Here is a 57,671-nt window from a genome sequence, read left to right on the forward strand (position 1 = left end):
ACCGCAAACTTTTACAGCCATCTTGAATACAACTCCAAGATCGCCTCTGCCGATGCAATTTCAAAAGCATTAGGATAAATTTATCGCTCCCATACACCAAATATGGGAGCGGTATTTGTTATAATGAGATTTTTTTGTAAATTCTCATCAGATTTCGTTATATCGAAAACTATTTTTAAAAACCACTTGATTATCACTTATAATTTGTGTTATAATATATGTAAGGAGATGAAGACCATGATAAAGCGAGAAATGTATATGGAACGCATTCGTCCGTTCATCGGGCAGAACATAGTAAAGGTCCTGACAGGTATTCGCCGCTGCGGAAAATCCGTTATGCTGACGCTTATACAGGACGAACTAAAAGAAAATGGCATATCGGAAGACCGTTTTCTTTCAATCAACTTTGAGTCAAAAGCTGTAAGTTACGTCAGCAGCGTTGACAGCACCTACGAGCATATCAAAACAGTATGTGAAAGAGCGGGAAAAAAGATCTATCTTTTTCTTGATGAGATACAGGAACTTTGCGGCTGGGAAAAGCTTGTAAACTCCTGTATGATAGATTTTGACTGTGATATTTATGTTACGGGGTCAAATGCCAAGCTTCTTTCGGGCGAGCTTGCAACCTATCTTGCCGGGCGTTATGTAAAAATAAACGTGTATCCCTTTTCTTTCAAGGAAGTAATGCTGATGCTGCCCGAAAGATCCGAAGCGGAAGTGTTCCACACTTATATGCAGTGGGGCGGTATGCCGTTTCTTTATCAGTTTCCGCTGGAGGATAACGATAAAAAGCAGTATCTGAGCGATATTTATGATTCCATAATGATAAAGGATATCGTATCCAGGAACAAGATACGGGATGTTGAGCAGTTCAAAAGAATGCTGATGTATTTTATCGGTAATATCGGCAATGTGTTTTCTGCCTCAAGCATTACAAAGTATCTGAAAAGTGAGAACAGAAGCATTTCCAACGAAACGCTTTACAACTATATTGATTACTGTCAGAGTGCCTGCCTCTTTCATCTGGTTTCAAGGCAGGAGCTTATCGGAAAGAACATTCTGCAGTTCCAGGAAAAGATATATCTTACCGATCACGGTATCCGTGAAGCTGTGTACGGAAACAATATGAGGGATATCGGGCAGGTGCTTGAAAACATCGTTTATATTGAGCTGCTTCGACGTGGTTACACTGTGACTGTGGGAAAGAACAAGACCCTTGAGGTTGATTTTGTTGCCGAGAAAGCAGGACAGAAGTCATATTACCAAAGGATTGTACCACAAAATAAGTATTTGTCAACTGCGACTTAATATGAATTATGAAGTATATATCGAAGTATAAAATTCGTCACAATGTCCGGTATAATGTGCAAAGCAAAGTGCATTTTCCATATCGGACAAATGGCTGCCGGTAAAGGAGTTTTATTATATGATGGAATATCATTCATTAAAAGAATTGCAGGAATTATCGGTTAAGCTTAACAAAGAGCTGTGGGAAATAATACAGCAGGAGGATATGGAAGCAAGCGAACGGACAGCTGAGGAGTCTTATAACAAAATGCTTGAAATGTACCTGGCAATGAAGGCGGCTGACGAAAGCTATGACGGCAGTCTACGTTCTGCCAGCAAAAGAGCAGGCGGAGACGGCGAAAAGCTCCATAAGTATAATGCTCAGAATAAAAATATCTGCGGTCCCTTTGTGGGCAAGGTTATGGAAAAGGCAATAAAAATGGGAGAGTCCAATGCCTGTATGAGAAGAATTGTGGCAGCTCCCACCGCAGGCGCCTGCGGTGTCCTCCCTGCGGTGCTGTTAAGCTATGCGGAGGAGCATAATACCTGCGAAGAGCAGATGGTGCGAGCTTTGTATGTGGCAGCAGGCATTGGAAAAGTGATCGCCGAAAATGCATTTATTGCAGGCGCCGCAGGAGGCTGTCAGGCAGAGATCGGTTCAGCCGCCGCAATGGCATCGGGAGCACTTGCGTATTTGCAGGGCGGAGATGCCGAAGCTGTTATGCACGCAGCCGCACTTTCACTTAAAAATATGCTGGGTCTTGTATGCGACCCTGTGGCGGGACTTGTGGAAGTTCTGTGCATAAAAAGAAATTCGTATGGTGCCGTTAATGCCATCACTTCCGCCCAGCTGGCATTGGCAGGTATACGAAGCGCAGTAGTACCCGACGATGTGATCGACAGTATGAAACGAATTGGGATCCTGATGCACGGCTCTCTTAAAGAAACAAGCTGTGGAGGGCTTGCCGTGACCGAATCCGCAGGAAAATATTTAACTTGAATATGAAATTAACGGAGCAGCATAAAACAGCGTAAAATACTGTTTTATGCTGCTGTTTGTATTGTCAGCATTTCTGTTTTATTAGTAAGTGATATACGAAAAAACTGTATTTATATATCCGTTTTAACCTTGCCGCATAAAAAATCGGAATATTTTTCAAAAACATTGAAAAAAATAATAATATATGATATAATTGTTTTTAACAATTGGTATTATTCCCGGGAGCGGAAAAAGCCGTCTGCGGACATAGCCGCAGCCGACAATGACAATAATGTATGGAGGGATAGATTTGAACAAAACAACGCATAAGCGCCTTGCTGCACTTCTCACGGCAGTAATAATGGCGTCAGGGGTATTTTCGGGCTGTATGAACAATGCCCCTTCAGACGAGGAAATATCCGCAGCAACATCTTCTCAGGAAATCGAAGCATCGGTCTCGGAGAGCACAGAGACTGTAAGCGAAGCACCGGTCACCTCGGCAGAGACATCATCGTCAGAGCCTTTGACCGAGGCATTTAAGGGCAAAATACTTTCCGTTGAGCCAACCGAGGATAAGGGCGAAGGACTTATCGGCTGTGAAAGCTCCTTTATGCTGACTCTTGACAGAGCCGTTTCCGAAGAAACACTATCGGATGCAATAACCCTTTCTCCCGACGTTCCCTTTGACGTAACAGCCGGTGAGAAGGATAATTCTTTTCTCATCAAGCCCTCTGAGGAACTGCCCTCGGGTAAACTTGTAAGGCTCGGGCTCAAAAACGGCAGCGGAGACAGTCTTTATAAATGGGCGTTCCAGACAGAGGATATATTCAAAGTGAGGCAGACATATCCCGCTGACGGCAGCGACTATGTACATATCGACACAGGTATCGAGATCACTTTCAGCTCAGAGGTCGACCCCGACGCCGCAAAGGATTATTTTGAGATAACGCCGGATGTTGCGGGACGGCTTGAAAGCCACCTTTCCACGCTGTATTTCATTCCCGACAAGTCCCTTGAAGAGGATAAGAATTACACCATTACCCTGAAAAAGGGTCTGCCATCAAAGGACAATACTGTTCTCGGGGAGGATCACAGCTTCTGCTTCAAGACCTCGAAGGACTACAGCAAAAGCTACTGTTATACCGCCGACAGCACCGAGACCTTTGTACCTGGCGATCTCACCGTCGTGGAGATATTCTGCTCCGATGACTATCTGGATACGGATTTTAATGTGGATATCTACCGTATTGACAGTCCGGACAAATATATAAGCTCCCTTGCGCAGTCAAAAAGCGGCAATGAGGTATCCACCGGAGGACTTGCAAAGGTCTATTCGGAAAAGAGCCGTCTTCGTGAGGGCGGAGATCACTATAATTCTCCCAACTTCCTTATGCTTCCCGATGATCTGGAGGAGGGCTGGTACCTTGCGGAAATAAACGCACAGTCGGGCAATAATGTAACCAAGATACAAAGACATATCCAGATAAGCACAGTTTCCGTATATAGTGCAGGACTTCCCGGACAGGCGCAGTTTTTCATAAACGATACAAATTCGGGAAATGCCGCTTCGGGCGCAAAGATCGAGCTTACCACAGACAATGGCAGCTATACCGCCGCAGCAGACGGAGACGGTCTTGCGTTTATGGATATCCCCGAGGAAACTTACGGCAGAGGTATCTTAAAGATCACCTATAACGGAAAGACCTATGCGGATATCTACAGCTACTCTCCCGACGGTGCCAAGGACCCGAGAGACAGCTATTTTATGTATCTCTTTACCGACAGAGAGACCTATCTCACTTCCGATACCGTGCAGGTATGGGGCGTTATCAGGTCAAGAACGGCAGATCAGACTCTCCCGGGTGATCTGAAGCTTGTTTTCGGCGAGGGACGTTATTGGGACGATAACGAAACCGTTCTTGACAGCAAAGATGTGACTCTTGGCAAGGACGGTACCTTCACCGCAGAGTTTACATATAAAAACCATACCAATTCCTGGGGAAGTATGGTCGCCCTCTATTCGGGAGACACAAAGCTCTGCACCAAATTCGTATCCATTCAGGATTACGACAAGCCGATATATACCGTATATGTGGACGCTCCGGATTATGTGATACTGTATGACGGCGAAACTGTTCCGGTGGAAATAAACGCAGCTTTCTATGACACAACGCCTGCCGAGGGACTTGGATTTGAGATAAATAACTATGGGGTCACGGTGGTCTCTCCCGAAAAAATAGTGACCGATGAAAACGGATATGCAAAGGCAGAGGTAAAACTGGAAGACAACGAGTATTTCAGGCTCTCAGGAAATTATATCAATGCCACAATATCGGGAGTGCAGGACGTATACAGCGGAGGTCATAAGACTGTTTACTCATTCAGCCGTGATATTATGGCAGAGTGTGAATGGGACAAGGAAACAGGCGAACTTGCCTTTACTGCAAATTACGTTACCCTTGACAATATTCCCGAGGGATATGTATATGAATATGACAACTACGATGTTTTCAGAGGTGCTCCCGCAGATACGGAAATAACCGCCGAGGTTACTCATACCTACTATGTAAAGACGGAAAGCGGCAGCCATTATGATTTTCTGCAGAAGAAAAACATTACCGAATATAAGTATGAAACTGTGACGGAAGACCTGGGCGAATATAAGGTAAAGACCGAAAACGGAAAAGCCGTTATCAAAGATGTTCCTATCAAGAAAGACGATGGCAGCTATAAAATTTCCCTCTCGTGGAAGGACAGCAAGGGCAGGAATACTGTTTCCGAATATTATCCCTGCGGATACGGCTCTTATTATTCAAACGAAAGCTCCTACAGATATTACACCTTTGAAGCCGACGAATACAATGACGTATATGATCTTAAATTTACGGAAAACAAGTCTGTTCCCTTTACTCTGAAAAGGAACTATTCCACCGAAGATGAAAAATGCGAGGGAAGGATACTTTTTACAGTCCACGGAAATGACTTCACCGACAGCAGGATCTATACAGACTCCCGATTTGAATATACGATGACCCGTGAATGTATCCCCACAGTAAATGTCTGCGGCGCATATTTTGACGGCAGACACGTATATCCCGTCCACGAATACTGGATGAACTTCAACTTCGACCCGTCGGAGAGAAAGATAACCCTTGATGTTTCGGCAGACAAGGAGACATATCTTCCCGGAGATACCGCCGAGGTGACCGTCAAGGCTTGCTATGAGGACGGAAAGCCTGCGGAAGGAGCGTCAGTGCTTCTGAGCGTGGTGGACGAAGCAGCATTTGCTATGGGCGAGCAGAACGCAGATGTTCTGGGAAAACTTTACCAGAGCATTTACATACCCTCTGTAACGGAATATTTCAGCTATGTCCAGCACACTCTCGACCGTGACGGCGGCGGAGAAAAGGGTGGAGGAGACGACGACTGGTCAGTCCGCAAGGACTTCAAGGATACGGCAATGTTCTCCGAAAGTACAGCCGACAGCTCGGGAACGGCGCATTTTACCGTTAAGCTTCCCGACAACCTCACCACCTGGAGAGCGACTGCCCTTGCAGTATCATATACCAAAGGAGAGGAAAGCGGCAAGAGCAGCGCAGTCTATGCAGGAAATACCAAATATCCCGTTGTTGTAAAGCAGCCTGTTTTCCTTACGCCAATAATGCCCGACAGCTTCCATACAGGCGATGACGTGGTGCTTGCCGCAAATCTTCACGGTTCAGAGGACGTCAGCATAACAGTAAGCGGAAACGGCGTAAATAAGACCCTTTCGGGAAAATCCGGGGACTCCGTTTCCTTTGGCAAGCTGCCCGAGGGAGAGTATAAGGCACTTTTCAAGACCGAGGGAGAAAACGGAAAGGACGCTGCGGAATACACATTTGACGTTCGGGAAACACTTCTTGAGGTGCCCGTGATGATGGTATCGGATATTTCGGAGCTGAACTCCGCCGATTCCCTTAGATGGCCCGTGCGTATCACATTTTTCAACAAGGACTATATGCTTTATACCGATGTCCTCTATAAGCTTTCGGAATATTACGGCAGCAGGACCGATACGACTATCGCCTCAAAGTATGCAATGAAGGAGTTCGGATTTATCACCGAGGAAGAATATCTCGAATGTAAAGTAAACCTTGACAGCAAGGGCTTTGTCAAGCTCCTTGACGCTTCCGAGGGGGATGCCGGGCTCACAGCAAGGCTTCTTGCGGCAGTACCCGAGTTAATGGGCAGAAGTCTGGCTGTGGATAGCTATTATACGATCATCAACGACAGAGACTCCGCCGCTGCGGACGTTGCCGACGCATATCTGGGACTTGCCGCAATGGGTGAGCCTGTGATGATACAGCTTCGCCGTATCCTTGCCGATGAAAACAGCGGATTTGAGGGACTTGACAGGATAAAGCTCATAGCCGCCCTTGCAGTTATAGGAGACTGCGAGACTGCTTCGGGATATCTCTCCGGGTATCTTGCCGATGCCGAAAGAACTGAGACCGACGACGGCACACAGCTTTGCATAAAAGGCTCAGATACCCTCGAATATACCAAATATGCCCTTGTTGCCGCAGCAGCTTCGGGACTTCCCGAGGCAGACGAAATGGCACGGTATATAGTGAATACCGAATATGTATATGACACCGCAGCACCCGAGCTTATCTATTATCTGAAGCACTACAGCGCCGACTCGGATACCGATGCTGTTTTCAGCTATAACAGCGGAAATGAGGAGAAGCTTGTGACCCTTGACCGCCATTTCGGCACCTGCATAGGCTTTGGCGAGGAGCAGTTCAAGTCTGCGGACTTCAAAGCCGTTTCGGGAAATATCCGCACATTTATGAACTACAGCGGCAGAGTGACCGATATAAACAAAAAGAAAGACCTGGGCGTTACCAAGACCCTTTCAGTCGGTTCGGGCGGATACAGACCCGGCGCTCTTGTAACGGTAAATATCACCACTTCCGAGCCTTACTGCTATGTTACCGACATTATCCCCTCCTGCGGAAGATATGTGGACAATAACAGCTGGAGATGCTCAAAGCAGACGGTAACTCTTTATACCAATAAGGACGGCAAAGCAGGGTATAAGTTCCGCATAGCCGTTTCCGGCGAATTTGTGGCAGAGGGTGCCTATGCCTGCGGCAGGGACAATGTGTGCGGCATTTCCGAGACTCAGACCATAACCGTAAAGTAATATGAAAAACAAAAAAATGACCGCTGTAATTCTCTGCACCGTCCTCCTTATGTGGGGCTGTGCGGAGAATGAGGGTGAGCAAAGCGATACCTGTATAGCAGACGAAAGCAGCGTTTTGTCCGAAACCGTCCTGACGGAAAGCAAGCAAAGCTTCGGACAGCTTGAATGTCTCTATTACAATGAAAAGGAATTCGGCGCATTAGACGGTATGAACCGCACATATGAAACAGGCGGACAGCTTATGTGCGCCACCGTTCCTCATCATCTTCTTGCAGGTGAAATGATATCCTCCGCATTCCGGACAGCCGCAGAGACACGGGAAAGTACAGATACGGTGGTGATAGTTGCCCCCATACACGAGCCGAAAGGAAATGATATCATAACCTCTCTTGCCGACTGGAACACGCCCTTCGGCGTTCTGGAAAACGACAGAGAGCTGTCGGAGCTTTTCTCCTCAAGGCTGGGAGCGGCATATGACGACAGTATGCTTGAGACTGACCATTCCGCTTCGGGGCTCATACCCTTTGCCGCCGGATTTTTTCCGAATGCGCAGATAGCCTGCGTGCTTATTTCGGGGCAGGCAGATGATGATATCCCCCGACAGCTTTCGGAGCTTTTAAATGAGATATCCGCAGAAAAGAACTGCTTTTTTGTGTTCTCAACGGATTTTTCTCATTACCTTGAACCACACGATGCGGACAGAATGGACGAATGTACACGCAGAGCCGTATTTGACTGTGATACCGCTGCGATCGCCGCAATGACAAATGACAACACCGATTCACCGCCGACCGTGGAGACCTTCGTGAGACTTTCCGCTCTCCTTGACTGTAACGTTTCCGAGCTTGACCACGGAAATTCAATGACCGTTTCCGGGCTGCCCTACAGCAAAGCGGCATATCCAGAGGGAGTGACAAGCTATTTCGTTTTCGGAGCGGTAAAGCAATGAAGTTTATCCAAGCCCGGGATCCGTCCCCCTTTTCGCTTTGGCGGAAAGGGGTGATCTATTATCTTTAAATCACTAAATTACCCCTTGCAAAAAAAACAAACCTGTGATATAATAGACTCATACATAAAAAATCAAATACGGGGGGAACGGCGCAAAGCGTTCCCCTCTTTTATATCTTTATACACAGAGGTGCAAAATGGAAGATAAGGAAAAAAACACCGAAAACGAGAGCAGCGAAAGCAATGAAAACAAGGATAAAAAAAGCGAAAGGCCCAAGTCATTCTTACAGACAGTCCGTGAGATAGACGCCGCCGACAGAAAAGCGGAGCTTGCCGAGGAAGCAAGAAGAGCCGAAGAAAGAGCAAAGCGTGAGGAAAAGCAGCGCAAAGCCTACGAGGACAAGCTGAGACAGGAACGTATAGAGCTAATGAAGCTAAAGCAGGGCGTAATTTCCGAGGAGGATATCGAGACTGTACCCGAAGAAGTCCGCACCTATACCGTTTGGGAAAAGATAGGCAACTTCTTTTATCATAACAAAGCCTTTATCATTGTGGGAATAATGCTTGTCGCCCTTGCAGCATTTCTCATATATGACTTTATCCGCAAGGAACGCCCCGACGTGCAGTCGATGTACATTGCCGCCGATTATGATATGAGCTACTATTCGGGAGAGCTTACCGCCCTCTGGAGCAAATACTGTCCCGACTACAACGGTGACGGCGAGCCGCTTGCCCGTCTCTATTATGTCCCCACAGGCTATGCCGATGAAACAATGGCGTCTCTTTATTATGCCCAGAGCGACCGCACAAAGCTTATCGGCGAGTTCCAGTCGGGCAATGTGGTAATGATAATAGGCGACAAGGACGCATATCAGTCCATAGGCGCACTTGAGGACGTTTTTATGGACTGCCGTGAGATATTCCCGGATGACCCCTACGCCGAGGAAATAGGCTACCGCCTTGCAGGGACCGACTTTATGGATATGCTGGGAGCGGACACCGTAGACGATACCGACCTTTACGTGTCGTTCAGAAAGCCTGTGGACACAATGGGAATGAAAAAGGAAAAAATGCAGGTAAATTACGACCACGCCGTAGAATTCTGGAAAAATTTCCTTGAAGAGCACCGCATAGACGGTCTTGACCTGCCTCCCACTCCCGATGTACAGCCCCTGCCCATAGACGAGGATAATTACGACTTTATGGAAACCGCAGCCGGCACTTCTGCCGAAACAACCACCTCCTCCGGACCCGCCGAATAAAATAAAAGAAATAAAGAAAAGAGATACATAAAATGAAAAAGCTTAAAATTTCTGCCGCCGTTATGGCAGCCCTTGCGCTTGCTGCCTGCACTTCCGTTGAGGAATTTCCCGATGAAACAGACGCTCTTCCCGCAGGCGGAGATAATGTAGTATCTTCCGAGCCGCTTGCTGATGAGACCGCCGCACCCGAGACCGAATCCGTTTCTGCAGATCCGGAGACTGCTGAGACAGTCACCGAGACCGCAAAGCCTGCCGAGACCTGGACAGACTCCGAGGAACCTCCCATAGAGCTTCCCGTACAGACCGAAGAGGAAGAAAATGACCCCGACAGCATAGAAATAACCGCCATAGACCTTACATATTACGAGATAACCCTTGAAGCGGGCGAAAGCTCAATGCCCATAGTGACAATGTACCCCGAGGACGCCTCCGATAAATCGGAGATATGGAGCAGTTCGGACGAAAGCGTAGCCCGGGTGGACGATATAGGCAATATCACCGCCATATCCGAGGGCGAATGTATAATAAAGGTGCAGTCCGCCGTATCTCCCGATGTATATGCGGAAGTAAGTGTCACCGTCACCGCCGCACCCGAGCCGGAGGAAACCAAACCTGCCGAAAGCAGCGAAAGCGACACACAGCTTACCTACATAAACGGCATACTTATCGCCAATAAGACCTATGCCCTTCCTCCCGACTATAACCCGGGCGTAGACCCCGACGCACAGGCAGCTTTTGACAAAATGCAGTCCGCCGCAGCCGCAGAGGGACTTAATATCTACATATCCTCAGGCTTCCGCTCCTATGATTATCAGGCAGGGCTGTACGAAAGATATGTGGAAAAAAGCGGCAAATCGGAAGCCGACAGATATTCCGCCCGTCCGGGACATTCCGAGCATCAGACAGGACTTGCCTTTGATCTCAACACCATTGACATCACCTTTGCCGACACCGCCGAATACGATTGGTTAAAAGTACACTGCGCCGAATATGGCTTTATAATCCGTTATCCCGAAAACGGCGAAAGCGTTACGGGATATATGTATGAGCCGTGGCATATAAGATACCTTGGCACAGATACCGCCCAAAAGGTGTACGACAGCGGACTTACTTTAGAGGAATATCTGGGAATAGACTCGAAATACTCTGAGTAATAAATCAAATAACAATACAAATTGTAAATATGTTGTCACCCGACCCGAAAGTAAAATTGCTTTCGGGTCAATTTTTTTACCCCTCCGAGCCGTATTTTTGACACATCATTTTATAACTTTTTCATAAATTGAGCAAAAACCCCCTTAAAAGTATGATATTTCAAGTCAAAATGCAAGATTTTTATTAAAACTTGCAAAATTGTATTGACAAGGAGAATTTCCTGTGATAGAATTATAATATGCCGAAAAAGCCGGGCTTTTTCAGGGAGAGTTTCGGCTTTCAGAGTATAGCAGAAAGTAAGGAGTAATGGCTATGGACAACTACAGAGTACAGGAACCATACGCAAAGCAGGGACTCTATGACCCCCGCTTCGAGCACGAGAACTGCGGAATAGGCGCAGTAGTAAATATGAACGGCGAGGCAGACTACAAGGTAGTTGACAGCGCCCTCAAGATCGTTGAAACTCTCGAGCACCGTGCAGGAAAGGACGCCGAGGGAAAAACAGGCGACGGCGTGGGAATACTTCTCCAGATATCCCACACATTCTTCTCAAAGGTATGCGCCGAGGAAGGAATAAAGATCGGCGGCAAGAGAGAATACGGAATAGCTATGTTCTTCTTCCCCCAGTCCGAGGACAAGCTGAAAAAGTCAATGGCAACCTTTGAAAAGGTGCTTGCCGATGAAAAGCTTACATTTTTAGGCTGGAGAAAAGTTCCCGTTGAGCCCTCCGTATTAGGCTCCAAGGCACTTGAAAGTATGCCCAATATCTATCAGGCATTCATTGAAAAGCCTGCTGACTGCGAAAAGGGACTCCCCTTCGACAGAAAGCTTTATATCGCAAGAATGGTATTTGAAAAGGCAGACAAGGAGACATATGTGGTTTCCTGCTCAAGCCGTACAATAGTATATAAAGGAATGTTCCTTGTAGACCAGCTGAGAAAATTCTATAAGGACCTTGACTGCGAGGACTATCACAGCGCAATAGGAATCGTTCATTCCCGTTTCAGCACCAACACCAACCCCAGCTGGCAGCGCTCCCACCCCAACCGTATGATGGTGCATAACGGCGAGATAAACACCATTACGGGAAATGTGGATAAAATGCTCAGCCGTGAGTCCGTATTAAAGTCCGATTATATCGGCGACAGAATGAAGGATATCGTTCCTATCCTTGACGTAACAGGCTCCGACTCCGCACGTCTTGACAATACTCTTGAATTTATGACAATGGCAGGGGTAGACCTTCCCCTTGCCGTAATTACCCTTATCCCCGAACCCTGGCAGCACCAGACAACAATGAGCCGTGAAAAAAGAGCTTTCTATCAGTATTATGCAACAATGATGGAGCCGTGGGACGGCCCTGCCTCCATTATCTTCTCTGACGGCGACCTTGTAGGAGCTGTGCTTGACAGAAACGGTCTCCGTCCCTCACGTTATTACATCACCGACGATAATAAGGGCGGAAAATATCTTATCCTTTCCTCAGAGGTAGGCGCACTTGATATCCCTGTTGAGACTATCGTTAAAAAGGAACGTCTCCACCCCGGAAAAATGCTCCTTGTGGACACCGTAAAGGGCGAGCTTATCGAGGACGAGAAGATAAAGGACTACTACAGCAAGAGACAGCCCTACGGCGAGTGGCTCGACCACAATTTCTACTCTCTCCACGAGTTCAATATCCCCAACAAGAAGCCTCTCAGATATTCGGGAGAGGAGCTTGAAAGACTTCAGCACGCCTTCGGTTATACATATGAAGCTATCAGAAGCACAATGATACCAATGGCGTTAAACGGCTCAGAGCCTACAGCTGCAATGGGCGTAGATACTCCTATTCCCCCGCTCTCAAAGAAAAATCCCCCTCTCTTTGATTATTTCAAGCAGCTTTTCGCACAGGTAACAAATCCCCCCATCGACGCTATCAGAGAGTCGGTCATCACCGATACATCGGTATATCTGGGCACCTCGGGCAATATCCTCAAGGAGGACGAAAAGAACTGCCGTGTACTCCAGATAAAGAACCCCGTTCTTACAAACCTCGACCTTCTGAAAATTCGCACCGCCAACATTGAGGGACTTAAAACCGCAGACATCTCAATGCTCTACAAAAAGGACACTTCCACCCTCAGGCAGGCGATCGAAAACCTTTATACACAGGCAGACAAGGCTCACGAGACAGGCGCATCTATCCTTATCCTCTCCGACAGAGGTGTTGATAAGGATCACCTTGCAATTCCCTCTCTCCTTGCCGTTGCAGCCCTTGAAAATTACCTTGTAAAGACAAGAAAGAACACCGCCATCTCCATAATCGTTGAAACTGCCGAGCCTTACGAGGTGCATCATTTTGCAACCCTTCTGGGCTTCGGAGCAAGTGCCGTAAACCCCTATCTTGCAATGGATACTCTCTATGAGCTTACCTCTGGCAAGGCTATCGACAAGGAATATACAGAAGCGCTCAACTGCTATGTCAAGGCAATTGTCAGCGGCATTGTAAAGATAGCCTCTAAAATGGGTATCTCCACGATCCAGTCCTATCAGGGCAGCAAGATATTCGAGGCTCTCGGTATCTCCAAGAGCGTGTGCGATGAATTCTTCCCCGATACCGTCAGCAGGGTGGGCGGCATAGACCTTGATGATATCAGCGATCAGGTAATTGCCCGCCACGATGCCGCATTCGACCCCAGAGACCTTACCGTAAACGATGCAATGGAAAGCGTAGGCAGCCATAAGTCCAGAAGCGGCAAGGAGGAGCATATGTATAATCCTATGACTATACATCTTCTCCAGCAGGCAGCGTGGACAAACGACTACAGCCTTTTCAAGAAATATTCCGAGTATCTTAACGCCGAGGAGAGAAATCTCACCCTCAGAAGCACCCTTGACTTTAAATTCGCCCCCGACGGCGGCATACCCCTTGACGAGGTAGAAAGCGTAGAAAGCATTATGCACCGTTTCAAAACAGGTGCAATGTCCTATGGCTCCATTTCTCAGGAAGCCCACGAATGTATGGCGATCGCAATGAATATGATAGGCGGCAAGTCCAACAGCGGCGAGGGCGGCGAGGACCTTGAAAGAATAATCACCGCAGGAATGCCGGAGGATAAATGCTCTGCCATCAAGCAGGTGGCATCGGGACGTTTCGGCGTAACATCGAAATACCTCACCTCCGCAAAGGAGATCCAGATAAAAATGGCACAGGGCGCAAAGCCCGGCGAAGGCGGACATCTGCCTGCAAAGAAGGTATATCCCTGGATAGCCAAGACCCGTCACTCCACACCCGGTGTGGCTCTTATCTCCCCTCCTCCTCACCACGATATCTACTCCATCGAGGACCTGGCACAGCTTATCTATGACCTGAAAAATGCCAACAAGGACGCACGTATCTCCGTTAAGCTGGTTTCCGAGGTGGGCGTAGGCACCATTGCCGCAGGCGTTGCAAAGGCAGGCGCAGGGGTAGTGCTCATTTCGGGCTATGACGGCGGCACAGGCGCAGCACCCGGAAGCTCCATTCACAACGCAGGTCTGCCTTGGGAGCTTGGACTTGCGGAAACTCACAGAACTCTTATTATGAACGGTCTCCGTTCCAAGGTCGTTATCGAAACAGACGGCAAGATGATGACAGGACGAGATGTAGTTATCGCCGCAATGCTGGGCGCAGAGGAATACGGCTTTGCCACCGCTCCTCTGGTAACAATGGGCTGCGTAATGATGAGAGTATGTAACCTTGACACCTGCCCCGTAGGCGTTGCCACACAGAACCCCGAGCTGAGAAAGCGCTTCAAGGGCAAGCCCGAGTATATCGTAAACTTTATGCGCTTTATAGCAACAGAAATGCGTGAGTATATGGCAAAGCTCGGTATACGCACCGTTGACGAGCTTGTAGGCCGTTCCGACCTCCTTGTAAAGAAGGACTTCCCCGAGGGAAGCAAGGCAGCAAAGATAGATATGTCGGAAATTCTCGATAATCCCTATGCAGGAACCGACACACCTTCTCACTTTATCCCCGGCGACGCATATGACTTCAAGCTGGGCGAGACAATCGATGAAAAGGTCATAATCCCTGCAATGTCGGAAGCTCTCGAAAAGAAGGAGCCTAAGACTATTGATATCAAGGTAAGCAACCTTAACAGAACTCTCGGCACCCTCTTCGGCTCCGAGATAACAAGAAGATATTACAACACTCTCGAGGACGATACTTATGTTGTTAAGTGTCACGGCTCGGGCGGACAGAGCTTCGGCGCATTCATTCCCAAGGGACTCACCCTTGAGCTTGAGGGCGACAGCAACGACTACTTCGGAAAGGGCCTCTCAGGCGGAAAACTTGTGCTCTATGCACCCAAGGAGGCAAAGTACAAGGCAGACGATAATATCATCGTGGGCAACGTTGCACTCTTCGGCGCAACAAGCGGCAAGGCGTTCATCGCAGGTATCGCAGGCGAGCGCTTCTGCGTAAGAAACTCGGGCGCAACAGTTGTAGTAGAGGGCGTAGGCGACCACGGCTGCGAGTATATGACAGGCGGACGTGCAGTTATCCTCGGAAAAACAAGCAAGAACTTTGCGGCAGGAATGAGCGGCGGTATCGCTTATGTCCTTGACGAGGAATTCGACCTTTACACTAAGCTCAACAAGGCTCTCGTAGGCTTCTCCAAGCTTACCGAGCAGGAGGATATCGACGAACTCAGATCCCTTATCGAGGAGCACACGCAGGCAACAGGTTCTGTACGAGGCAGAGAGATACTCGATAACTTTGACGAATATCTTCCCAAATTCAAGAAGATCATTCCCCACGATTATGCGAAGATGATGAACAGCATAAAGAAGTTCACAGCCGAGGGTATGAACCCCGACGACGCACGTATCTCCGCATTCTATGAGAACACCAAGTAACAGGCACGGAAAGGAAGGAATGATTTACTATGGGAAAATCAACAGGATTTTTAGAATATAAAAGAACCGAAAACGAAGGTCTCGAACCCCTCGAGCGCATTAAGAACTATCGTGAGTTCCACACCCCCCTTGATATGGAGGCAAGAAAAAAGCAGGCGGCACGCTGTATGGACTGCGGCGTACCCTTCTGCCAGTACGGCAAGCCTCTTCATAACGGAATGGTGTCGGGCTGCCCCTTAAATAACCTCTGCCCCGAGTGGAACGACCTTATCTATACCGACAGTATGGACGAGGCGGCACGCAGACTGCTGCTCACAAACAGCTTCCCCGAGTTCACCTCGAGAGTATGCCCCGCCCTCTGCGAAAAAGCCTGCACCTGCGGACTAAACGGCGACCCGGTTACCGTCAAGGAGAACGAGTATTCCATCATCGAATATGCCTATTCCCACGGACTGATGGAGCCCTCCGTTCCCTCCGTAAGAACGGGCAAGACCGTAGCCGTAGTAGGCTCGGGACCCTCGGGCCTCGCCGCAGCCCAGAGACTTAACAGACGTGGTCATAAGGTCACCGTATTTGAGCGTGAAGACCGTCCCGGCGGACTGCTTATGTACGGCATACCCAATATGAAGCTTGAAAAGTCTGTAGTTGACCGCCGCATAAAGCTTATGGAAGCCGAGGGCGTAGAGTTTAAGACAAATGTGAACGTAGGCAAGGATATAACCGCCGAGGAGCTTACCTCGAAATTTGACGCAGTTGTACTCTGCTGCGGCTCGGGCAATCCCCGAAATATCGAGGCTCCGGGACGTGACGCAAATGGAATTTACTATGCCGTAGATTTCCTCAAGGCAACCACCAAGAGCCTTATGGGCTCCAACCTCTCCGACGGCTACTACATCAGCGCAAAGTACAAGAATGTTGTAGTTATCGGCGGCGGAGACACAGGCAATGACTGTGTCGGAACAGCTATCCGTCACGGCTGCAAATCCGTAGTCCAGCTTGAGATGATGCCCAAGCTCCCCGACACAAGAGCGGAAAACAACCCCTGGCCCGAATGGCCCAGAGTAAACAAGACCGATTACGGTCAGGAAGAAGCTATAGCAGTATTCGGCCACGACCCTCGAATTTACCAGACCACCGTAAAGCAGTTCATCAAGGACGAAAAGGGCAATATAAACTCCATTGAGACAGTTCGTCTCCAGCCCGTAAAGGACGAAGCCACAGGCAGAACTAAGATGGAGCAGGTAAGAGACAGCGAGGAAATTATCCCCGCAGACCTTGTCCTCATCGCCGCAGGCTTTTTAGGTACAGAAAAGTACATTGCCGATGCATTCGGCGTAGAGCTGAACCCCAGGACTAACGTAGCTACCGCCTCCCCCGACACCTATAAGACCAACATTGAAAAGGTGTTCACCGCAGGCGATATGCACAGAGGACAGTCCCTCGTGGTATGGGCAATAAGAGAGGGCAGAGAGGCAGCAAAGGCAGTAGACGAGTATCTTATGGGGTACACCACACTCAGATAACCGACGGTAATAATATTATAGCACATCTGTGCTGATTTGTCAAGCCCTTTATAAGAAATATGTTCTGAAAAAATCCTCCGCAGTTTGTATATAACTGCGGAGGATTTTCTTTCCGAGCCTTGAAATCCCGAAAAAAAGGTGATATAATATACATACATATAAATCTGAAAGGAAAATTTACCAATGAACAAAAAAATAACCACAGGACTTGCCGCACTTCTTATGTGCGTAAGTATGACTGCCTGCAAATCGGAAGAAGCCGCCGCACCCGAAAACGTTTCCGAAACTGCTGCCTCTTCAACAGAAACCGTCACCGAAGCCGACCTGACTCCCGGCGAGCCTGTAGACCTTGAAGCGGGGCTTACGGATAAAATGTATCAAAGAGCGCTTTTAAACGAGGGAAACCGTTCCCGCCTTGCCGCCGCAATGAAAAAGGCTGAAAACGGCGAACCCGTTACCGTAGGCGTTATTGGCGGCTCTATCACCCAGGGAAGCCTTGCCTCCAATCAGGCAAACTGCTACGCCGAGCTTTTCCACAAATACTGGACTGATAAATTCCCAAGCAGCGAGATAACCTTTGTGAATGCAGGCATAGGCGGCACGAACTCCTATCTTGGCGTTCACCGTGCAGATGAACAGCTCCTTTCCGCAAAGCCCGATGTGGTCATTGTTGAATTTTCAGTAAACGACACAGACAAGGTAATGAACAAGTATTCCTACGACAGCCTTGTAAGAAAGATACTTAACGCCGAGGGCGACCCCGCAGTTATCCTTCTATTCACCACTCAGGAGGACGGCACAAGCTTACAGGAAGTCCATAAGGAAATAGGTCTTGCCTATGACCTGCCAATGCTCAGCTACCGTGAGGTGGTATATCCCGAGGTTGCCGCAGGCACTCTTAACTGGAAGGACATCTCCCCCGATAATATCCACCCCAACGACGCAGGCCACAGCCTTATCGGTCAGCTCCTCGGAAGATATCTTGACAGCGTTTACGACGATCTGGAAAATATAGACGATACCGACACCGCCTTTACAGCAAACGCTTACACCGCCGATTACTACAAAAATGCGAAAATGCTTGGCGCCTCTCAGACAGAAGCCACGGAAATGAGCGGCTTTGAGATATCGGGCAATAAGGTCTACCCCGAACTTTTCTCCGACAATTTCGTCACCGAGGAAGAGGGCTATCTGAAATTTGAGGTCGAGTGCCAAAATCTGGGAATATTCTACTTAAAGCAGACCGACGGCAAAGGCGGCAAATACGATGTCCTGGTTGACGGGGAAAGAAAATCCGTCCTCGATGCAGATTTTTCGGGCGGCTGGGGCAATTACGGCGAACCTCAGCAGGTCATCATCGGCAAGGAAACGGGCAAACACACCATTGAGATAAAGCTTTCCGAAGGCAGCGACAAAACAGCTCTTACTATTCTCGGAATTATGGTGAGCTGAATATAATAAAGAATACTGAAAGTATTCGGAGATAACATTTATGACAAACGCAAAAAAATACGAAATGGATATGTGCAGCGGCTCCATACTGAAAAAAATGCTGATATTCACCCTGCCGCTGATGTTCTCAAGTATCCTCCAGCTTCTTTTCAATGCAGCGGATATCGTGGTGGTAGGCCGTTTTGCGGGAGATAACTCCCTTGCGGCGGTAGGCTCCACCACATCGCTCATAAACCTCCTCACCAACCTTTTTGTGGGGCTGTCCATAGGCGCAAACGTAACAGCCGCACGAAACTACGGCGCAAAGCGTGAAGAAGCTCTCAGCCGCACCGTTCACACATCAATAACCATCAGCCTTATAAGCGGCGTTGTCCTTACCGTCATAGGCATATTCGGCGCAAAGGAAATGCTGAAACTAATGAGCACCCCCGACGAGATAATCGACCTTGCTGCCGACTATCTGCGGATATATTTTGCGGGAATAACCGCCTCAATGGTCTACAACTTCGGCAGCGCCCTGCTTCGTGCCATAGGCGATACCAAGCGTCCCCTTTATTACCTTATGGCGGCGGGAGCGGTGAACGTGGCAATGAACCTGCTTTTCGTCATTGTTTTTAAAATGGACGTGTCGGGCGTAGCGCTGGCGACGGTCATATCCGAGTGCCTTTCCGCCTTTCTGGTGGTCAGGTGCCTTATGAAAGAGACGGGAGCCATAAAGCTTATTCTCAAAAAGCTTCGTGTCCATAAGCAGGAGCTGGGAACAATACTGCGTATAGGACTGCCCGCAGGCTTTCAGGGAATAGTTTTCGCCCTGTCCAATGTGGTGATACAGTCCTCGGTAAACCTGTTCGGCAACGTGGTGGTTGCGGGAAATTCCGCCGCCGCCAATATCGAAGGCTTTGTATATGTGGCAATGAACTCTTTCTATCAGGCGACCCTTTCCTTTATGAGCCAGAATTTCGGCGCAGGACAGTATAAGCGCCTTAACAGGATACTTGTCTGCGGCGAGATATGCGTTATCGCTGTGGGAGTTATCCTGGGAAATCTTGCGGTGATATTCGGAGAACCCCTTCTCGGTATCTATACCGACAGCCCCGAGGTAATTGCCGCAGGAATGGTGCGTCTCGGATATATATCGAGAGTTTATGCCCTCTGCGGCATAATGGACGTTCTCGTTGGCGCTCTCAGAGGAATAGGCTATTCGGTAATGCCGATGATAGTTTCCCTTGTAGGAGCCTGCGGACTGCGGCTTCTCTGGATAGCAACGGTTTTTCAAATACCCGAATATCACTCGGTGGAAACGGTGTATCTCTCCTATGCCATCACCTGGATAATCACCGCTTCTGTCCACCTTTTATGCTACATCATCGTGAGAAAAAAGGTTGCCCGTAAATACGAAACTGCCGCTTAGCCCTCCGCAGTTTTCAGCCTTTCGGGACTGCCTGCCGCCGTGCATATGACCGCCACAGGCAATGACAGCAGAAACCACCCTGCGCTGTAGGAGGGACATATCTGCCCCAGCACATTCAGATACATATGGGAATAATCCCATACGTCCCACCCCAGCAGCACATTGACCACGCACCCCACGGTGAACTCAAAAAAGGTTATCACGCACATTCCGAAGAAGCATTTGAAAAGAATGCTGTCCTCGGGGTGGCGGGCGTAGCGCAGGTACATTATGAGCAGGCACACGCCCCCCGTCAGGGTCATAGTCCAATGGGTATAGCCCCTTGCCACTATCTCGATAAGTGAATAAAGCACGCCGCCGCCGAGAAATACGGCGGTGTACCGTCCTATAGGCGAGGTCGACGACCAGGGGGAGCTTCCGCCAAGAGCAAAGCTTTGCATAATAATATCAGACCTTTCAAAAAAATCTATAGGCATATTATCCCGCAGCGAGTGCATAAAAATACCCTCAAAGCCAAATTGACCATAACCAATTAAAGGAATGTGTGAAAATCAAAGATTTTCACACCGAGTTTTGTTTCATTGTCTGCCGACAAAGATTTCCTGGCGGAAAATACAAAGCTCTCAAGAAAGGAAAAATGAACAAAATGAACGAAGAAAAATTTTTCGCCATAATCTCCCGAATGAAATATATAAACCGCTGGGGACTTATGCGAAACACCATAACCGAAAACATCAGCGAGCACAGCCTTGAAACGGCATTCATCGCCCACGTACTTGCCCTTTACAGAAATGTCCGCTTCAAAGGGAATGTTGACCCCCAGCGCTGTGCACTTCTTGCAATGTACCACGATGTCACCGAGATAATCACAGGCGACCTGCCCACCCCCGTAAAATATTACAATGCGGAGATACGTGCGGAGTATGACAAGGTGGAGAAAATGGCTGAGGAGAAAATGCTTTCCTATCTTCCCGAAGATCTGCGGGAGTATTACCGCCCATTGCTGGGACATACCGAGGAGGAAAAGGAGCTTTGGAAGCTTGTAAAGGCGGCGGATAAGCTTTCCGCCCTGATAAAATGTGTGGAGGAGCGGCAGATGGGCAACTCCGACTTTACCGATGCGGAAAAATCCACCCTTGAAGCCATTCACGAGATGAATCTCCCCGAAGCGGAGGAATTTTTAAAAGAATTTATGCCTGCATATAATGGAACGCTGGATAAGCAGGCAGCGGGTGACGACCCGCAGCGACCTCGTTGGGATATTTCGTAAAAGTCCTCTCATTTGTGGCACGGTCACTTTCAAAGGCACAAGTTCAAACCGCAGACCTAAACCGAATAGGCGTATGCCCCACCCCGAGAAATGGAAAATCGCAAAAAAGAGATGTCGTGGTAAACAAATCCGAACAAAACCAAGCAAAGGACTTTAGTTAACAAGTCAAAGTACAACTGTAAAAATGCAGAAAGGGGGAGAGGGTAGGGAAAGAGGTCGCAAGGGGAAAACCGTAGGAGAGGGGGAAGTCCGCATTTTTGTTGGGTTTATTTCTTCTCCCTCTCCTTAGGTTGTCCCTTTGCCTACTCGCTAACAGGTTTAAGCAAAACCAAATTTCGTTAATCAAAATAATCAGACCGACATATTCCAATTTGACTCTCACTTTAAAATTATCATAATCAAAAGGAAAATATATAAAAAGGCGGTGCCGATAAAATCGGCACCGCCCAAAAGCGTTATATGTTCAAAACTCAGATTACTTGAGCTCAACAGTAGCGCCTGCAGCTTCGAGCTTAGCCTTGAGCTCTTCAGCCTCAGCCTTGGGAGCAGCTTCCTTGAGGGTCTTGGGAGCAGCCTCAACAGCCTCCTTAGCCTCCTTGAGGGAGAGACCGCAAGCGTCCTTAACAGCCTTGATAACGTCCATCTTCTTGTCGCCGAAGGAAGCGAGAACAACGTCGAACTCAGTCTTCTCAACAGCTCCATTATCGCCACCGTTATTAGCGGGACCTGCAGCAGCAACAACAGCGGTTACACCGTACTTTTCCTGGATAGCTTCAACGAGCTCAGCGAGCTCAAGAACAGAAAGAACATCGATCTGGTCTAAAATTGCAGTGATCTTTTCAGATGCCATGATAATAATCTCCTTTAAATTTTATTTTGTTTTAAGAAACATTTTTGTTTCACGCCACAAAGCAATATAAATTATGCTTATGCAGCTTCCTCTGCCTTCTTGTCGGCGAGAGACTTGAGTGTAGCTGCGAGCTTCTGCATAGGACCCTGGAGAGAGCCAACGAGCTGAGCAAGCAGAACATCCTTGGAAGGGATCTTGGAAAGAGCCTCAACGCCCTTAGCGTCATAAACAGTACCCTCAACAAATCCGCCCTTGAGGTTGAACTTGTCGTCGTGAGCCTCAGCAAACTTGCCGAGAATTCTTGCGGGAGCAGTCTGATCGTTCTCGCATACAGCGATAGCGGTAGTACCCTCGAGTACGCCGCAGAGATCTTCGAGACCGTTCTCCTTGAGAGCGATGCGGAGCATAGTGTTCTTCTCAACGAAGTACTTAACGCCTGCCTCTCTCAGCTCTTTTCTGAGCTTGGTATCCTCCTCAACGGTGATACCCTTGTAGTCAACGAGAACGCCCGAGCAGGAGTTCTTTACAAGCTCTGTAAGCTCGGCAGCTCTTGCCTTCTTGGATTCAAGAATCTTTGCGCTTGGCATAAAATTTCACCTCCGAAAAAGTTGAAAATTATGCTACCCATTCATAAAAAAGAAAAATCCTTTCCCTGCAGTACAGGAAAGGAGCGTACAAACATAATAGTACAGCGATCTCTTTCCTCGGCAGGATTTACGGAAGTCATAGTTGCAGCCTGACTGCCACCTGCTGTCTTTAGAATATGATAGCTTTGTTATTTATTCAAACAACATCTAATACTATATCACATTATTTTCCCTTTGTCAAGGGGTTTTTGAAAATTTCTCAAATTTTTTCGGATAATATAAATGTGTATGCCCTGTCCTGCAGAATGTAAACATTTCGTTAACCCTATTGCATTTCCAATATCTATATGGTATACTCTAAGTATACTAAATATAACAGGAGTATACTATGAGCAGAGAAAATAAAAATGAAGCAGTTGCGGCAGTTCACAGGAAAAAAATTCTCGAAAGTGCAGGCAGGCTGTTTTCGGAAAAAGGCTTTGAAGCGGCGACTATCGAGGATATCTCCATAGCTTCGGGATACAGCAGACGGACTGTCTATGCCTATTTCCGAAGCAAGGAGGACATTCTCCACAGCTTTATTTGCGAGGGGCTTTCGGAGCTGAGCGGAGCGGTGAGGGATATCGTTTCCCGTGAAACGGACTTTGAAAAGCGGTGCAGGGAAATCTTTGATGCAATGGGTGAGTTTTATAGGAATTATCCTTTGGCGGCTGAGATAATAAACGGCTTCAAGCCGTCGGAAATGTCCGAGCCGTCCGAAGCGGCAAAGAGGATATTTGCTCTGGGCGAAGAGATAAACGACACTCTCGTCGGATTTGTAAGCGGCGGAATAGCGTCGGGAAACGTCCGCAAGGGCATCGTTCCCGAGCTGACGGTCTATATCCTCTGGTCGGAAATTTCTGCCTTTTACGGTCTTGTGCAGAGCAAAGGCGAATTTATCCGCAAGCGGTTTTCTTTTTCGGAAACAGAGCTTTGCGAATATGGATTTAAGCAGATATTCGGTTCAATTTTTAAGTGAGGAGAAACTTAATGGATAACAGATCAAGTATGACAGCGCTTATGTCGGCATTTGCAAGGGCATATCATTTCAAAACGGAAAAGCAGCCTGTTTTTGCAGACAGCGCCGCAGAAAAGCTTATGACAATGGAGGAATATGAGGGCATAGGGAAATATATCCTTAGCGGAATTGACTTTTTCGCTCCCGAGCAGAAAGGAAAGCTGCCCGACAGCGAGGCTCTCGGATATATCGTTAACACACAGCTTGCGCCCACGCCTCTTGCGAGAGCGGCATTCTGCGAGGAAAGCCTTAAAACTGCAGCAATGACGGGAACGGAGCAGTATGTGATCATCGGCGCAGGGTATGATACCTTTGCTCTCAGGGAAAAAGCCTTTGTTTCCAAGCACCCCGTTTTTGAGGCAGACCACCCTCTGACGCAGGCTGACAAGCTTGAAAGAATAAAACGTTTCGGACTTGCTTATAATGATAACGTAAAATCCGTTCCCGTTGACCTTGCCACGGAGGATATGTCCGAAAAAATTTTGGCGGCAGGCTTTGACAGGACGAAAAAAGCATTCTTCTCCTGGCTCGGCGTAAGCTATTATCTGTCCGAAGAGGAGATAAGCAGGACACTCGGTGACATTGCAGGGCTTTGCTCCGAGGGCAGCTCACTTGTGTTTGACTTCGGAGACGAAGGGCTTTTTGACAGCACCGACAGGCGTGTAAAAAATATGCTGGCTATGGCAATGGCGGCAGGAGAGCCGATGAAAAGCTCGTTTGATAAGACTTCTCTTGCACGGCTGCTTGAAAAGCACGGATTTCTTATATATGAGCTGCTCGGTCCGAAGGACATAGAAGAGCGGTATTTCGGCGGTCAGAGAGAAGCGAAGCCCTTCCCGGATATAAATATGGTACTTGCGGTGTATAAGGGATAACGCTGAAAGTCAAAATGTTACAGCTGTAACCGAATTGTGATTATTTTCCTGCCTTTTTTTCGGATTTTGTGAAAATCGTGCAAGATGTCGAGTAAATAACGAAAAAAATTTGTTATAATAATGGTTGTAGTGCATTTTGAATTGTGCTATAATAAAACTATGCTAAAAGCACCAATACTAATGTTTGGAGGAAAAAATTATGAAGAAGTTTCTTGCTGCTCTTGCAGCTTCTGCAATGGCACTTTCTATGATGGGCGTTTCCGCTATGGCTACCGGCCTTGACGGCGAAGGCGACGTTATCGACGACGAGACTGTAGAGGACGTTGTTGAGGAAACAGAAGTTGAGGAGACTGAGCCTGAGGTTGTTGAGACTGAGGCTGCTCCCGTTGAGACTGCTCCCTCTCCTGCAACAGGCAACTCTCCTGTAGCTATGGCTGTAATTCCCGTAGCTCTCGCTGCAGCTGCGATCGTTGCTAAGAAGGCTAAGTAATCTGCCTTAAAAATGCAGTAACCAAGATCCGCTTTCACTTTACGGAAGGCGGATCTTTCTTTTATCTAATAACCATTTAAAAGCACCATAGACCCACTCTCTGCCGATAATGCTCTTATTCTGATCTTTAGTATTAGTCCCTCCGATTCTTTTTAAAACAGCTTTTTTGAAGATACCATTCCGTAAAGCCGGAACCTCCCGTATCAATATCCTTTAATGCTTCCTTTTCCAAAGCACGCCGCTGCGAAAAGCTGTCATGATAATACTCTATCATTTCCGCTATTTTTTTGCCCGAAATAAATAAAGGCAGCGGACTGAAAATGTCCGAATATTTCCCTGCAGCTTCCGTACAGCTTACCGAAAAGCAGCCCAGAGGCGTAAGCAGTGCAAAGGAATATTCATCGCAGTGGCTGCCCATTCTTGTTATTGCAGACGACATATAACGAGTTACTGTAAGACAGACATTTTTTTCTTCATCATATACCGCCGTAAGCAGATTTAAATTCTGATAGGAGTAATAATCGCCCGCCGAAGGTCTTGCCATATTGATTATCGCTTTACGCTGTTTGTCGTTTAGCAGAATTACTTTCATATTGCTCTCCCTTTATCGGTTGATAATATCAATTATTTTATCTGTTATGTGAGTTCTTATCCTTAATGCAGATCTCACGCCAAAGCTAACGAGTGTTTCCCAATATTATACCACAGCCGTTCCCGATTGTCAAGCATATAATACTAAACATTTATTACTCACGAGGGACTCCCGGCATAAAAATCCATATATGCAAGATTTTCACGCCGATTTTTCTCCGCAAGTTAAATGGTGTTTAGTATAAAATTATCACATCTATAAAAATTGCACAATGAAAACGATTAAAGTTTAGCACTTTGAATATAGATTTTTTGGGGAAAATATTGTATAATATGGTCATAAGTATATTTGCGGCTATACCGCAGTTTACTGTCAAAAAACACATTTCAAGAATAATTTGGAGGAGATCAAAATGAAACTCAGAAGAATCGCAGCCGTTGCTGCAGCTTCGGCAATGGCACTCTCCGCAGTGGCAGCTTCCGCTTCCGCTTACGAGTATACCGCATTCCTTATGTTCACCGATATGGACTGGCTCTGGGGTAACTGGGACGCAGGCAAGGCAACCGATGCAACTATCACAGGACCCGGTACATATACCGTTTCCCTTGACAACACTCAGGCTGAGAACGCAATGTCCGCTACTAACGGCGCAAACGTATTCTGCGTTGATATCGTAGGCGGCTATGCAGACCTTGCTGACTATGAGGTGACTCTTGACAGCGTTAAGGCTGACGGCGTTGAAGTTCCTTTCGATCCCGAGAAGATCTGCTACGGCGATATCGAGGAGAAGGGCAACTACAGAATTGAGATCCAGAACGCATATGGTCTCACAGGCGATATGAACGATCCTCACTACGGTGCGATCGATGCTGCTTCCTTCTCTGCTGCTGAGAAGATCGAGGTAACATTTACAATTTCCGATCCCAACGGCGCTGCTGAAGAGGCTGCTCCCGAGGAGGCTGCTGAGGAGACCGAGGCTGCTGCTGAGGAAACTGTTGAGACAACAGAGGCTCCCGCTGCAGATACCACAACAACATCTACAGCTACAGGCAACACTTCCGCTGCTGCTCTTGCAGGCGTAATGGTTACCGCTGCAGCTGCTGCTCTTATCGCTAAGAAGCGTTCTAAGTAAGAGCTTTTTAAAGACTGTATTATCCCCTGCCCGAAAAGCTTCCGGGCAGGGGATTTTCTGCCAAACCATCGTGGTAATTATATACAAAATTGCCGCCCGATATTTTAATTTTTCAAACGTTTACACGACTTGACATTATTCGCAAGCTGTGTTATAATCATAATTGCAACAAACTAATTGATGCGGCCTTGAACTGCGTCATATATGTAATAGATCTATGTAATGTTACGATCTGTATAATAACTTGTTTGCAGTACATTTTGTATAAGGAAAATGCCAATAAATTGTGCAGTTCTCCAAAAATGTAAAAGTTGTTCTATAGATATTGACTAAATCGGATTTATGCGCTATAATATATATGATGTTAAGTTCTTATATTTCTATGTTAACATCCGTTTTGTTGTCTCCTTTCTTTTGTTCTACACATATTATTTTATGTGATCTCATCTGGCACAGCAGGGCTTAGTCCCTGCTATTTTTTTGCTAAATTTTTCTTATATTTTTGCCTAAATGCTTTAAGATTAACAAAAAATTGTTAACTATTTTATTCAATGTGCAGAATATACAAGCGGGCTTTTTTTGATATTGATTTTTTAATGCAATTGTGATATAATTATACTTAGTTATAAATCTCTGAAAGGTAAGGATGAAAATGGGAAAAAACATAATCCTCTACGGACCTCCCGGCACAGGTAAAACCTACAATTCCGTCAATTATGCGTTGGCGATAATCTACAATATCCCTGTGGAATCGGTTATGAAGAAGGACTACAATTCAATGCTTGACCGCTACAATGAGCTGAAAAACAGCTTCGGTCAGATCGAATTTACTACATTCCACCAGTCGATGGGATACGAGGAATTTATTGAAGGTATCAAGCCCGTCTTCCTCGAGACGATGAACGAGCGAGGCGAGCGTACACGTAAAAAAGAAATGGTTTACGTTGTCGACAAGGGTATTTTCCGTGAGTTCTGCCAGAAGGCTGCGGAGCACCCCGACGAGCGCTTTGTTTTCATCATAGATGAGATCAACCGAGGCAATATCTCCAAGATCTTCGGTGAGCTTATCACCGTTATCGAGCCGTCCAAGCGCCTTGGCGAGCCTGAGGAGGTAAAGGTAAGACTGGCATATTCCCAGGAGCCTTTCGGTGTTCCCGGTAACGTTTATATCGTCGGCACAATGAACACCGCCGACCGTTCCATCGCCCTTCTCGATACGGCTATCAGACGTCGTTTCGACTTCGTTGAAATGCTCCCTCAGCCCGAGCTTTTCCACGATACATATGTTGAGGACGTAAGCATTGAAACCCTCCTTGCCACTATCAACAAGAGAATTGAAATTCTCTGCGACAGAGAGCATACCATCGGACACGCTTACTTTATGTCTCTGAAAACGGATCCCACCATCCAGCGTCTCGGCTCTATTTTCAAGAATGCGATAGTTCCCCTTCTCCAGGAGTATTTCTACGGCGATTATCAGAAGATACGCTGGGTACTGGGCGATTACAACAAGGAGCCTGAGGAGCAGTTCGTCAAGGCTCTGGCAATCGATTACAAGAAGACCTTCGGCGAAAACGTGGAGCTTTTCCTTGATGTGGACGATACCTACGAAATAAACGAGGCCGCTTTCTGGAACATCAATTCCTACAGAAAGCTGCTGTAATTTACTTTATAAATTCGGATAAGGGGCATATTATCGCCCCTTATTTTACAGACTGCACACAGGAGGGCGGCGTATGGGCAAAAGAGACCGATATAAGCTGCAGGAAAACGACTTCTTTAAAATTGACGGGCTGTCCGAGGCAGAGGGCGGCGTTGCCATTCCCCTCGATATATTTGAAATGCTGGAATCCTTCGTGTATGACAAGAAGATGCCCGATCCCCGAGGCATCAATAGTTATATGCTGTCTGCCGAGGGTGAGGGAAATAACCGTATCCTCCGTGCAGGCGGATACGTAGGCGCACTGGTTTTCAAGGACGGCACGCAGATAGAGATACTGCCTATGCTGTCCGCAAAAAACAACAAAGGCGAGGAGCTTTCGAGCAAAAGAGTTTTTCTGAATATGCTCAAATCAATGAAAAATCTTCCTCTCACAAATTATAACCTGAACACACGAGCTTCCGAAAACCTTAATGTTTTCGAGTCGTTTATCCTTGCGTTCATCAACGAGGTCTCGGGCATCGTCAGAAATGGTCTGAAGCAGAGCTATCAGCCGATAATCGAAAACGAGCACTTTCTGAAAGGCAAGGTAGTTTACGCAAAGCACGCTACGAAGAATTTTGCCCACAAGGACAAATTCTTCGTTCAGTACGACGTTTTCTCCATTGACCGACCCGAGAACAGGCTTATCAAATCCTCACTCAAATATCTGAGAAACATCACCTCCTCCGCCCGAAGCAGAAACAAGCTTGATGCTCTTATCGCTAATTTTGACGGAGTAGAGTATTCGATGAACTACCAGCAGGATTTTGCATCTTCCGTTCTTGACAGAAGTATGGCAGGCTATGGAAACGCCCTCAGATGGGCGGAAATATTCCTCCTCAGCCGCTATGTAACGGTTACAAGCGGAAGGAATGTGGCATATGCCGTAATATTCCCCTCGGGAGAGCTTTTCGACAGCTATACTGCATACAGCCTCGGACGTATGCTTGACAATCAGCGATTTAAGATAGAGCTGCAGAAGAAGCGTTATCCGAGACTTAACCGTCCAATGCCCCGTGACAGCGCACAGGCTCTTGCAGTTATGACCAGCCGTGCAGACGGTATGAGAGTAGTTTTCGACTCGAAGTGGCAGGAGCTTTCCTCCGACGATGAAAATATGGGCATTTTGCAGACGGATATATACGATCTGTATAATCTTCTTGAAATATACAAAGCGCAATCAGTCTGCTACATATATCCCCTTACCCGTGAAATGAAAGAGGATCGCCGTGAGATATGCTTCAAAAACGAGGACGGTATTCTCGGACGTGTATATTTCGTGGATATCGGAGATATGGAAAACAGCCTGTCTGTCGTGCTTGAGCATATTTTCGGTCAGAAGATTGAAGACTCCGAACACAGGCGTGCGGCAGGAGCGACAATGTAATGCGGGTGACGAGCGGGGGGCGCCCCGCAGCGAAGTTGCACTGTGCGTTTGTGCGGACTGTCAGCTTTGTCTCTGCGCCGATATATTTTGTATCAGCCTGATAATTTATAAAGCTTGAATACACAAAACCTCCCCCGGGAAATCCCGAGGGAGGTTTTCATATGCCTATACGCATTATTCTTTTCCCGAGCTTACATAAAGGGTGACTGTTGAGCCTATGGGCACTTCCGTATTCCGTTCGGGTTCGGAAGCTATTACAATCCCTTCTTCGTATTCCTCCGAAGGCTCGTATACAATAATGCACTCAAAGCCGTTTGCCGTTAACATTTTCTCCGCCGTTTCGGCACTAAGGGCTATCACATTGCAAACGATGGTCTGTTGCACACCCTTGCTCACAACGCACCTTACCTCGGTACTTCCCCTTATTATGGGTGCTTCCGCACGAGGTTCGTGCCTGATTATCGTTCCCTTTGGATATTCGTTGGAATACTCTTCCCCCGAGACCGAAAGGTCAAAATATTCGGCATAGTATGTTTTGCAATAATTATAATCGTATCCTGTAAGATCGACCATCGGCTCAGGGCGCTGTACAACGGGAGGGTAAATGAGCAGTATGACAAATGCCGTTACCGGATATACCGCAAGGAGTGCCGATACGGAAGCGGATATTACAGCCGGGGCTATCTTCTTTTTGTTCTTTTTATTGTGCTTTATCCATAATAAGCTTACGGCAAACATCGCCAAAGGAATAAGCGCCGCCAGGAACCAGAACATCATCTCGTTATAATACTGAGTGCCGCAAAAGCCCATTTGCTCATCTCCGTTTCACTCTTGGAATGTCTGATAGAATTATATCATTGTAGTCGCAATAAGTCAAGTTACGATTTGGATATGAGCAATTATTGGAAGTAAGACACATTCAGCTCCTCACCGAAGTCTTGCTCACATAATCCGCAAACTCCTTGCCTGCCCAGCCATCGACCTTTGCTCTCCGCATTGCGCCGAAAATTCGTGCAGTAACACCTCTGTTGGTCTTTTCAAGCTCCTTGAGAAGCTCCTTGGTGGTCTGGCGGTAGGTGTGACCCGCCGCAGGACACTTGCTCTTTACAATGGGCAGCTCTGCACCCTCGGCACAGCGTATAACATCTCTCTCGGGAGCCAGCACCATAGGTCTTATCACCGTCAGATCACGCCTTGACATATAGCTTACGGGGGCAAAGCAGCCTATCCTGCCCTCATTAAAAAGGTTCATCATAAAGGTCTCCACAGCGTCATCATAGTTGTGACCCAAAGCAAGCTTGTTGCAGCCTGCCGCCTTTGTGGCTTCGTGAAGCGCACCACGCCTCATTTTTGCACACAGACTGCAGGGATTAGGCTCTTTCAGCACATCAAAAACCACCTGCCCGATATCGGTGGGGATAAGCTTGTACTCCACGCCGCCCTTCTCGCAAAGCTCCGCAACGGGGCTGTAATCGGTGCTTTCCCCGTGAAACATAGGGTCAAGGGTAATGGCGGTGAGCTTGTAGTCAATGCCGATAAAACGTCTCAGCTCCATAAGCCCCATAAGGAGCACCATACTATCCTTGCCTCCCGACACTCCCACAGCGATATGGTCTCCGTTTTCAATCATATCAAATTCCTGAATAGCCTTTCTCATATATCCCAGCATTCTCTGAACGCTCTGCATATTTTCCACTCCATTGATAGATATTATTCGAACAATGTTTCGTAAAGCATTATTTGTCCGCATATATTATAATACACTAATCTGCTATGAATTGCAATAGAAACGGGAAATTTCCCTAAAAAAATTCGGCTGACGAATTAACATCAGCCGAATTAGTATCATATTTTACAGCAACGCATTTACACCGTTACCGAGCCGCCCGTCTGCCGCCCAAATAAACTATAGAACGAGCGGCTGCAGGCTCAGCCTGCTCGTCACCTGCTTATTTTTAAAGGTAACGCATTTGTATAGTTACCGAGCCGTCAGCCTGCCGCCCGAATAAACTATAGAACGTCTCGCCGCGGGTCGTCACCCGCCTTACTTCTCTTTAGCCTTTGTCTTGGCTCTCAGCGCATTGTCAAGGATACGCTTTCTTATTCTGATAGACTTGGGAGTTACCTCAAGAAGCTCGTCATCGGCAATGAACTCAAGGCTGTCCTCAAGGGAAAGCTTTCTGGGAGGAACAAGTCTCAGCGCATCGTCCGAACCGCTTGCACGTGTGTTTGTCAGGTGCTTCTTCTTGCAGACATTTACCACAAGATCCTCCACCTTGGGAGATGCGCCAACAACCATTCCCTCGTAAACGGGAGTGCCTGCGCCGATAAAGAGCGAACCACGCTCCTGAGCGTTATACAGACCATAGGTAACAGCCTCGCCCGTCTCAAAGGAAATAAGGGAGCCTGTGTTTCTTCTTGGGATATCTCCCTTGTAAGGCTGGTAGGAATCGAAAATGCTGCTCATAACGCCCTCGCCCTTGGTGTCGGTGAGGAATTCGCTCTTGTATCCGAAAAGGCCTCTTGCGGGAATGATAAATTCAAGTCTCATACGGCTGCCCTGGGGGTGCATAGACTGAAGCTCGCCCTTTCGTGTGCCCATTTTCTCCATAACGGAGCCTGTGCAGTCCTCGGGGACGTCGATAACAAGCCTTTCCATAGGCTCGCACATCACGCCGTCAATTTCCTTCATAAGAACTCTCGGTGTGGAAACGCCAAGCTCATAACCCTCTCTTCTCATATTCTCAATGAGAATGGAAAGGTGCATCTCACCACGTCCGCATACTCTGAATGCGTCGGTGTTCTCGGTTTCGGAAACTCTCAGGGAAACGTCTCTCAGCACTTCCTTGAAAAGTCTTTCACGAAGCTGACGGGAGGTAACGAACTTGCCCTCTCTGCCTGCAAAGGGGCTGTCGTTAACGGAGAAGGTCATTTCAACGGTAGGCTCGGAGATCTTCACAAATGGCAGCGGCTCATAATTATCCGCAGCGCAGAGGGTGTCGCCGATGGTGATGTTCTCAATACCCGATATCCATACAATATCGCCAACCTTTGCCTCGTCAACGTTCTGCTTGCCGAGACCTTCTATCTGGCTTATGGTAACGATCTTGCTGTTATAGGGCTTCTTGGTCTCGTGGTAATCGCCTACGATAACAGGCTGATTAACCTTGATAACGCCTCTTTCCACACGTCCGATACCCGTTCTGCCCACATAATCGTTGTAGTCGATAGAGGAGATGAGCATCTGCATAGGACCTTCCTCATCGCCCTCGGGAGCGGGGATATAGTCGAGAATGGTGTCAAAAAGGGGCTTGAGGTCTGTTCCTGTCTCGTACTGGCTGATAGAGCAGGTGCCTGCACGGCCGGAGCAGAAAAGGATAGGGCTTTCAAGCTGTTCGTCATTAGCGTCAAGGTCGAGAAGAAGCTCAAGCACTTCGTCGCCTATCTCGTCAAGACGAGCGTCGGGACGGTCGATCTTGTTAACAACGATGATTATCTTGTGACCCAGCTCAAGAGCCTTAGAAAGCACGAAGCGTGTCTGGGGCATAGGTCCCTCTGCTGCGTCAACCAGCAGAAGAACGCCGTCAACCATTTTGAGGACACGCTCCACCTCGCCGCCGAAATCGGCGTGGCCCGGGGTGTCGATGATGTTTATCTTAACGCCGTTGTACTTAACGGAGGTATTCTTTGCGAGAATGGTAATGCCTCTTTCACGCTCGATGTCGTTGGAGTCCATTACTCTGTCCTCCACCTCCTGATTTTCTCTGAAAGCGCCGCCCTGCTTGAGCATTTCGTCAACAAGGGTGGTCTTTCCGTGGTCAACGTGGGCGATGATTGCAATATTTCGCAGATCGTTTCTTACCATAAGGATTTTCCTTTCATTTTTAGAAAATTTTTATTAAAAATTCGTCTAAACCGTATGGATATTATGCCCGATAATATTAAACTCTTACAAAAATTTCTATAAAACCCATACAAATACGTCTTTGCATAAAAAAGCCTTGCAGGAAAAACCTGCAAGGCAATTTACTGGTGGAAGAGGGTGGATTCGAACCACCGAAGCCGAAGCAACAGATTTACAGTCTGCCCCCTTTGGCCACTCGGGAACTCTTCCATAATGGAGCTGGTGGACGGACTTGAACCCCCGACCTGCTGATTACAAATCAGCTGCTCTACCAACTGAGCTACACCAGCTTGAGTTTCCTGTGTGCTCTCTCAAGCGACTATTAAAGTATATCATAACCTGCGAAAAATGTCAAGGGAATTTGCGAGGTTTTACAATTTGTTAAAAAATATCTTTGATTTCGGCTTGCCTGCGTATCCGGAATAGTGTCCGAGGAATACCGGGGGCTTTTTTTTCATACTATATTATAATAATATTTCTGCGGAGGACTGATAATATGAACGACAATGAAAAAGACTTTTCCGAGCTTCGCTTCTATCACGCCGAAACGCCACCGAAGCCGCCGAAGCGCAATAAAGCTTCCCGTTCGGGACTTTTCTGTGCAGGAGGGCTTATCTTCCTTGCCCTTTGGAGCTTTCCCGAGACAACAGCCATTCCTGCTGCGGGTATCATTTCCAAAGGTGCATATGCCGTCTCAAAGCTTTCCGCAAAGGCAGAACAGCTTAGCGGAGATGCTATCATAAAGTATTTTACCCGCAAAACCCCCGAAAATTCTGTTGCAAAGGTGAATGATACGCCGCCTTCGGGCAATACTATTCTTATAGATACGGAAAAAATGAGCGAGGAAGATGTGCTTATGCTCTCCCGTGGCAGCCGCCGAATGCCATCCTCTGCCAATGAAGAGAAGATAGTGGAGGATTTTCTTCCGCCACCCGAAAGCACAGATGACCCATTGCCCTTTCCCGACAGCTTTTCTCAGAGCGGCGTTGTCACACCACTTTGCTATGAGTCGGGAACGGGAGATAACTACATAGACCTGCCCCTGGGCGGACAGATACGCAATGTGACGAGCCTGTCTACAGATGAGATATACGCCGAAGCCCTCCTTGCCCCCGATTTCGGGATAGTGCTTGATGCCCCCGAGGACGAGCCACAGATACTCATTATGCACACCCACACCACCGAAAGCTATCAGCCCGATGAAAGCGGCTGCTATGACCCCGAATACATCTGCCGCACCACCGACAGCAGCAAAAATATGGTTGCCGTAGGTGACGCAATGGCAAGGGTTTTCGAGGAGCGGGGCATACGCACATATCACGACACCACCGTCCACGATTATCCCTCCTACAACGGCTCCTATGACCGAAGCAGGGAGACGGTAACAGCTATTCTCGAAAAATACCCCTCAATAAAGGTAGTCCTTGACGTTCACCGTGACGCAATAGAGAGGGAAAACGGGGAGATAATCGCCCCCACCGTAAATATAGGCGGAAAAAGCTGCGCCCAGGTAATGATAATATGCGGCTGCGACGACGGAACGATGGGAATGCCCGACTGTATGAAAAATCTCCGCACCGCCTCTCTTTTCGAGCAGCATATGGAAAGCAGGTACAAGGGGCTTACCCGTCCCGTACTTTACGATTACCGAAAATATAATCAGGACCTTACCACAGGCTCTCTGCTTATCGAGGTAGGCGGACACGGAAACAGCTTAGAGCAGGCGGTATATGCAGGCGAGCTGTCCGCCGAAGGGATCGCAGACGCACTTATATCAATAGGAAAGGAAAAATAAAAAGATGTCCGAAAGAAAAAGGAAAGCCGAATATTATCTCAGCATCATAAGCATTTTCATCATCTCCGCCGCCGCACTTGCGGTGGGCAGCGCCATTGTGACCGTCAACTGCCACAACGCAATGAGCAGCGACAAAATGACCCTTTTTGACATCAGCTCCGAGGGCGGCAACGTTATTATCACAGTTATGGACAAGGACTACAGGCTGGCAGGCTGAGCCTGCAGCCAATCGTTCTATAGTTTGTTTGGGGCGATAAACATACGGCTCGGTAACGGAAGAAATATGTGTAATTTTTTGCAACAGCCTCAAAGGGGATGGGTCTCTGTTAAGAGACCACGTTTTCCGTCCCGCTGCCTTTCTGATTTATTATTTCTAATAAAAATAAAAAGAGACGTTTAAAGAATAAAGAAAAAAGAATAAATAATAAATTATAATGTATATTTGCCAAAACAGCCCGTCTGTATCATACGCAGACAGGCTGTTACTGTTTTCTTATATCCGGCAGCTTTACCGAAGACATTTCGCACCAGGCAGGGAAAAAGCCGCATTTAGCTGCCAGCCGCTGGGAGATGATATTTCCGCTCCAGGTGCCGTAATAGGGGATATACCCTGCCGCAAGGAGCTCTGCGGCGCAGGCGGAAACAAGCGCCGCACCCACGCCCATTCCCCGGAATTCGGGCAGCACGTCTATGCCTATCTGAGCCATAACGGGGCTGTCGTTTGAAGCTCCCGCAATGCCCATTATCCGCCTGCCGTTAACGGCGCAAACGGCTAAAATATCTCTCCTTGCACCCTCGTTCCGATACAAAAGAGCGTTTGAAAATCCCCGGCAGGAGTAAAGCTCGCACAGCTCCGCCCCCTCGAATACTCTGAGAGAATAGCCCTCGTGCCTTGCGCCGCTTCTGAAGGGCGTTTTCGGAAGATAATACTGACTTAAATGACCCACGCAGCAGCCGTGAGTGAAAAGCTCCCTGTTAAGAGCAGATACCGCAGAGGCTTCAAATATCTCAGCACCGCACCTCTGCTCCGCAAGCAGCTTTGCGTAAGGGGTCACAGCGCCTGCAGCGGCTATGACCGTTCCCATTCCCATTGAAGCCGCACGAAATAAGGGCGGCTCATCGGTGAAAAGCCGCCTGCCTTCGTTGTTTTTTGGTATTGTGACGGTGTTTTCGGGTCTGAAAAAGCTATCGGGAGAGCAGTTTAGGTCCGTAGACAGCTGCTTTGCCGCCGCAAGCTCCATATCGCTTCGGATTATCATCTGCTCTCCTCCTCTCTAAAACAAAGGGCAGGAAACGGCTTCCTGCCCCATAAAGATCATAATTTATTATTTATTCGTTATTATAAAGCCTGCGGACGGGAGACCTGTTACCTGCATTTATAGGATAAAGGCTGATTTTCAGGCAACATATTTGTATTGTTACCGAGCCGCCACTTTGCCGCCCGAATAAACTACAGAACGAGCGGGTATAAGCTGAGCTTGGCTCAGCCTTACTCAGTCTGCTTATAGCTTGAATTCGGAAATAAGACCGCTGAGCATTGAAGCCTGACCGCTCAGCTCCTCGCTGGAAGCGGCACCCGACTGAGCGGTGTCTGCGGTGGTGCTTACCACCTCGGAAATAGCGTTTATTCCTTGGAAAACGCTGCCCATAAACTCGCTCTGCTCTCTTGCGGTATCGGATATCCGTCCGATGTTCTCGTCAACACGGGCGGTGTCGGCAACAGCCTCTGCAAGCGCCTTGGCGGTTGAGTCAGCCAGAGCAGCACCTGCCGCAACGGCTTCGGTGGTCTGATTTATGAGCTTGGAAGTGCGGTTTGCGGCTTCTGCAGATTTGCCTGCAAGGTTTCTTACCTCGTCGGCAACAACGGTAAAGCCCTTTCCTGCCGCACCTGCTCTTGCCGCCTCAACGGAAGCGTTAAGAGCAAGGATATTTGTCTGGAATGCGATATCGTCAATGGTCTTGACTATCTTTGCTGTCTCGGCGCTCATTTCGGATATCTCGTTCATAGCATCGAGCAGCTTGTTCATTTCACGGTTGCTTTCCTCCAGCTTGACCCTTGCGCCCTCGGCAAGTTCACGAGCCTCGCAGGCGTTCTTGTCGCTGTCCTTCACCTTTTCAATGATAACGGACATATCGGAGTTGAGCTTTTTGAGATTTTCCGTTTGACTGTAAACGCCCTCGGCAAGACGTGTAGAGGACTGAGCCACATTTGCGGCGCCCAGATTTACCTGACCCGAAGCGACCTCGATGTTATTAAGAGTATTTCGCATAGATGTGATAATATTCGTGAGTGACTCCTTTATGGGAGCGAAATCGCCGATATAATCCTCCGTGACATTTACCGTAAAATCGCCCTTTGCAAGACGGTCGAGCTTTTCGGAGATATCGGAGATATATCGTCTTGTGGTATCGGTGCAGCGTGCGAAATTCGAGCAGAGGATACCGATATCATCGGTTGAATTGTAATCGAAGCCTGCAGAAAGATCACCTGCGGCAATTTTCTCGGCAACAGCGCTTATCTTCTTGAGGGGCTTTACGCTTACCTTGATAACTCCCACAACAACTGCTGTGCCTACTGCAAGGAACACGAGAGTGAGGATGATGTAGATGACCGCAAGACCGTTAAGAGAGCCGTCAATGTCGTTTTTGGGGCATACATAGCCCAAAGTCCAGTCGGCGGAGGAAAGCCTGCTGAAAACGAAATATTTCTGCGAACCGTCAAAATCCTTGTTCAGATCCATATAAATGCCGTCGGAAAGCTGCGAGAGGACTTCGGCATAATCTCCCCCTGCGTCAGCGGCAGCGGTGATGACCGCATTTCCGTCCTCGATCTTAGGGCTCAGCGCCTCATTTCCGTGAAGCATAATGTTTCCGTCGCCGTCGATGAGAACGGGAAAACCGTTCTCGGTAAGCTGCATCTGACTTGCCAGCTCCATTATGTAATCAAGGGTGATGTCGCAGCCGAAAACGCCCACAAGGTTGCCGTTTTCGTAAATAGGCGACGCAACGGTTATGACCATTGCACCCGTAGCGGTGTCGATATAGGGAGCGGTGATGATGGTGGATCCGGAGTCGTAAGCGCTCCGGTACCAGCCTCTTGTGGTGGCGTCAAAGCCCTCGGGAAGGGTCGAGGTGTCGGTGACAGCCATATAAAGGGCGGTGTCATTGTATGCTGTGTAGCAGTCAAGGAGAGCGTCGTTCAGGGTCATTGCAGAGTCAAGGAATTTGTCGTTAAATCTGCGGTTGCCTGCGCCCGGGACAAGATTTCCCGCCGCATTTGCCTGAGCTTCGCAGAATGTTGCCTGCTCGGAAAGCCAGGCGTCTATCTTTTCCCTGTAAACGGTGATGGACTGCTTTACCGATGACTGAATGCCGCTTTTTGTCCTTGAATAGGAGAAAGTGAAGCCTATCACGGATATAAGCGTCAGAGCCACAGCAATGGTAATAACTACAGAAATAATGATGGATCTGATAAGACCCGCAGATTTTTTTGAGCCGTTCATATTCCACATTCCTTTTGATCTCCAGAATTAAGATACCTCGAGTAATAATTATATATAGTATATCATATTTTACCGCAAATTTCAACATATTTTTTATAAAATGGGGATAATATTTTTCTGTATCCGTCATATCCCGGAAAAGGCTTCGGAAAAAACGGGCTGCCATATCTGCGAAAACGTTGTAAACAGCCATACTGCGATATTTTGCCGCAAAAAGCCCGTGTAAAATTACACAAAGCAAATGTTAAGATTAAATGAAATCCGACTGCCGCCGACAAAATATTTGCCAAAAAATTATTATTTTCGACAGCAGCTATTGTTAAATGTGCCGAAACCTCTGTAAAAAACGACGGAAATAACAAAATCGGGTTGATTTTTCCGTCAGTTGAGTTATAATTATTACAAAGTGTAACCGCTTTGTAACCATTTTGTCCCCGTTTTGATATTCTCCAAAAGAATGTCATTTATAAAGAAAGAAATTACGGGCAAAATCACAAGCATTTTTCCTCTGCTGTCTGCATTTTTTGTCGGTATAGCCTAAAGATAGAAAAGGGCTATTGATTTTAAAGGGAAAATGTGCTATAATTGTAAAGTTAGCTGTTTGAAAGGAAATCGGAAAGGAGATGCTGTTATGACAGAAAAGCGGACCCATAAAGCTTCGCTTGTAGAATGCGTGGGCGAGCAGGTATGCCGCACCGCAGGACTTACTGCAGAGTATGCTGTCCGTATCCTTAACAATGCTGTCTCCGCAGTAAAACATTCCTCCGCCCCCTTCGGACGTGACGTATCGGCATTTCTCAGGGAAACCGCAAAGATCCCCGTTACATTTATAAAGGCAAAGAAGGAAAACGTTTCCGAGGTCTGCTCAAGATTTAAGAGAAGATCAAAGATATTCGGCATCCGCAAAGCGGCGGCAATGCAGTGGAAGGAACACCGCCTTGCAGTCCGCAGAAAGGGCAGCGCATTTGCTCCCCTGACGGAACTTATCTTCCCCGCAGCTTCCGTATGTTTCCTTGCATTCTGCGTCAACAGCGTAATGTCGAGAGACTATGGCGTTGCCGTTGAATACGACGGCGCTCAGGTGGGCGTTGTAAGCGGAGAGGAAGTTCTGGGCGAGGCTCAGTGCGTGGTAGCCGACAGAGTCAAGTATTACGATACCGACGGCGATTATTATGTTACCGCCGCTCTTGCCATAACACCTCTCACATCAAACGACAGCGTTATCGACGAAGCAGCCCTTGCGGAAAATATGGAAGGCAGAATGTCGGAGAAATACGAAGAAAAGCCCGTTGTTTCCGAGGAAGATATACCGGAAGAGGAAGCTCCGGAGTTTGATAACGGCAAGAAGAAAGCGTATGCGGTCAGAGTAGACGGAGAGCTTATCGGAGCCGTTGAAAGCTACGAGCAGATCGAAAACGTGCTTGAAAACATAAAAGAGCCTTACGATTCGGGCGAATATCAGGAAATATGCTTTGACAAGGACGTTGAATACGACCTTGAGGAATATGTGGACGAAGATCAGATAGTATCCGAGGGCAGCATACTCAAAACTCTTACGGGAGTTGAGTCCGCTCCCGAGTATTACGAGGTACAGCCCGGAGACAATCTCTGGAACATCGCAGAGAGCAAGGGTATGACTTTAGACGAGCTGAGCAGCTGCTATGCCACCTACAACGGACAGGTGGTAGAGGATCTGGAAAATCAGGTGCTCAGAGTGGGAACTCTTATTCAGATAGAGTCCGAGGTCCCTTATTTACAGGTCGAGTGCAAAAAGGAAGTTACATTCCGCAAGGATATCCCTTATGAGTCTATCACCATCGAGGACGCTTCTCTTCCCTCAGGACAGGTGGTAATAGACACCGAGGGTCAGAACGGCGAACAGCGTTCAAGAGCGCTGGTTACATACAGAGAGGGCACAGCGGTAAGAAAGCGCACTCTCGAGACCATTACAGTCACCGAGCCTGTCTCCGAGATAATCAGGATAGGCACAGGCACGGCAGGCGAAGGCGTTATAGACTACAGCGCACCCGAATTCATTACCGAGGGCGGCACAGGCGATTACTTCTGGCCCGTAGACGGCGGCTACATCTCCGCTCATCAGGGCGACGGAAGAGGTCATAAGGGCATAGATATCGCCGCTCCTTACGGAACACCCATTTATGCGGCTGCAAGCGGAACGGTAATAGACGCAGGCACAGGTTGGAACGGCGGTTACGGAAACTGCGTCATCGTTGAGAATGACGACGGCAATGTAACAGTCTACGCACATCAGGCAGAGCTTGCAGTAGAGTACGGTGATGTGATCGAAAAGGGTCAGCTTATCGGATATGTGGGAAGTACGGGAGATTCTACCGGAAATCATCTCCATTTCGAGGTACGCAAGGACGGAAAGTATTACGATCCCGAGCTTTATGTATCTCAGTAAAATCGGATTACAGCTTATAATTTGCGGCAGACGATAGATAATTTCCATCGTCTGCCCTTTTGCTGTATAATGCTGTATAAAAAATAAGACAGAGGGGTTTTTCATTTGGCAGGCAAACGCATTTCGGAAAAAACATCAAAGCACATCGCCGCACCTCGGGACACATTCGCCGAGGAACTGAGCAGATACATTGAAAAAAGCGGAATGACCATACAGAAGCTGTCCGCTGTAACAGGCCTGGGCAGGACAGCCATTCAGCATACCATCGCAGGCAAGCTTGTGCCTGCCAAAAACTTTATCGACAGGCTCTGCGCCGCACTTCCTATGACCCCCGAGCAGCGTGACGAGCTTACCCGCCGATATGCAAGGGAAAAAGCCGGAGAAGCGGCATACTACAACCGCAGCCGCATAAAGCAGATCATCGAGACCCTGCCTCAGTACCGCATATCCGACAGGATAACGGACATATCGGTGGGAGTAGACAGCCTCAAAAACTGCACGATCAAAAGTGTTTCGGGGCTGGTAAATGTCAATAGCCTGCTTAGAACGGTGCTGCTGGCGGAGTCCTCGCTGCCGTCTCCGAAGCTTATTACCGCCATACCCTTTGACTACACGGTGTTTTTTGAAATGCTGCTGCAAATATTTTCCGCCTCCCGTTCGGGACTGTGCCTTGAGCATTATTTCAGAATGTACACCTGCGCCGAGGGGGAGAAGAACATCAATCTGGATATTCTTCAGGGAGCGCTTAAAATAGCAATGTGCGCCGCTATAGACTATTCCCCCTATTATCATTATGCAAACCGTGAAGCGGTGGACTGCCTGCTTACGGCATATCCCTATTTTATGATATCAAGCGACTTTTCGGTTCTCGTGTCCTCAGACTTTTCCGCCGCCGTGCTTATCGGGGATAAGGAGCTTAGAGAAGAGCTTATCAGGCATTCCGAAAGGATAAGAAGCCGTTCCTCCCTTATGATAACAAGAGTGGGACAGGCGGAAATGTTCGGAGTTTTTGCAAACTGCTCCCCCTATTTTTACAGCAGCATAGAATATCAGCCCTGCCTTACCGCATACGTAAACGAGGATATCCTGCAAAGGCGGCTGGGTGATGTTCCTCACAGAGAGGATATACTGCGGACTGTGAGGGAAAAGTTTTTCGACACCCCAAATATGGACACAAGCCGATATAAAAATTATTTTACCAAAGAGGGACTTATTTCCTTCGCCAAAACGGGTAAAATGACTAATATGCCGGGGTTCCTGCTGGAACCTATGAGCCGTGAGGAAAGGATATATTTCCTCGAGTCGATGAAAGCAGACTCGGGAAGCTATATAATGCTGTCCGAGGACTTTGCGGTACCCTCCTTTATGCAGGTCATATGCCTTACAAACCGAACGGTCATTATTTCCTGCCTTACCGAGGAGATTAAATTCTGCTGCCTGCTCACCGAGCCGGGGCTCTGCGGAGCTTTCGAGGACCTTATAGACAGTCTGGGCGACTCGGGACTTACCGAAAACGTGGGCATATTTACAGCGGTGATAGACAGCTGCATTGAAATGATAAAAAAATCAGATGAAGAAGACTATGTGAAAACAGAACTTGAAGCATAAAAAGGAGGTAGCATATGCCCGAGCTTTATGAAACAGAGGCGGAGGAAATGCCCGTAAAAGCCGTTATAATAACCGTTGATACGGGAGAGTTCGACGCCGAGCTATCCTTAAAGGAGCTTGAGGAGCTTGCCCATACCGCAGGAGCGGAGGTTGTGGGTCAGGTCATACAGAAGCGCCCCACACCCGATACAGCCACATATATCGGTTCGGGACGTCTTGCAGAGCTTACCGGGGAGATCGAAGCCTTAGGTGCGGAGCTTCTTATCTTTGACTGCGAGCTTACCGCCAATCAGACAAGGAATATCGAAAATATAACCGATATCCGCACCATAGACCGCACCACTCTTATCCTTGATATATTCGCACAAAGAGCACTTTCTGCCGAGGGACGCATACAGGTGGAGCTTGCTCAGCAGAAATACCGCCTTGCTCACCTTGCAGGAAAGGGCATATCAATGTCGAGGCTTGGCGGCGGAATAGGCACAAGAGGCCCCGGAGAGTCAAAGCTTGAGACCGACAGGCGGCATATAAGGCGGAGGATAGAGCTTCTGGAGGATGATTTAGAGGAAATTCGCCGCCGCCGTGACCTTATCAGAAAGCGCCGCAAAAAGGACAGCGTTCTCACCGCCGCTGTGGTGGGGTATACCAATGTGGGCAAATCCACCCTCTTAAATGCCCTCACCGATGCGGGAGTGCTTGCGGAAAACAAGCTTTTTGCCACCCTTGACATAACCTCACGCTCGATTGAGCTGCCCGACGGACGGAGCGTTCTCCTCACCGATACGGTGGGACTGATAAGACGTCTGCCACATCACCTTGTGGAGGCATTCAAAAGCACTCTCGAGGAAGCGGCAAACGCAGATATTATCCTTAACGTCATAGACATAAGCTCCGACGACGCCTACGGACAGGCAAAGGTCACAAACGAGCTGCTTTCCGAGCTGGGCTGTGACGGCATACCCAAGATAGATGTTCTGAATAAATGCGACAAGCTGCCCGGATATGAAAATATCCCCGAGGACAGCACTACCGTTAAAATATCCGCAAAGCAGGGCTTCGGCTTTGACAGGCTTCTTGAGTGCATAGCCGCAAATCTCCCCGAGCAGGCGGTAAGGGGCAGCTTTGTCATTCCCTATGACAAGGGCAGTCTGCTTAACACTATCAGGGCGGACGGAAAGATATTTTCCGAGGAATACACCGAAAGCGGCACGCTTATTGATGCGCTTGTGGACAAAAAAGTGCTGTATATGGTGGAAGAATACCGCTATGAACAGGAATGATGAAAAATTATGCCCTATTTTCTCATAATTTTCGGTGCCGCTCTGGTAATAATATCTGTACTGGCGCATAAAAAAGCCATTGTGAAAGAAAATGAGCTTCAACGCTTCATATCTCTTGCAAAGGAATATGAAGCGGTGGTGCTTGATACCCCGAAGGAAAAAAAGAAAAGGTCGGCGGTGATACAGATACGTATCGAGGAGCAGAAGCGCACCCTTGTTCATCGCTGTACAGAGCCGTTTGTGGGCAATTACAAGCGTGGAGACAGGATAAGCGTGTACCTTATCGAGCAGATGCCTGCCGACCGCTCCCTGATAAAAGGGGACAACCGCTTTGAAAAATTCATAAGCACCGAAAAAAAGCTGAGGCTCCCCGTAATGATATCCGGGGCGGCTGCGGCTGTTGTCGGGATAATACTTCTTTTTCTAAGATGAAAAACTTGTGAAATAAGTAGAATTTTCCCGAAAGATGTGTTATACTTAAATAAATGATTTTTATATCGGAGATGATAAAGTGACCCATCGCAAAAGAACGGAAATAGGCAAAGGGATAGGTCTGACCGTCCTTACAGACCCCAAATTCAAGACCAACGGCATTGTCATAAATCTTGTGTGCAGACATACAAAGGAGACTGCCGCCGCAAATGCCGCAGTTGCCTTTATGATTGAGGACACCTGCAAAAAGTACCCCACCGTCACCGAATTTAACAGGCGGCTGGGAATGTTATACGGAGCAAGCGTGAATACGGGTATCAGCCGCCGCTCGGACAGCGTGCAGATAACCGCCGCCGCTTCCTGCATTGCGGATAAATATGCCCTGAACGGCGAGGATATCACCCGTCAGACTGCAGAGCTTCTTACAGAGTGCCTTTTTGAACCCGTTACCGAGCTTGTAAACGGTGAGGAATGTTTCCCCGAAAAGCAGTTTCAGCTTAAAAAGCAGGAGCTTATTGACGATATAGACGCAGATATCAATGATAAAAGAGGCTATGCATTAAAAAATGCAGGCAGGATAATCTATGAAGGCGAGCCTGCGGGAATACCCCTCAAGGGTGAGCGCTCCGAGGCAATGGCTCTTACAGCTTCGGAGGTATATAAGGCATATAAGAATATTCTCAGAACTGCAAGGATAGAGATCGTCTGCGTGGGCTGCGAGATATCCCCCGAATGTGAAAAGCTTATAACCGACCGCTTTTCCGCTATGGACAGGGGAGAGATATACGAGCCTGTAAACAGCACCTCACCTGCAAAGTCCTCTCCCGTAAGCAAGACCGACAGACTTGAAGTGGCACAGAGCAAAATGGTTATGGCGTATAAGACTCCCGAGACAGATTACGCCGTATCAAAGCTCTTTAATGCGCTGCTTGGCGGCACACCTTTTTCAATGCTTTTTAAGAGCGTAAGAGAAAAGCTGAGCCTCTGCTATTACTGCTCCGCAAGCGTGAGCCGCAGAAAGGGCGTAATATATATCGACAGCGGCATTGAAAAGGAAAATATCGAGCCTGCCAAAAACGAGATAATGAAGCAGGTGGAAATGGCGGCAAAGGGTGAATTTACCGATGAACTGCTCCAAAAGACCAAGCTTCTCCTTACCTGCGCCCTGAAATCTGTTTTCGACTCACCGAAAGCCGCCGCAGACTGGGTATCCGACGGATATCTTGACGGAGATATCTTCTCTCCCGAGGAAGCGGCTGAACGGATAAACGCCGTTACAAGAGAGCAGATATGCGAATACGGCAGATCTCTCAAGCTTGATACGGTCTATGTTTTAACGGGAAAGGAGGACTGAGTGATGAAAAAGGAAATAATTTCCAATGCCCGCACAGGTGAAAAATACACAAGAGTGCTTCACGACAGCGGACTTGAGATACTTATCTGGAAAACCGAAGGACACAGCGTAAAGCACGCTCTTTTCGGCACCCGCTACGGCTCGGTGAACACCACCTTCAAGACCTCCGACGACCCGGATTTCGTTACCGTACCAAACGGCATTGCCCATTATCTTGAGCATAAGCTTTTCGAGAACGAGGACTGCGATGTTTTCGACCTCTACGCACAGACAGGAGCTTCGGGAAACGCTTACACCTCATTTGACAGGACCTGCTATCTGTTTTCCTGCACCGATAATTTCATTCCGTCTCTGAGAATACTTCTGGATTTCGTACAGAAGCCCTATTTCACCGAGGAAACTGTCCGCAAGGAACAGGGAATAATCGGGCAGGAGATAAGAATGTACGACGACAGCCCCGACTGGAAGGTGTTTTTCAATCTACTTGAGGGCATATACCACAAAAACCCCGTAAGGATAGATATTGCAGGCACACAGGAGTCTATCGCAATGATAAACGCCGACCTGCTTTACCGCTGCTATAATACGTTCTACAATCTCCACAATATGGTGCTTGCCATTGCGGGAGACGTAGACGAGGACGAGATACTTTCCGTCTGCGACGAGCTTTTAAAGCCCTGCGAGAATAAGGATCTTGTTTCCATCGTTCCCGATGAGCCCGATACCGTTAAGGACAGCTACAGGGAGCAGAGCTTCGAGGTAGCCGTTCCTATGTTCAATCTTGGCTTCAAATCAAAGCCCGTGAGCAATGATGATATCGTCAGGGAAACAGTTCTCTGCAATATGGCGGAGGAGCTTCTTATGGGCGAAACATCGGAGCTTTACAAGACCCTCTATGACGGCGGACTTATAAATTCCGCATTTTATTTTGAGACCTTCTCGGGAGACGGCTTCTTCGTTCCCATTTTCGGCGGCGAGTCACGTGACCCCGAAAAGGTTCGGGAAATGCTTAATGCCGAGATAAAGAGGCGTTTGACCGAGGGCTTTGACCCCGAAAGCTTTGAGATAGCAAGAAAGCATTATTACGGCTCTCTCATAAAGGGTCTCGGCAGTCCCGAGTCCATAGCCACGGGGCTTATAAACGCAGGACTCCGAGGCACAGGAGACGCATTCTCGGTCATCGAAGCGGTGGCAAATGCCTCTCTCGAGGACGTAAACGCCTGCCTTAAAACACGTTTTGATACGGATAATAGCACTCTTTCCGTTATCCGTCCCATAGAAAAATAAAAATTCCCGAAAGGACTGAACATCACAAATGAACGAAGTCGGAAGACTTTACGGAGATAACATCGTTTTTCCGGGACTGGGAATTGATATCACCGTTGATAACGAGGCTTTTTCCCTTTTCGGACTGTCCATAAAGTGGTACGGCGTGCTTATCGCTCTGGGAATGCTGCTGGCAATGATATACTGCTTCAAGCGCACAAAGGAGTTCGGCATAGATGGCGACCGCCTTACGGACGCAGTATTCGCAGGACTTATCGGAGCGGTCATAGGCGCAAGGCTCTACTATGTGGCACTCCACGCAGAAAGCTTCCACGATATCAAGGAGGTTTTCGCCATACGGGACGGCGGACTTGCCATATACGGCGGAATAATCGGAGCGCTGTTATTTGGCTGTATCACCGCAAAGCTGCGAAAGCTGCGAATACTCCCCACCCTCGACCTTGCCGCAATGGGCTTTCTTATCGGACAGTCTCTCGGCAGATGGGGCAATTTCTTCAATCAGGAAGCATTCGGCTGCAATACCACCCTTCCCTGGGGAATGTCGGGCGGCAAAATTCAGCAGTATCTTGTAAATCATCAGGCATCTCTTGCGGCGCAGGGAATGGATATAAACCCTTATGTACCTGTTCACCCCTGCTTCCTCTATGAGTCAATTTGGTGCGCTGTGGGATTTATCCTGCTCCATTTTTATCATAAGCACCGCAAATTTGACGGAGAGGTTTTCTGTATGTACGTGTTCTGGTACGGCTTGGGCAGGTTCTTTATCGAGAGCCTCAGAACGGACAGCCTTTATATCGGCAGCGTCAGAGCGTCGCAGATGCTGGCACTCATAAGCGCCATTGCCGCACTTGCCCTTATTATCATAATGAGGGTGAGAGTGAAGAAAAAGGGCGTTTCACTTTATCGTGACAGCCAGGAGTCAAAGGCTATACTAGAAGCTGCGGCAAATGCGGAAAAGGAAGAAGCCGAGAGGAAAGCAGCAAAGAAGCATAAGGAACTCACAGCAGAGCAGAAAATTGTTGAGGACGAGAACGAGGAAGATAACTAACAAACTCACCTGACCCCCAAAGGTAAAAGTTTCGCTCAAGCCTTTTCTAAAGGCTTGCAGGTTTCCAAAGGGCAGAGCCCTTTGGTCGCCCTCCGCAGAGGGCGAAATCCCCTTTACGAAGGAGCTCCGCAAAGGGGTGAATTGAAAACAGTCCAGTGGACTGTTTTCAAGAGGGGAACGCCCTGCGATAGAGGGCGGGCTTGGAACAAGACCAATTCCCCTCCGGGATTGTTAAGGGCTTTGCCCTTAACACAATGCGCCCCCAAGGCGCATTGCTTATAGCGTTCTGTTTTCTAACCTAAAAGCCAGTTTTATTGCGAACAGAAAAAACAAAATAATATAATGGAGGAAAAAACAATGGCAAATCTTATCGACGGCAAGGCAGTATCCGCAAAGGTAAAGGCTCAGGTAAGAGCCGAAGCCGAGGAGCTTAAAGCAAAGGGCATATCCATAGGTCTGGCAGTAGTTATCGTGGGCGATAACCCCGCTTCAAGAGTGTATGTCAACAATAAGAAGAAGGCCTGCGCCGAGGTAGGCTTTGAGTCATTCGAGTACGCTCTCCCCGAAGAGACCACCGAAGCAGAGCTTCTTGAACTGGTCGACAAGCTCAATAACGACAGCAGGGTGAACGGCATACTCGTCCAGCTTCCTCTCCCCAAGCAGATAAACGAGACCGCCGTTATCAACGCTATCCGTCCCGAAAAGGACGTTGACGCATTCCACCCCGAAAATGTGGGACATATAATGATAGGCGATTATTCCTTCCTCCCCTGCACCCCCGCAGGCGTAATGGAGCTTATCGCAGACACAGGAGTAGATGTGTGCGGCAAAAACTGCGTAGTTATCGGCAGAAGCAATATCGTGGGCAAGCCTATGGCAATGCTCCTGCTCCATAAAAACGGCACAGTCACAATCACCCACTCAAAGACCAAGAATCTCAAGGAAATATGCGCCGCTGCTGATATCCTTGTTGCCGCTGTAGGCAAAGCAAAATTCGTAACTCCCGATATGGTGAAGGAAGGCGCTGTAGTCATTGACGTAGGTATGAACCGCAACGAAGAGGGCAAGCTCTGCGGAGACGTTGATTTTGAAGCCTGCAAGGATAAGGCGGGCTACATAACCCCCGTTCCCGGCGGCGTAGGTCCTATGACCATTGCAATGCTTATGAAAAATACCCTTACCGCCGCAAAGCAGGCGGGTGAAGATCCGCAGCGAGACGTTCTGTAATTTATTCGGGCGGCAGACTGTCGGCTCGGTAACGGCAGGCTGAGCCTGCAGCCTCTCGTTCTGTAATTTATTCGGGCGGCAGACTGTCGGCTCGGTAACGGCAGGCTGAGCCTGCAGCCTCTCGTTCTGTAATTTGTTCGGGCGGCAGACTGTCGGCTCGGTAACGGCAGGCTGAGCCTGCAGCCTCTCGTTCTATAGTTTATTCGGGCGGCAGGTTATCGGCTCGGTAACGATACAAATAAGCTGAAATTTCTTTAAAAGCATTATCACCTGTTTTTCGGGTCATATCAAATAGTTTACGTATAAAAAAGTCTCTCACCGCTAAAAACGATGAGAGACATTTTTTATAACTTATCCAACAGTTACGCTCTTATCTCCGCACCCAGCTCGGAAAGCTTCTTGAGCGCCTTCTTAACAGCGCCGTCAGCCTGCTCGTCGGTAAGAGTGCCCTCGTGGGAGCGCATTACGATGCTGAATGCAACGGATTTCTTTCCGTCAGCTATCTGCTTGCCCTTGTAAACATCGAAAAGCTTGACGCTCTCAAGTATCTTGCCCACGCCCTCGGTAATAGCCTTTTCAAGGTGAGCAACGGGTATATCATCATCGCATACCACCGCCAGGTCTCTTGTTGTAGCAGGGAACTTGGGCAGGGGCTTGTAGGTCTTGGGAGCCGCAGCAGCCATAAGCTCGGGGAGGTTGATTTTAGCCGCATATGCCTTAACGCCGATGCCGTAATTTTCAAGAGTCTCGGGGTGAAGTTCGCCGAAAATGCCAATAGCCTTTCCGCCTGCAAAAACCTCCGCACATCTTCCGGGGTGGAATGCGGGTGCCTCACCGAAATTCTCGGAAACACCCTTGCAGGGTTCATAGGAAACATCAGCCGCACCCACGATATCAAGCAGCTGTTCGATAATTCCCTTTAAGCTGTAAAAATCGTAATTCTCGCCGTACATACCGAAAGCAATTCTCGCAGGCTCCTCGGGAAGCTCGCCGCCCTTGGGAAGGTACTCATTGCCCATTTCAAAAAGCACAGCCTCGGCATTTCTGCTGTTGTAGTTTCTCGCCAGCACCTCGCACATAGAGGGGAGCATAGTAGTTCTCATAACAGAAGTGTCCTCGCCCAGAGGATTTGTGATAACAACGGTCTTTCTGAGAGGGCTGTCCTCGGGGAGACGTATCTTGTCAAAATATTTGGGGGAGATAAAGGAGAATGTGGTTATCTCGTTTGCTCCCAGAGCGCAGGCAGCGTTCATGACCTTTCTGCTGAACTTCTGCTCGGGAGTAAGCTCGCCGCTTGCAACGCCTCTGATGATAGTCTGAGGAATGTTGTTGTAGCCGTAAAGACGGGCAATTTCCTCCGCAAGGTCGTTTTTGTACTCAATGTCAATTCTGTAAGGAGGAGCATATGCAATGCCATCATTGACCTTGATATCAAGCTTTTCAAGATACTTTATCATATCCTCTTCGGGAATGTCGGTGCCAAGGAAATTGTTTATCCATACGGGGTCAAAGGGAGCAGTTTTCTGAGTGTCTGCGTGAGTGTCGCAGTCAATTATCGTGCGGACAACCTCGCCGCAGCCCAGCTCCTCAACAAGCTCGAATGCACGAAGCAGCGCAGGCATACACATTCTGGGGTCAAGACCCTTTTCAAAGCGTGCGGAGGCATCGGTTCTCATTCCCAAAGCCTTTGCGGTGGTGCGGACGCTTGCGCCGTCAAAGCAGGCAGCCTCGAAAACAACGTCCACCGTATCGTCCATAATGCCGCTGTACTCGCCGCCCATAACGCCTGCAACGGCAACGGGCTTCTCAGCGTCGGCAATTACAAGCATTTTCTCGGAAAGAGTTCTCTCAACGCCGTCAAGAGTGGTTATCTTTTCACCCTCTGCGGCGTTTCTTATCTCAATGGAATTGCCCTTGATGTAGCGGATATCAAAGGCGTGCATAGGGTGACCGTACTCAAGCATTACATAGTTTGTGATATCAACAAAATTGTTGATGGGACGAACGCCGCTTGCACGAAGTCTTTCTCTCAGCCACAAAGGAGAGGGCGCAATTTTAACGTTCTTAACAACGCCTGCACAGTAGCGTGAGCAAAGCTTCTCGTTCTTTATCTGCACCTTGAGCATATCGTTTATATCACCGTCAATGCCCTTGAAGGAAGGCTCCTTGATGTTAAGGGGCTTGTCAAAGGTTGCAGCAGTCTCTCGTGCCAGACCAAGAACGGAAAGGCAGTCGGGACGGTTTGAGGTTATCTCAAATTCGATAGATGTATCGTTCAGGTCAATTGCCTCACGGATATCCATACCGGGGGTAAGCTCTCTGCCGTCCTCGCTTTTGAGGATAAAAATTCCGTCTGCGATTGCATAGGGGAAATCGTGAGTGGTAAGACCCAGCTCGCCTAAGGAACAGAGCATACCGTTAGAAGCCACACCTCTCAGCTTGCCCTTCTTTATCTTCACACCATTAGGAAGCGTAGAACCGTCAAGAGCGGCGGGAACTAAGTCACCGATATTTTCCTCTCTGATGTTGGGTGCGCCTGTAACTATCTGAACAGGCTCACTCTCGCCAACGTCCACCTGACACACAACAAGGTGGTCGGAATTTTCGTGGGGCTTTACATCGAGAATTTTTCCCACAACAACACGGGAAATTTCGCTGCCCTCTGTTTCATATTTTTCAACCTTGGAGCCGCTCATGGTAAGTCCCGAGCAAAGCTCCTTTATGCTCATATCTCCGATATCAACATAATCGGAGAGCCATCTGACTGAAAGATCCATTTATTATTTTCCTCCTTATTTTTTTCTGATAACAGTAATGCTTTCCGCCCGTAATGTGTTAAAATACTCCTCCATATCCGCTTTCTGATAATTCACACGGAATAAAATATCCGCATTGGGGCATTTCCGGGAAAGCAGATCATAGAAGCCTTCGTTCATATATCCGAGTCCCACAGGTATGCGGAGCTTTCCGAAGCTTCTTGTTTTAAAAACGATGTTGGTGGCGGAAGGCGAGCCGACATAGGTGTTTGTGATGACCTCCTCTATCTCATAGTAAGGAATGATAAGCCCCTCCTTTGAGAAGAGATAATCCGAGGTAAATGCGAAAACTCTGAACTGCTCGCAGCTTTCAAGCTCTGCGGAAATCCTTTCCGCCGTATTTTCCGAGATCGCATCAATCTGCCTTTTCATTGACCTGCTCTGAATGATATTCATCGAAAACAGGGCAATTCCCATTGCAATGGAAATTATTTTCCACAAAGTGCTGTAATCCGTTCCGTCAAGGAATTTTATAAGCGGGATAAGAAAAAGGGTGTAGGTGATGCTCAATGTGTTCCACAAAAACTGCTTGCGTCTGAAGTGCTTTTTATAGCGGTCAAGCAGGTTGTTTTTGTCAGTGCTTTCCATTTTATCAGAACTGACCTAAGAATCTCATATCATTCTCATAAAGCAGTCTCATATCATTGATGTGATATCTGCCCATAGTGATACGCTCAAGACCGATACCGAAAGCAAAGCCGCTGTAGACCTCGGGGTCAATGCCGCAGCCTCTGAGGACTTCGGGGTGGACCATACCCGAGCCGAGAAGCTCCACATATCCCTCGCCCTTGCACATAGAGCAGCCCTTGCCGCCGCAGTTGAAGCATACAAGGTCAACCTCTGCAGAAGGCTCTGTATAGGGGAAATGATGAGGACGGAGACGAATTTTAGCGTCCTTGCCGTAAAGCTTTTTCATAAGCAGGTCAAGTGTGCCGTACAGGTCGCCCAGAGTAACGCCCTTGTCAATAACAAGTCCCTCGATCTGATGGAAAAGGGGAGAATGAGTAGCGTCAACCGCATCGGAACGGTAAACACGACCGGGGGAAATAATTCTGATAGGAGGCTTTCTCTGCTCCATAGTGCGTATCTGAACGCTTGAGGTCTGAGTTCTGAGGACAACGTTCTCGTTGATGTAGAAGGTGTCCTGAGTGTCTCTTGCAGGGTGGTGCTTAGGCATATTAAGAGCCTCGAAGCAGTAATGGTCGGTCTCCACCTCGGGACCGTCCACGATATCAAAGCCCATACCCAGGAATATTTCCTTTACCTCCTCAAGAGTAGCGGTAAGAGGGTGGAGACGTCCGGGACGGGGAGCCTTTCCGGGAAGGGTAACGTCAATAGTTTCCTCTGCCATCTTCTTAGCGGCAGCCTCGCTTTTAAGAGCCTCAGCCTTTTCGGCAAGCTTTTCCTCTATCTCCGAGCGGACCTTGTTGGCAAGCTGACCGATAACGGGTCTTTCCTCTGCGGACAGACCGCCCATCTGCTTGAGGATAGCCGTAAGCTCGCCCTTTTTGCCGAGAAACTTAACTCTCAGATCCTCCATAATTTTCAGGTCGTGACACTCCGACAGCTCCTGTTTTGCCGTCTGGAGTATCTTTTCAAGCTGTTCTTTCATTGGTTTCTATCCTTTCTGTATGAAAATAAAAAAGCCTGCACCCGAAACAAAACCATTCAGGCACAGGAGAAATATCTATTCCCGACTTTACGGAGCATAAATTCAGCTCGTACAAAGGCTAAGGACAGACATCCCCCCGACCTTAACGTGGTCATCCGTCTGCCCCTAATAACCGTTTTCCGCCAAAGGACACGATATTCAAGGCAGCCACTCACGGGCGAATTTCGGGATCAAGCGGCACAAAGGGATTTCCAGCCGTCTGCAAGATCAGACGATCCCTTTTCTCTGTGTATGCCAAAAGCGCAGGATCCTTACTGTATCCCGGTCAGCGTGTTTTTGTACAGCGCAAAATAATTGCTTCTTATATTATACAGTATGTCTTCGGAAAATGCAAGTGTTTTTTTGAAAAAAGTGAGGTGATAACGCTAAATAAAAAAGACTGACCGTCCAAGCTCCAACCTTGAGCAGTCGGTTTCTAACATCAAGTCAGAGATATGATCGCTTTATAGGAGGCACGCCGTTTATACGGCTGCTTCTTTTTTTATTATCATTGCTTAACACACCGAAAAAACAAAGCCGCTCCCGACAATATCGGAAACGGCTTATTATACTCAGGCTCTTCCCTCGCTGCCGATTATGCCTGCATAAAAATCGCAAAGCTCTGCGGCGGTCTCTGCGGCGTAGCTTTCCACACAGAGCATAACTCCCTTGCCCGTGCGGACGGGACGGATAGTGACCCTGCCGTTCTCCCCGTCGCCTATAACGCCGCTCTCCTCCATTCCGGGAACGCACAGCCTTTTGAGCAGCTCCGAGGGGCGGTCAACGGGAATATATCGGCTGATGTCCGCATACTCGGGAAGTCCCTCTAAAGCCTCTCCCAGAGTTTTCTCCTCCGACCCAAGGATATCGAGGACGGTGACCATAAGGGCAATACTGTCGCTTGTGAAAAGCTGTTCCGAAGCGGCTTTCCTTGCGGCAAGACACCTTTTCGACGGATTTTTCTCGTTAATGCAAACCGCTCCGCCGCAGCTTAGTATTTTCCTGCCGTAAAGCCCTGCCAGCTTTTCCAAGGCTCTCGGAGCCTTGCCGCAGACTGCCGCATCACGTCCCTGCTCAAATAGCCTGCGGCAGCAGAGCATAATAAGCTTGTCTCTGAAAACATACCCCGTTTCTTCGGAATATGCGGATATCCGCTTGCCGTCGGCGCTTATGCGGAAGGCGATGCGCTCCCCGTTTTTGCTGCCCTTTCCCTCAAGGATACGTTCGCACACTCTCATCACCGAGGGCGAGGAGCTGTAAACGTCCGCATACACACGGGTAAGCTCAGAGCGAAGAAGTGTGCCTATCCCTGCTGCATAGATATCCTCCGCACCGGTGAATATGTGTATGTCTCCGAAATGGCTGTAGGGAAGTTCTCTTGCTCCCCGAAGCTCCCGTTCCACCGATTCCTCAAAGCTGCGGTAAAGGGGCAGTCCGTCTCCGGCAAAAAGTCCTAATGAAGCGGTTATCTCGGTGCGGACGTGACAGCCTGCGGCACAGCCAAGCACCCTTGCCGCATATGCCGCTGCAGGAGCGCAGCAGTCTCCTGCGAATATGCACCTTGCTCCTGCCGCCGCCGCTCCCGAAGCAAATGCGTAGGAAAGTGCGTCTGCGCCCGTTCCCGAGCCGTGAGCAGCAAGTACCGTGCCGCCGCCCCTTTCAGCCGCAGCAATGGCACAGGCGGCTCCTGCGGCTATGGCGTCATAGGGAGTTATATTTCCCGAAGCGGAGGCGATAAGACGGCTCTCTTCCTCAAAATGGAGACGTTCTTCAAAGTTTTTCATAATTATTTCCCCTTTCGGACGATATGTATACGATAATTTCAGAGTACACGCAAGTCATTCCTCTGTTATAATTGACAAATATTCGGGAAATAATTCAGCAAAATGCATATTTCAAAGGCTCGGCACAGGGAAATATACGTGTAATTTGCAATTGAAAAATAGGGAAAAATGTGGTATAATTTCCTTAAATATAAATTTGTGGTCTCTGCAGACAGCAGAGAATATCCGCAGAAGGAAGATTTTTTTATGGATAATCATTATGATGTCATTATCGCAGGCACAGGGGTGGGCGGTCTTTACACCGCTCTGTGCCTGCCGGAAAGTATGAATATATTGGTCATCAGCAAAAGAGAGCTTGACCTGTGCAATTCCGCTCTGGCGCAGGGAGGAGTTGCTGCCGTTTACAAGCCTGTAGACGATGATACCACCACTCTCCACACCAATGATACTCTTATCGCAGGCGGCTTTAAGAACAACCCCGACTCCGTAAAGGTGCTTGTTACCGAGGCGGCAGGAGAGATACAGCACATTCTCGACATCGGCGTGGACTTCGACAGGGACGAGAACGGCGAGCTGGACAGGACTCTCGAGGGCGGTCACAGCCGCAGACGTATTTTCCACCACAAGGACTCCACGGGAGCGGAGGTCACAGCAAAGGTGCGTGAGGCGGTCCTTAAAAAGCCGAATGTTACTGTTCTTGACAACGCTCTGCTCTGCCGTATGAAGAAGATAGGCGGAGGCTTTGCTGCCGATATCCTGAGAGACGGAGTACATACCACCGTTACGGCACAGTTTGCGGTAATGGCTACGGGCGGCATAGGCAGGGTATACGACTACACCACAAACTCCGCCATTGCTACAGGAGACGGCATTGCTATGGCTTATGAGATGGGTGCGGAGATACGCAATCTCTCTCTTATCCAGTTCCACCCCACCGCTTACAACAACAAGGAGTCAAGAGAGTGTTTCCTTATTTCCGAGTCTGTTCGTGGCGAGGGAGCATATCTGCTGAACTGCAGCAAAGAGCGGTTTATGCACAATTATGATGACCGCTTAGAGCTTGCTCCGAGAGATGTGGTTTCACGCTCCATAATCCTTGAGAGCAGAAAAACGGGCAGCGATGAGTTCTATCTCGACATACGCTACAAGGGCAAGGAATATCTGAGCGGCAGATTCCCGATGATATATGATTTTCTCAAAACTCAGGGCATTGATATGGGCGAGGACCTGATACCCATTTACCCCTGTCAGCACTACCTTATGGGCGGTATCAATGTGAACACCTCCGCTCAGACGGACATAAGCGGTCTGTACGCTGTAGGCGAATGTTCTCACACAGGTGTTCACGGCAACAACCGCCTTGCTTCAAACTCACTTCTTGAGGCGCTTGTTTTCGGTCACAGGGCAGCACTTGACATCAGCGGCAAGTTCGCTCCCGAGGCAGAGTGCGAGGAATACGCTTTTTCGGAGCCCGAGAATGCTGTTCCCATTCCTCACGGCATAAGGACCGAGATAAGACACATAAT

General features: G+C 48.3%; 42 protein-coding genes, 2 tRNA genes and 1 other annotated feature (1 of these 45 running past the window's edge). Of the genes, 29 read left to right on the forward strand and 15 right to left on the reverse strand.

What is annotated here, in order from left to right:
* Nucleotides 1-237: 237 nt before the first annotated feature.
* From ACR0QN_RS05460 to ACR0QN_RS05505, 10 genes are all read left to right on the forward strand, one after another.
* Nucleotides 238-1,308 (forward strand): ATP-binding protein, encoded by a 1,071-nt coding sequence (locus tag ACR0QN_RS05460; RefSeq protein ID WP_432650188.1) that lies wholly within the window; start codon nt 238-240, stop codon nt 1,306-1,308.
* Nucleotides 1,309-1,426: 118 nt separating this feature from the next.
* Entirely contained in the window at nt 1,427-2,287 is an 861-nt protein-coding gene (gene sdaAA / locus ACR0QN_RS05465; RefSeq protein ID WP_432650189.1) for an L-serine ammonia-lyase, iron-sulfur-dependent, subunit alpha, read from the forward strand.
* A gap of 289 nt (nt 2,288-2,576) precedes the next feature.
* Nucleotides 2,577-7,454, forward strand: a complete 4,878-nt coding sequence (locus ACR0QN_RS05470; RefSeq protein WP_432650190.1) for an Ig-like domain-containing protein — start codon at nt 2,577-2,579, stop codon at nt 7,452-7,454.
* 1 nt (nt 7,455) lies between these two features.
* Nucleotides 7,456-8,403: an AmmeMemoRadiSam system protein B gene (amrB, locus tag ACR0QN_RS05475; protein WP_432650191.1), complete on the forward strand. Its 948-nt coding sequence runs from the start codon at nt 7,456-7,458 to the stop codon at nt 8,401-8,403.
* A 196-nt stretch (nt 8,404-8,599) separates the two neighbouring features.
* Nucleotides 8,600-9,664: a hypothetical protein gene (locus tag ACR0QN_RS05480; RefSeq protein WP_432650192.1), complete on the forward strand. Its 1,065-nt coding sequence runs from the start codon at nt 8,600-8,602 to the stop codon at nt 9,662-9,664.
* A gap of 32 nt (nt 9,665-9,696) precedes the next feature.
* On the forward strand, nt 9,697-10,818 hold the full coding sequence (locus ACR0QN_RS05485) for a D-alanyl-D-alanine carboxypeptidase family protein (protein ID WP_432650193.1): 1,122 nt from the start codon (nt 9,697-9,699) through the stop codon (nt 10,816-10,818).
* A gap of 313 nt (nt 10,819-11,131) precedes the next feature.
* On the forward strand, nt 11,132-15,703 hold the full coding sequence (gene gltB / locus ACR0QN_RS05490) for a glutamate synthase large subunit (protein WP_432650194.1): 4,572 nt from the start codon (nt 11,132-11,134) through the stop codon (nt 15,701-15,703).
* Between the two features lie 29 nt (nt 15,704-15,732).
* Nucleotides 15,733-17,226, forward strand: coding sequence for a glutamate synthase subunit beta (locus tag ACR0QN_RS05495; RefSeq protein WP_432650195.1), 1,494 nt, complete (start codon nt 15,733-15,735; stop codon nt 17,224-17,226).
* Between the two features lie 183 nt (nt 17,227-17,409).
* Nucleotides 17,410-18,678 (forward strand): SGNH/GDSL hydrolase family protein, encoded by a 1,269-nt coding sequence (locus ACR0QN_RS05500; protein WP_432650196.1) that lies wholly within the window; start codon nt 17,410-17,412, stop codon nt 18,676-18,678.
* A gap of 40 nt (nt 18,679-18,718) precedes the next feature.
* The gene (locus ACR0QN_RS05505) at nt 18,719-20,089 is read left to right on the forward strand and encodes an MATE family efflux transporter (RefSeq protein WP_432650197.1); all 1,371 of its coding nucleotides are present in this window, start codon (nt 18,719-18,721) and stop codon (nt 20,087-20,089) included.
* On the opposite strand, the gene ACR0QN_RS05510 is transcribed toward ACR0QN_RS05505, so the two are convergent.
* Complete coding sequence (locus ACR0QN_RS05510) at nt 20,086-20,529, reverse strand: putative ABC transporter permease (protein ID WP_432650198.1); 444 nt, start codon at nt 20,527-20,529, stop codon at nt 20,086-20,088. The genes ACR0QN_RS05505 and ACR0QN_RS05510 overlap by 4 nt on opposite strands.
* A gap of 206 nt (nt 20,530-20,735) precedes the next feature.
* Between ACR0QN_RS05510 and yfbR the strand changes: the two genes are divergently transcribed.
* A complete protein-coding gene (yfbR, locus tag ACR0QN_RS05515; protein WP_432650199.1) occupies nt 20,736-21,359 on the forward strand; it encodes a 5'-deoxynucleotidase in 624 nt (207 codons plus the stop codon).
* A gap of 475 nt (nt 21,360-21,834) precedes the next feature.
* On the opposite strand, the gene rplL is transcribed toward yfbR, so the two are convergent.
* Together rplL and rplJ are read right to left on the reverse strand one after the other, a co-directional pair.
* Nucleotides 21,835-22,209: a 50S ribosomal protein L7/L12 gene (gene rplL, locus ACR0QN_RS05520; protein ID WP_432650200.1), complete on the reverse strand. Its 375-nt coding sequence runs from the start codon at nt 22,207-22,209 to the stop codon at nt 21,835-21,837.
* A gap of 77 nt (nt 22,210-22,286) precedes the next feature.
* A complete protein-coding gene (rplJ, locus tag ACR0QN_RS05525; RefSeq protein ID WP_432650201.1) occupies nt 22,287-22,796 on the reverse strand; it encodes a 50S ribosomal protein L10 in 510 nt (169 codons plus the stop codon).
* 42 nt (nt 22,797-22,838) lie between these two features.
* Nucleotides 22,839-22,987 (reverse strand) — a sequence feature (ribosomal protein L10 leader region).
* A 197-nt stretch (nt 22,988-23,184) separates the two neighbouring features.
* Between rplJ and ACR0QN_RS05530 the strand changes: the two genes are divergently transcribed.
* The 3 genes from ACR0QN_RS05530 (at nt 23,185) to ACR0QN_RS05540 (ending at nt 25,218) form a co-directional block, all read left to right on the forward strand.
* On the forward strand, nt 23,185-23,814 hold the full coding sequence (locus ACR0QN_RS05530; protein WP_432650202.1) for a TetR/AcrR family transcriptional regulator: 630 nt from the start codon (nt 23,185-23,187) through the stop codon (nt 23,812-23,814).
* 11 nt (nt 23,815-23,825) lie between these two features.
* The gene (locus tag ACR0QN_RS05535) at nt 23,826-24,728 is read left to right on the forward strand and encodes a class I SAM-dependent methyltransferase (RefSeq protein WP_432650203.1); all 903 of its coding nucleotides are present in this window, start codon (nt 23,826-23,828) and stop codon (nt 24,726-24,728) included.
* Nucleotides 24,729-24,927: 199 nt separating this feature from the next.
* A complete protein-coding gene (locus ACR0QN_RS05540) occupies nt 24,928-25,218 on the forward strand; it encodes a hypothetical protein (RefSeq protein ID WP_432650204.1) in 291 nt (96 codons plus the stop codon).
* A 133-nt stretch (nt 25,219-25,351) separates the two neighbouring features.
* Here ACR0QN_RS05540 and ACR0QN_RS05545 read toward each other — a convergent pair whose 3' ends face one another.
* A complete protein-coding gene (locus ACR0QN_RS05545) occupies nt 25,352-25,810 on the reverse strand; it encodes a hypothetical protein (RefSeq protein ID WP_432650205.1) in 459 nt (152 codons plus the stop codon).
* A 412-nt stretch (nt 25,811-26,222) separates the two neighbouring features.
* Between ACR0QN_RS05545 and ACR0QN_RS05550 the strand changes: the two genes are divergently transcribed.
* From ACR0QN_RS05550 to ACR0QN_RS05560, 3 genes are all read left to right on the forward strand, one after another.
* Nucleotides 26,223-26,942, forward strand: a complete 720-nt coding sequence (locus ACR0QN_RS05550; protein ID WP_432650206.1) for a hypothetical protein — start codon at nt 26,223-26,225, stop codon at nt 26,940-26,942.
* A 652-nt stretch (nt 26,943-27,594) separates the two neighbouring features.
* Entirely contained in the window at nt 27,595-28,605 is a 1,011-nt protein-coding gene (locus ACR0QN_RS05555) for an McrB family protein (protein ID WP_432650207.1), read from the forward strand.
* A 73-nt stretch (nt 28,606-28,678) separates the two neighbouring features.
* Nucleotides 28,679-30,031: a 5-methylcytosine restriction system specificity protein McrC gene (locus tag ACR0QN_RS05560; RefSeq protein WP_432650208.1), complete on the forward strand. Its 1,353-nt coding sequence runs from the start codon at nt 28,679-28,681 to the stop codon at nt 30,029-30,031.
* Between the two features lie 174 nt (nt 30,032-30,205).
* On the opposite strand, the gene ACR0QN_RS05565 is transcribed toward ACR0QN_RS05560, so the two are convergent.
* From ACR0QN_RS05565 to ACR0QN_RS05585, 5 genes are all read right to left on the reverse strand, one after another.
* Nucleotides 30,206-30,841, reverse strand: a complete 636-nt coding sequence (locus ACR0QN_RS05565; protein WP_432650209.1) for a PASTA domain-containing protein — start codon at nt 30,839-30,841, stop codon at nt 30,206-30,208.
* Nucleotides 30,842-30,950: 109 nt separating this feature from the next.
* Nucleotides 30,951-31,718, reverse strand: coding sequence for an ATP-binding protein (locus ACR0QN_RS05570; RefSeq protein ID WP_432650243.1), 768 nt, complete (start codon nt 31,716-31,718; stop codon nt 30,951-30,953).
* A 357-nt stretch (nt 31,719-32,075) separates the two neighbouring features.
* Nucleotides 32,076-33,896, reverse strand: a complete 1,821-nt coding sequence (gene typA, locus ACR0QN_RS05575) for a translational GTPase TypA (protein ID WP_432650210.1) — start codon at nt 33,894-33,896, stop codon at nt 32,076-32,078.
* Nucleotides 33,897-34,061: 165 nt separating this feature from the next.
* Nucleotides 34,062-34,145 (reverse strand) — tRNA-Tyr (locus ACR0QN_RS05580).
* A gap of 4 nt (nt 34,146-34,149) precedes the next feature.
* Nucleotides 34,150-34,225, reverse strand: a tRNA-Thr gene (locus tag ACR0QN_RS05585).
* A 206-nt stretch (nt 34,226-34,431) separates the two neighbouring features.
* Here ACR0QN_RS05585 and spoIIP point away from each other — a divergent pair.
* Together spoIIP and ACR0QN_RS05595 are read left to right on the forward strand one after the other, a co-directional pair.
* Nucleotides 34,432-35,730, forward strand: coding sequence for a stage II sporulation protein P (gene spoIIP, locus ACR0QN_RS05590; protein ID WP_432650211.1), 1,299 nt, complete (start codon nt 34,432-34,434; stop codon nt 35,728-35,730).
* Nucleotides 35,731-35,734: 4 nt separating this feature from the next.
* On the forward strand, nt 35,735-35,947 hold the full coding sequence (locus tag ACR0QN_RS05595; RefSeq protein ID WP_432650212.1) for a hypothetical protein: 213 nt from the start codon (nt 35,735-35,737) through the stop codon (nt 35,945-35,947).
* 265 nt (nt 35,948-36,212) lie between these two features.
* On the opposite strand, the gene ACR0QN_RS05600 is transcribed toward ACR0QN_RS05595, so the two are convergent.
* The gene (locus ACR0QN_RS05600; protein ID WP_432650213.1) at nt 36,213-36,989 is read right to left on the reverse strand and encodes a GNAT family N-acetyltransferase; all 777 of its coding nucleotides are present in this window, start codon (nt 36,987-36,989) and stop codon (nt 36,213-36,215) included.
* 243 nt (nt 36,990-37,232) lie between these two features.
* Nucleotides 37,233-39,233 (reverse strand): methyl-accepting chemotaxis protein, encoded by a 2,001-nt coding sequence (locus ACR0QN_RS05605; protein WP_432650214.1) that lies wholly within the window; start codon nt 39,231-39,233, stop codon nt 37,233-37,235.
* A gap of 100 nt (nt 39,234-39,333) precedes the next feature.
* Between ACR0QN_RS05605 and ACR0QN_RS05610 the strand changes: the two genes are divergently transcribed.
* The 9 genes from ACR0QN_RS05610 (at nt 39,334) to folD (ending at nt 49,894) form a co-directional block, all read left to right on the forward strand.
* Nucleotides 39,334-39,459, forward strand: a complete 126-nt coding sequence (locus tag ACR0QN_RS05610) for a hypothetical protein (RefSeq protein WP_432650215.1) — start codon at nt 39,334-39,336, stop codon at nt 39,457-39,459.
* 405 nt (nt 39,460-39,864) lie between these two features.
* Entirely contained in the window at nt 39,865-41,658 is a 1,794-nt protein-coding gene (locus tag ACR0QN_RS05615) for a peptidoglycan DD-metalloendopeptidase family protein (protein ID WP_432650216.1), read from the forward strand.
* 105 nt (nt 41,659-41,763) lie between these two features.
* Nucleotides 41,764-43,266 (forward strand): helix-turn-helix domain-containing protein, encoded by a 1,503-nt coding sequence (locus ACR0QN_RS05620; RefSeq protein ID WP_432650217.1) that lies wholly within the window; start codon nt 41,764-41,766, stop codon nt 43,264-43,266.
* A gap of 14 nt (nt 43,267-43,280) precedes the next feature.
* On the forward strand, nt 43,281-44,546 hold the full coding sequence (gene hflX, locus ACR0QN_RS05625; protein ID WP_432650218.1) for a GTPase HflX: 1,266 nt from the start codon (nt 43,281-43,283) through the stop codon (nt 44,544-44,546).
* 9 nt (nt 44,547-44,555) lie between these two features.
* Complete coding sequence (locus ACR0QN_RS05630; protein WP_432650219.1) at nt 44,556-44,978, forward strand: hypothetical protein; 423 nt, start codon at nt 44,556-44,558, stop codon at nt 44,976-44,978.
* A gap of 79 nt (nt 44,979-45,057) precedes the next feature.
* Complete coding sequence (gene yfmF / locus ACR0QN_RS05635; RefSeq protein WP_432650220.1) at nt 45,058-46,332, forward strand: EF-P 5-aminopentanol modification-associated protein YfmF; 1,275 nt, start codon at nt 45,058-45,060, stop codon at nt 46,330-46,332.
* A gap of 3 nt (nt 46,333-46,335) precedes the next feature.
* Nucleotides 46,336-47,619, forward strand: coding sequence for an EF-P 5-aminopentanol modification-associated protein YfmH (gene yfmH / locus ACR0QN_RS05640; RefSeq protein ID WP_432650221.1), 1,284 nt, complete (start codon nt 46,336-46,338; stop codon nt 47,617-47,619).
* A gap of 28 nt (nt 47,620-47,647) precedes the next feature.
* Nucleotides 47,648-48,667 carry a prolipoprotein diacylglyceryl transferase gene (lgt, locus tag ACR0QN_RS05645; protein WP_432650222.1) on the forward strand — a complete coding sequence of 340 codons (1,020 nt, stop codon included), beginning with the start codon at nt 47,648-47,650 and terminating at the stop codon, nt 48,665-48,667.
* Between the two features lie 357 nt (nt 48,668-49,024).
* Nucleotides 49,025-49,894 carry a bifunctional methylenetetrahydrofolate dehydrogenase/methenyltetrahydrofolate cyclohydrolase FolD gene (gene folD, locus ACR0QN_RS05650; RefSeq protein WP_432650223.1) on the forward strand — a complete coding sequence of 290 codons (870 nt, stop codon included), beginning with the start codon at nt 49,025-49,027 and terminating at the stop codon, nt 49,892-49,894.
* 362 nt (nt 49,895-50,256) lie between these two features.
* On the opposite strand, the gene pheT is transcribed toward folD, so the two are convergent.
* From pheT to ACR0QN_RS05670, 4 genes are all read right to left on the reverse strand, one after another.
* The gene (gene pheT, locus ACR0QN_RS05655) at nt 50,257-52,671 is read right to left on the reverse strand and encodes a phenylalanine--tRNA ligase subunit beta (RefSeq protein WP_432650224.1); all 2,415 of its coding nucleotides are present in this window, start codon (nt 52,669-52,671) and stop codon (nt 50,257-50,259) included.
* A gap of 15 nt (nt 52,672-52,686) precedes the next feature.
* A complete protein-coding gene (locus ACR0QN_RS05660) occupies nt 52,687-53,298 on the reverse strand; it encodes a hypothetical protein (protein WP_432650225.1) in 612 nt (203 codons plus the stop codon).
* 4 nt (nt 53,299-53,302) lie between these two features.
* A complete protein-coding gene (gene pheS / locus ACR0QN_RS05665; RefSeq protein ID WP_432650226.1) occupies nt 53,303-54,322 on the reverse strand; it encodes a phenylalanine--tRNA ligase subunit alpha in 1,020 nt (339 codons plus the stop codon).
* A 611-nt stretch (nt 54,323-54,933) separates the two neighbouring features.
* Nucleotides 54,934-56,145 (reverse strand): hypothetical protein, encoded by a 1,212-nt coding sequence (locus tag ACR0QN_RS05670; protein ID WP_432650227.1) that lies wholly within the window; start codon nt 56,143-56,145, stop codon nt 54,934-54,936.
* A 246-nt stretch (nt 56,146-56,391) separates the two neighbouring features.
* Between ACR0QN_RS05670 and ACR0QN_RS05675 the strand changes: the two genes are divergently transcribed.
* Nucleotides 56,392-57,671 carry the 5' portion of an L-aspartate oxidase gene (locus ACR0QN_RS05675; RefSeq protein ID WP_432650228.1) on the forward strand. 172 nt of this gene lie beyond the right edge of the window, so 1,280 of the gene's 1,452 nt are visible here — the first part of the coding sequence; its start codon is at nt 56,392-56,394; the stop codon falls past the right edge of the window.

Origin of the sequence: Huintestinicola sp. (assembly GCF_050874005.1) — a bacterium.
Taxonomy (GTDB): domain Bacteria; phylum Bacillota; class Clostridia; order Oscillospirales; family Ruminococcaceae; genus Huintestinicola.

Bases quoted from the DNA above. Each gene is read 5' to 3' on its own strand.
- amrB (WP_432650191.1), top strand. From the start codon at position 7,456: ATGAAAAACAAAAAAATGACCGCTGTAATTCTCTGCACCGTCCTCCTT.
- spoIIP (WP_432650211.1), top strand. From the start codon at position 34,432: ATGAACGACAATGAAAAAGACTTTTCCGAGCTTCGCTTCTATCACGCC.
- ACR0QN_RS05480 (WP_432650192.1), top strand. From the start codon at position 8,600: ATGGAAGATAAGGAAAAAAACACCGAAAACGAGAGCAGCGAAAGCAAT.
- rplJ (WP_432650201.1), bottom strand. From the start codon at position 22,796: ATGCCAAGCGCAAAGATTCTTGAATCCAAGAAGGCAAGAGCTGCCGAG.
- ACR0QN_RS05500 (WP_432650196.1), top strand. From the start codon at position 17,410: ATGAACAAAAAAATAACCACAGGACTTGCCGCACTTCTTATGTGCGTA.
- yfbR (WP_432650199.1), top strand. From the start codon at position 20,736: ATGAACGAAGAAAAATTTTTCGCCATAATCTCCCGAATGAAATATATA.
- yfmH (WP_432650221.1), top strand. From the start codon at position 46,336: ATGAAAAAGGAAATAATTTCCAATGCCCGCACAGGTGAAAAATACACA.
- typA (WP_432650210.1), bottom strand. From the start codon at position 33,896: ATGGTAAGAAACGATCTGCGAAATATTGCAATCATCGCCCACGTTGAC.
- ACR0QN_RS05545 (WP_432650205.1), bottom strand. From the start codon at position 25,810: ATGAAAGTAATTCTGCTAAACGACAAACAGCGTAAAGCGATAATCAAT.
- ACR0QN_RS05560 (WP_432650208.1), top strand. From the start codon at position 28,679: ATGGGCAAAAGAGACCGATATAAGCTGCAGGAAAACGACTTCTTTAAA.
- ACR0QN_RS05570 (WP_432650243.1), bottom strand. From the start codon at position 31,718: ATGCAGAGCGTTCAGAGAATGCTGGGATATATGAGAAAGGCTATTCAG.
- ACR0QN_RS05605 (WP_432650214.1), bottom strand. From the start codon at position 39,233: ATGAACGGCTCAAAAAAATCTGCGGGTCTTATCAGATCCATCATTATT.
- ACR0QN_RS05495 (WP_432650195.1), top strand. From the start codon at position 15,733: ATGGGAAAATCAACAGGATTTTTAGAATATAAAAGAACCGAAAACGAA.
- pheS (WP_432650226.1), bottom strand. From the start codon at position 54,322: ATGAAAGAACAGCTTGAAAAGATACTCCAGACGGCAAAACAGGAGCTG.
- ACR0QN_RS05565 (WP_432650209.1), bottom strand. From the start codon at position 30,841: ATGGGCTTTTGCGGCACTCAGTATTATAACGAGATGATGTTCTGGTTC.
- ACR0QN_RS05540 (WP_432650204.1), top strand. From the start codon at position 24,928: ATGAAGAAGTTTCTTGCTGCTCTTGCAGCTTCTGCAATGGCACTTTCT.
- ACR0QN_RS05505 (WP_432650197.1), top strand. From the start codon at position 18,719: ATGACAAACGCAAAAAAATACGAAATGGATATGTGCAGCGGCTCCATA.
- ACR0QN_RS05550 (WP_432650206.1), top strand. From the start codon at position 26,223: ATGAAACTCAGAAGAATCGCAGCCGTTGCTGCAGCTTCGGCAATGGCA.
- ACR0QN_RS05670 (WP_432650227.1), bottom strand. From the start codon at position 56,145: ATGAAAAACTTTGAAGAACGTCTCCATTTTGAGGAAGAGAGCCGTCTT.
- ACR0QN_RS05485 (WP_432650193.1), top strand. From the start codon at position 9,697: ATGAAAAAGCTTAAAATTTCTGCCGCCGTTATGGCAGCCCTTGCGCTT.
- folD (WP_432650223.1), top strand. From the start codon at position 49,025: ATGGCAAATCTTATCGACGGCAAGGCAGTATCCGCAAAGGTAAAGGCT.
- ACR0QN_RS05600 (WP_432650213.1), bottom strand. From the start codon at position 36,989: ATGATAATCCGAAGCGATATGGAGCTTGCGGCGGCAAAGCAGCTGTCT.
- ACR0QN_RS05460 (WP_432650188.1), top strand. From the start codon at position 238: ATGATAAAGCGAGAAATGTATATGGAACGCATTCGTCCGTTCATCGGG.
- gltB (WP_432650194.1), top strand. From the start codon at position 11,132: ATGGACAACTACAGAGTACAGGAACCATACGCAAAGCAGGGACTCTAT.
- ACR0QN_RS05660 (WP_432650225.1), bottom strand. From the start codon at position 53,298: ATGGAAAGCACTGACAAAAACAACCTGCTTGACCGCTATAAAAAGCAC.
- rplL (WP_432650200.1), bottom strand. From the start codon at position 22,209: ATGGCATCTGAAAAGATCACTGCAATTTTAGACCAGATCGATGTTCTT.
- ACR0QN_RS05610 (WP_432650215.1), top strand. From the start codon at position 39,334: ATGGGGATAATATTTTTCTGTATCCGTCATATCCCGGAAAAGGCTTCG.
- ACR0QN_RS05535 (WP_432650203.1), top strand. From the start codon at position 23,826: ATGGATAACAGATCAAGTATGACAGCGCTTATGTCGGCATTTGCAAGG.
- ACR0QN_RS05630 (WP_432650219.1), top strand. From the start codon at position 44,556: ATGCCCTATTTTCTCATAATTTTCGGTGCCGCTCTGGTAATAATATCT.
- hflX (WP_432650218.1), top strand. From the start codon at position 43,281: ATGCCCGAGCTTTATGAAACAGAGGCGGAGGAAATGCCCGTAAAAGCC.
- lgt (WP_432650222.1), top strand. From the start codon at position 47,648: ATGAACGAAGTCGGAAGACTTTACGGAGATAACATCGTTTTTCCGGGA.
- ACR0QN_RS05615 (WP_432650216.1), top strand. From the start codon at position 39,865: ATGACAGAAAAGCGGACCCATAAAGCTTCGCTTGTAGAATGCGTGGGC.
- ACR0QN_RS05530 (WP_432650202.1), top strand. From the start codon at position 23,185: ATGAGCAGAGAAAATAAAAATGAAGCAGTTGCGGCAGTTCACAGGAAA.
- ACR0QN_RS05555 (WP_432650207.1), top strand. From the start codon at position 27,595: ATGGGAAAAAACATAATCCTCTACGGACCTCCCGGCACAGGTAAAACC.
- pheT (WP_432650224.1), bottom strand. From the start codon at position 52,671: ATGGATCTTTCAGTCAGATGGCTCTCCGATTATGTTGATATCGGAGAT.
- sdaAA (WP_432650189.1), top strand. From the start codon at position 1,427: ATGATGGAATATCATTCATTAAAAGAATTGCAGGAATTATCGGTTAAG.
- ACR0QN_RS05595 (WP_432650212.1), top strand. From the start codon at position 35,735: ATGTCCGAAAGAAAAAGGAAAGCCGAATATTATCTCAGCATCATAAGC.
- ACR0QN_RS05510 (WP_432650198.1), bottom strand. From the start codon at position 20,529: ATGCAAAGCTTTGCTCTTGGCGGAAGCTCCCCCTGGTCGTCGACCTCG.